Raw genomic sequence first — 56,400 nt, forward strand, 5'->3', positions numbered from 1 at the left:
CCGTGCTGTTCGCCGCCCGGCTCGGCAGCGTGCCGGACGAGATAGGCGAGGCCGCCCAGCTCGACGGTGCCGGCCACTGGCGCGCCATGTGGCGCATCCACTTCCCCGTCATCCGCGACTTCGTCGGGGTCGTGACCATGCTTCAGTTCCTGTGGACACTGTTCGGCTCCGCACAGAACGTACTGCTGCTCACCCAGGGCGGCCCCGGAAGCTCCTCGACAACGTTGTCCTTCCTCGTCTACCAGAAGGCGTTCATCGCGGCCGACCTCGGCTACAGCCAGACCGTCGGCGTGATCCTGTTCCTGGTCGGTCTGGCCGGGCTGCTGACGATCCGTCGCGTCTTCCGCCAGAACTACTGATCGGAGCGGTTCCATGAAGTTCGGAAGGTCCTGGCTGCCGGCCCACATCCTCGCGTGGCTGTACGCGGCGCTCCTCGTGGTGCCCCTCTACTACCTGCTGGTCTCGGCGTTCAAGACGAACGACCAGATCTTCGGCAGCCCGTTCTCCCTGCCCACCTCGTTCTCCCCGCACAACTTCGGGGAGGCGTTCTCCTCCGCGGACCTCGGGCCGGCCATCTTCAACTCGGTGCTCGTCACCGTGGTGGCGCTGGCGCTCACCCTGGCACTCGCCATCCCGGCGGCCTTCGCCATCGCCCGTACCGAGGGACGCGTCGGCGCCCTCGTGGAACGGGTGTTCTCGCTGGGGTTCCTGGTGCCCACGTTCGCCGCGCTCTTCCCCACCTTCCTGCTCGCCGCGGCGACCGGACTCTTCCATACCCGGACCTTCATGATCTTGTTCTTGCCGGCCACGGCGATGCCGCTGTCCGTCGTGATCCTCGTCCAGTTCATGCGGACGATCCCGCGCGAGATGGAGGAGGCGGCCCGCATGGACGGCGCCTCCACCTTCGCCGTCCTGCGGCACATCTACACCCCGATGTGCATGCCCGGGATCGCGACGATCCTCCTGCTGAACTTCCTGACGTTCTGGAACGAGTACCTGTACTCCCTCGTCATCATCGGGCCCGACCCCGAACAGCGCACCGTGCAGGTGGCGCTGCCCACCCTCAAGTCCCTGACCGGCACCGACTACGGCATCCTGACCGCGGGCACGGTACTGACACTGGTCCCCGTGTGGGCGGTGTACACCGTGCTCCAGAAGCGCATGCAACAGGCACTCGTGAGCGGGGCGGTGAAGATGTGAAGGAACGTCTCAGGGGGCGTACCCAGGAATCGGACGGCATGGCGGGCACGCCACCGGACCAGGGCGTCGGCCGTCCCACGATCAAGGCCGTGGCCGCCGCGGCCGGAGTCTCCACCGCCGCGGTCTCCCAGGCCGTCAACGGCACCGGCCGGATCTCCGAGGCCACCCGCCGCCGGGTCCTGGACGCGGCCGCCGAACTGGGCTGGTCGCCCAGCGCGTCCGCGTCGGCCCTGCGCCGGTCCCGCACCCGCACGATCGCGCTCGTCGTCAGGCGCCCCACGGACGTGCTCGGAGCCGACCCGCACTTCAGCGAACTGATCACCGGCCTGGAGGGCGAACTCGCCCCCCGGGGCTACGGCCTCCTGCTCCACCTGGTCGCCGACATCGCCCAGGAGAGCGCGCTGTACGAACGGCTGGCCGCGGAGGGCCGCATCGACGGAGCCGTACTGACCGACGCGCGCGCCGACGACCCGCGCCCGCACCTGCTGCGGGAACTCGGCCTGCCCGCCGTCCTGCTGGGCGCGCCCGACTCCGAGTCAGCAGTGCCCGGCGTCGGTCTCGGGCAGCAGGACGCCGGTGTCCGCGAGGCTGTCGCCCACCTGCTGGAACTCGGCCACCGGCGACTCGCGTACGTCGCAGGCCCGGCCGAACTGGTGCACACCCGGCTGCGCCGCGCCGCCTTCGAGGACGCCCTCGTCGAGGCCGGGCTGAGCCCCGTAGCCGTCCGGCACACGGATTTCACCGAGCAGGCCGCCGTCGCCGTGACCGAGGAACTGCTCGCCCTGCCCGACCGGCCGACCGCGCTGGTCTTCCCCAACGACTCCATGGCGGTCTGCGGCATCGGCACGGCCCAGCGCCGCGGGCTCCGGGTGCCGGAGGACGTGTCGGTGGTCGGTTACGACAACCTGCCGCTCGGCCGCTGGCTCCACCCCCGTCTGACCACCGTGGACCAGCAGGTGCAACGGGTCGGTGCGGCCGCCGCCCGCGCGCTGCTCCTCCGCTGCGGCGAGGACGTGCCACCACCGGTCCTCGACGGACGCCCGAGCCTGGTCGTACGAGAATCGACCGGCCCGCTTCCCGCCGGGTTCTGAGCCATGAGTTCCCCACCGCACATGGCCCGCGGCCCGCCTCTCACGGTCCCGCTCCGTCCCGCGGCTCCGGCGCGCCCCACACCGCCGTTCACCGCCGCACCGATCCACCCCCGCACATCGAAGAGGTCAGGACCCGACCATGCGACGCCACAGCGCCCAGCTCACCCACGACTCCGCCGTTCTTCCCTGGCTCGGCGCCAACTTCTGGTCCCGCACCGGCGGTCCGCTGATGTGGCGGAACTACGACCCGAAGACCGTCCGCGAGGAACTGGCCGTCCTGCGCGACCACGGACTGAACATGACCCGATCCTTCTTCTACTGGCCCGACTTCCACCCGGAGCCAGGCCGGATCGACGAGGAGCTGTGCGAGCGCTTCCGCGACTTCCTGGACGCCCACACGGAGGCGGGGATGGGGACGGTCCCCACCTTCATCGTCGGCCACATGTCGGGCGAGAACTGGGATCCGGCCTGGCGAGGGAGCCGCGACCTGTACGAGGACGTATGGCTCGTCGGGCGTCAGGCATGGTTCGTCTCCCAGATGACCCGCCGCTTCAAGGACCACCCCGCGGTCACAGGCTGGCTGATCACCAACGAGATGCCGGGCTACGGCCGGATCTACCAGGTCGACCCGCCCTCCAGCGACGTCGTCACCGCCTGGGCGCAGTTCATGTGCGACGCGGTGCGCGCGGCGGGCGGCACCCAGCCCGTCTCGCTGGGCGACGGCGCCTGGGGCATCGAAGTCACGGGCCGGGACAACGGATTCTCGCTGCGGGACACCGCCGAGTACGTGGACTTCGTCGGGCCGCACGTCTACCGCTCCGACACGGACCGGCCGCGCCAGCACTACCGTGCCGCGTTCGAGTGCGAACTCGCGGCGGTGACCGGCCAGCCGGTCGTGCTGGAGGAGTTCGGGCTGTCGACCGACGTGGTCTCCGCGGCCAACGCCGGCGTGTTCTACCGCCAGACCCTGCACAACTCGCTGCTCGGCGGCGCCACCGGCTGGATCGCCTGGAACAACACGGACTACGACGACCTGTGGGATCAGTCCCCGTACGACCACCACCCCTTCGAGATGCACTTCGGCATCACCGACCACACAGGCCGGCCGAAGGAGCCGCTGCGGGAACTGGCCGCCTTCGCCGAGGTCCTGAAGCAGGTCGACTTCACCCGCTGCCGCCGCACGGACGCCGACGCCGCCCTGGTCGTCCCCGCCTTCCTGGAACGCGGCTACCCGTACAGCAGGCCCGCGGACCGCCCGCTGATCTTCACCTCCCTCCACCAGGCTTACGTGGCCGCCCGTGGCGCGGACCTGCCCGTGGCGTTCGCCCGGGAGGCCGACGGACTGCCCGACGACGCCGCGCTGTACCTGCTCCCCTCGACCCGGCAGGTGACCACCCGTACCCGTCGGGCGCTGGAGCGCCGGGCTCGCGAGGGCGCCACGGTCTATCTGTCGTTCTGTTCGGGCGAACACCCGGCGACACGTGGCCCGTGGTTCCACGATCTGGACGGACTGTTCGGCGTGGAGCTCCAGCTCTCCTACGGTGTCGCGGAGCCGATCGAGGACGACGTGCTGGAGATGACGTTCACGGAGGACTTCGGCTCCATAGCCGCGGGTGAGACCCTGGCGTTCCCCGTCGCCGGGAACGAGGACAGCCGCGCCTACCTGCCGGTCGTCCCGACCGGGGCGCGCGTCGTCGCCACCGACGCACACGGACGCCCGGCCCTGCTGTGCCACGAGACGGGCGAGGGCCGCACGGTTCTGGCCACCTACCCGTTGGAGCACATGGCCGCCCGGACGGCGCGGGCCAACCCGGAGCAGACGCACCGGCTGTACGCGGCGCTCGCCGAACTTGCCGGGGCCGCACGGCCGGTGACGGCCGGCTCGCCGTACGTCGCCGCCGACACGCTGGTCCGGGAGGACGGCACCCGCTTCGTCTGGCTGGTGAGCCAGTCGCCCGAGGAACTGACCGTCCGTCCGTCGGCGGACGGTGAACTGCGCGAGCTGACGGGCGGCGACCCTGTGGTGGATGTGGTGATCGCCGCGTACGGGGTGCGCGTCCTCGAACTCCGCTGACCGGCCGCCCCGCCGACCCGCCTGCCCCATCGCCCGTGAAGGTGAGCCCCCGATGTCCCAGCCGCTCTTCCGCGACCCCGAGGCACCCACAGCCGTCCGGGTGCGCGACCTCCTGGCGCGGATGACCCTCACGGAGAAGGTGGGGCAGGTCAATCAGCGGATGTACGGCTGGGACGCGTACGAGCGCGACGCTTCGGGCCATCGCCTGACCGACGACCTCCGCGGCGAGGTGGCTGCCTTCGACGGGATGGGTGCGCTCTACGGGCTGCAGCGGGCCGACCCCTGGTCCGGCGTGACCGCGGCCACGGGCATCGGCGCGGCGGACGGTGCGCGTGTAGCCGACGCCGTGCAGAGGCACGTCGTGGAGACCACCCGGCTCGGGATCCCCGTTCTGCTGGTCGAGGAGATGCCGCACGGTCTCCAGGCACTGGACGGCACACTGTTGCCGGTCAACCTGGCGGTCGGCGCCACCTGGAACCCGGACCTGTACGAGGAGGCCGTCGCACTCGCCGCCGCGCAACTGCGGTCACGCGGCGGCCATGTCGCGCTGGTGTCCGCACTCGACCTGGTGCGTGATCCGCGCTGGGGCCGCGCGGAGGAGTGCTTCGGCGAGGACCCCTACCTCGCGGCGCGGTTCACGGAGGCGCTGGTGCGGGGTGTCCAGGGGCCGCCCGGAGAATCTATCGGGCCGGACAGGGCGGCCGTCGTCCTCAAGCATTTCGCCGGGCAGGGCGCCACGGTCGGCGGCCGCAACAGCGCGGCCACCGAACTGGGCGCCCGCGAACTGCACGAGATTCACCTGGAGGCCGCCCTGGCGGGAGTCAGGGCCGGGGCGGCGGGAGTCATGGCCGCGTACAACGAGTTCGACGGCATCCCGTGCGCAGCCAACCGGGAGCTGCTCACCGGCATCCTGCGCGAACGATGGGGGTTCACCGGTCTCGTGATGGCCGATGGGCTGGCGCTCGACCGCCTGGTGCGGCTGGCCGGCGACCCGGTGGCGGCGGGTGCCATGGCGTTGGAGGCGGGGACGGACCTGAGTCTGTGGGACGACAGTTTCCCCCGCCTGGAGGAGGCTGTGCGGCGCGGGCTTGTGGACGAGGGCGCTCTGGACACCGCGGTCGGCCGGGTGCTCGGGCTGAAGTTGCGGCTCGGCCTGTTCGAGAATCCGTACACCGGGGAGCGCGCCCCCGCTCCGGGGCCCGAGCAGCTGAGCGAGCGCATCGCCCGGGAATCGGTCACGCTGCTCACGCACGACGGCGGGACACTCCCGCTCGGCGCACGCGCACGGCGGATTGCGGTCATCGGCCCGAACGCCGACTCCGTGCCGCAGCAGATCGGCGACTACACCGCGCCCCAACGGCCTGGCACGGGCATCAGCGTCCTCGAAGGACTCAAGGCGGCGGCACCCCGGGGCACGGAGATCGTGCACGCCCGGGGGACTGGTCTCGTGGGCGGCGACCTGTCGGGCCTTCCCAGCGCTGTCGCGCTCACCGCCGGGGCCGATGTCGCGGTCGTGGTGCTCGGCGGATCGAGCGCCCGCGAGTCGGGAACCCGCTTCGACGCCAATGGGGCAGCGGTCGTCACCTCGGGCAACCCTGTCGAGATGACCTGCGGCGAGGGCGTGGACCTGGCGGAACTCGCCCTTCCGGAAGGCCAGTCGGCACTCCTCGACGCCGTGATCGCGACAGGGACCCCCATCGTCGTGGTGCTGGTCCAGGGCCGTCCCTACGCGCTGCCGGACCTCGCCGGCCGGGCCGCCGCGGTGCTGAGCGCCTGGTACCCCGGCCCCTGGGGCGGGCGGGCGGTGGCGGACGTCCTGTTCGGCACGGCGGACCCCGTCGGGCGGCTGCCGGTCTCGGTGCCCCGCTCGGCGGCTCAGCTGCCCGTCCACTACAACGGGAAGGATCACGGCTACCGTGGCTATGTCGACCAGCCCGCGGCCGCCCGCCACGCGTTCGGCCACGGGCTGAGCTACACGACGGTCGAGTACGGCACACCCTGGCTGTCCCGGACGTGCGTCTCGGCAGCGGAACTCACCGCCGGCACGCCGAACACGACGCAGGCCACACCGCAGCCGCTGGTGTGCACGGTCGACATCCGCAACACCGGCGACCGGCCGGTGCGGGAAACGGTCCAGCTCTATGTACGCCGGGTGACCGGGGGTACTTCGTGGCCGCGGGTGCGGGAGCTGCGCGGCTTCGCCCGGGTCGTCCTCGAACCCGGGGAACGGGCCGAGGTCTCCTTCCCGGTGGAGGCACGGACCCTGGCCTCGGTCACGCGCGATCTGGAACGGGCCGTGGAGTCGGGGGAGTTCGAGATGGAGACGGGCCCGTCCTCCGACCGGACCCGCGGCGTCCGGCTGACCGTCCTTTCCGGCCGGCCCGACTGACGGCTGGTGCCGACGCCCCGGCCCCGCTTCCCGTTGTAGGGATGCGGCGCCGGGCCGGGCAAAGCGCACCTCGTCGCCCGGTCAAGGGTCCGGACGACCGCGCACCGTGTCTGCCGGCGAGGGGGCGCCCTTGCCGGTGAGGTTCGTCGGCGTGACCGGATTTCCGACCGGGGCCGGGCCCGTCTGCGGCTAGGGCGCGTATCGAGTCGTGATCTGGCGGTTCAGGACCGGCGGTCAGTGGCGGGAGATGCCGCAGGAGTTCGGCGCCTGGTCGACCGTCCACAACCGCTTCCGCCAGTGGCGCGACGCGGGTGTCATCGAGGCTCTGCTGGAGGGCCTGATTGCTGAAGCCGCGAAGCGGGGTGAGGTGGACCTGTCCCTGGTCAGCATCGACTCCACCACCGCGCGCGCTCACCACGACGCCGCCGGGATGCACCTGGACCAGGACGTCATCACCGCGCTGGAGAAGGCCGCCGCCGAGGAGGAGAGGGCCGGTCAAAGGGGGCAGCATCGAGGAACAGGTCGGGCAGGGCTCCGAAGTCGATCCCGAGCGGGAGGACCGATGACGTATCCGGCGTCGGTGCAGACTCCGACTGATGGCCGCTTCCCTCGGACGCTCCAGGGGCGGGCAGACCAGCGAGGTCCACCTCGCCGCCGACCGCAAGTGCTGCCCGCCGGCGTTCGCGCTGACCGCGGGACAGGCCGCCGGACAGCCCGCGGTTCATCCCGGTGCTGGGGAAGATACGGGTCCGCGGGCCCGTCGGCCGCCCCGCACCCGGCCCGAAGCGGTCGCCGGGGACAGTGCCTACTCGTGCCGTGGCAACTGGGTCCACCTGCGCAGACGCGGCATCAAGGCAGTCATCCCGGAGAAGAAGGACCAGGCCGCCAACCGGAAGAGGAAGGGCTCCGGTGGCGGTCGTCCTGTCAGTCACGACGCCGACTTCTGCAAGGAACGGAACACCGTCGAGAGCCTGATCAACAAGCTGAAAGCCTGGCGCGGCATCGCCGCCCTATACGACAAGCCCCCGGACAGCTACCTCGCCGGCCTGCACCTGCGCGCCTCGATGATCTGGATCAAACACCTCACCCGGGCCGTCGATTGATCACAACTCAATACGCGCCCTGGAACCCAAGCACCCGGCCGGGGGCCCACTCTCCTCACGCTCTGGCGGCCGCACCGCCTGCCCCCGGGCGCAGCACCGGCAGTCCGGCCCGCAGCCGTTCCAGGAACTCCGGCACATCGATGCTCTCGCCTTCCGGGTCGACGACCTCGGCGACGAACGACTCCACGATGTTCTGGCTGCCGAAGTCCGCGTCGTCATCGTCGCCGTAGTTGTCCACCAGGCGAGCGCCGGGGGCGGAAACGCGGAGATCGTGGTCGTAGTTGATGACCCATGGGGTCTCTACGGTGCGGGTCTCCAGGATGCCGTTGTTGTAGTCGCCGTAGACCAGATAGGTGAAGGTGCCGTTCTGGATGTAGATTTCGCAGTCGCCACCCTCCAGGGTCTCGGCCCGGGTGGTGCCGCCGACGTAGAGCCCCGGCAGAGACCCGTAGAGCGCGATCGGGCCGGACACCGTCAGATCGCCGGTGATCACCACCAGGTCCACGTCGTCCAGGCTCCGGATCCCGGCGACGGCGTCGAGGAAACCCCCCTCCAGTACCAGATCGCCGTCGAAGAGCAGGACATTGTCGTAGCCGCGCTCGAAGGAGGCGGAGAGAACCTGCACGAGGCGAGTGTCGGCCTCTGTGAAGGAGAGGCGTTCGGGTGCGGAGCTGTTGGCCATGTGGGCGACGATAGGACACGGGTATGACAGTCCTTCAATGTCCTTCAGGCCATCGGGCGCACGGACCGGGGGCCCGGGGCCGCGGGCGGAGTCCGTTCAGTCCTCGGCGTGCTGGTCGAGCAGCGCCGCGAATCCCTGGGCGAGCTCACACGCACGCCCGGCGTCGTGGTCGTAGCTCGTCACGGGGCCACCGGGGGTGAGCGAGAACTCTCGCCTTCCTGTCAGCTCCTGACCCTGCACATCTATCGCCCGGTGACACCGCAGCCGCTCGGGATGCGGGCCGTACCTGCCTATCGGCAGGTACGGCCCGACGAACTTCCACTCCGGATCGGTCAGTTGCATCTGCGTCGCAGGCGACGATCTACCAGAACACGTCTCCTTCCACCTCGGGGCCCGTCGTTACCGGAGCGCACCGCGTCCCCGTGGGATCCGGGTCGACAGCTGGTCAGACCCGGTCGGCGGCGATGAGAAGGTACTGGAAGGAACCGTCCCTGTAGGAGTTGATGAAGGCGTCCTCGATGCCCGTCACCAGCGAAGACGTGGCCCGCAGCTCCCAGTAGGGCAGTGTGTCGGGAGTGAGGTCGATGACGGCCTGGGGCACGAGGCGGTTGTCGGCCATGGCCCGCAGGTACTCCCGGCGCGAGTGGATGTTGCACTCGAAGTGCGCGTTGATCTGCGAGACCCACTTCGAGGGCTGGCCGTACCGCGGATTCCAGCAGCCGGTGATGGTCACATAGCGACCACCGACCGAGAGGACACGAGAGTGTTCGGCGAAGAGGTCATCCAGGTCGACGTACATGCTCGACTCGTTGTTCCACGAGGCCGCGGCCGACCCGGTCTCGAAGGGCGTGGCGAGCATGTTGCAGACACGGGCGCGGACGTGGTCCTGGATGCGTAGGTCCCGGGCGCGACCATTGGCGAATTCGGCCTGTTTGGCCGACAGCGTGACACCTTCGACCTTGCACCCGAAGCGCTGGTGCGCCATCACCATCGAACCGCCGCGGCCGCAGCCGGCGTCCACCAGGGTGTCGTCCCGCCCGATGTCACCGAGGTGCCCCAGAAGGAACTCGGCCTGGGCCGACTCCAGCCTGTGGAGTTCGGCGATCAGCCTCTTCTCGCTTGCGCTGTCCGCGGTGTCGCCGAGCGCCGCGTGGTCGACTTCACCGATGCCGTAGTGGTGGTGGTAGAGGCCGTCGACATCGCCGAGGCGTAGGTTCACGGGCCTGGCCTCCCCGTCCCAGTAGCGGGCGATGTCCCCCTGGTAGGGCGTCGCAGGGCCGGGAATGCGCAGGGTGGTGGCGGCGAGTTCGGTGTGGGTCACAGACGAGTCCATTCTCTTACCAGAAGTCGGGCAGGCTGTAGCGATAGGTGTTGGACCGGTGCCAGTGGTGGTTGCCGTCGACCCAGGCGGCCACGCCCCGGAGGAAGCGCTGCAGGCTGGGCACGGGGCAGGCGACGGCAAGCGCCGCGGCTTCGGTCTCGAAGTCGTGCATGAGGTTGTTGTGGACCTCGACCGACTTCAGATAGGCGTCCCGGTCGGACAGGCCCTCACGTTCGGCGATGACGACGGGAAGGTTCAGATGCTGGCCGGGAGTGTCGAGTTCCTTGGTGTACGAGTACAGGTCGTTCACGATCGTCGTCGCGTTTCCCGCGAGAGCGATGACCTTCTGCATGCCCGCCTGGGCATGCAGGTCCGCGGGCAGTTCGTACCCGCCGACGGTGTCGGTGATGGTGGGGCAGGGGCGGAAGTTGTTGAACTGGCGCATCGCCAGGTACTCCCACACCTCCGGGACGTGGTCCAACTGGGCCCAGGCCGCTTCGGCGAGGTACCCCATGTGCAGCCGCGCCATGTCGTGCCGTAGCCGGTCGGCCTGCGAAGGGCCGGCCGCCCGGACGAAGTACTCCATGGCCGAGCGGTAAGCGCGCCGAGGCGCGTCCGCATGGAGCGACTTCGACCACTGCGGCTGGTACTCCTCCGTCGTGTACAGGGGGTCGAGGGCGGTGTGCGCCAGCAGCAGTCGTTCGCCGAGGCCGACGGGGGAGCCACCATGGTCCTCGCAGTAGCAGTCGTCCACCGCGTTCTCCGCCACCATCAGCCGTGTGGCGAGCATCAGATGATCGATGGTGGGCGCGTCCGGATGGCAGCCGACCATGTACCGCCCCACCGAGAATCCGTCGAACTGGTCCTCCCACTCCTCGGGATACAGGGCGACCTCGTCCAACGCCCAGTCCTTGATTCTTCGGCTGACCTCCTCGACCCGCACCGGGTCGGGCTCAGGGATCGGGTGGTAGTACAGGCCCGGGACCGGCCGGCCCTCCGCCGTGTCCACGGACGGCTCCGAAGGCGCCGGCTCCTCCTCCCGCCGGACAAGACGGAGGCTCGCCGTTCCCAGGCCGCTGGGGCCGCGCAGGATCCGTTCCAGGCCGCTGCTCGTGGCAGGCGCCCCGGTCGGCGGGGCGTCGGGATGGGCCGGCGCGGGCGCGGAGACCGCGGGCGGTGCGGGTGGAAGAGGCGCGCCGGGCGGGCCGCCGGTGGCGGCCTTGATGTCGCGGGCCCGGCTCGCGGCGTCGGACAGTACATGCGCCCCGAAATGGGAAGCGGCCTCCGGCAGGCTCGTTTGCGGAGGTGTCAGCTCAGGCGCGGGCATCCATGGCTCCTCGGTGGGGGGCGGCTGTCCCGAAGCCCTCCGGGCACACGCGACCGGCCCGGACGGACTCGGGGGCGTCACACGTGCCTTGGCGGGCCGGATCCACTACTTGGGCCAGCGAGCGATCTGAACGTTCTCCAGCACGCCGACCGCGTCCGGCACGAGGATGGCGGCGGAGTAGTAGGTGCTGACGAGGTAGGACGTGATCGCCTTCTCGTCGACACCCATGAAACGGACCGACAGACCCGGTTCGTACTCGTCCGGGAGTCCGGTCTGATGCAGACCGATGACGCCTTGGTTCTCCTCACCGGTACGCATGATGAGGATCGAGCTGGTCTTCTCCTCGGTGATGGGGATCTTGTTGCAGGGGAGGATAGGGACTCCGCGCCACGCAGGCACCTGCTGGCCGCCGAGATCGACGTGGTCCGGGTAAAGCCCGCGCGAGTTGAACTCACGCCCGATCGCCGCGATCGTCCGGGGGTGTGCGAGGAAGAACTTGGAGCCTCGGCGGCGGCAGAGCAGTTCGTCCATGTCGTCCGGGGTGGGCGGGCCGGAATGCGGCTGGATACGCTGCTTGAAGTCGGCGTTGTGGAGCAGGCCGAACTCCTTGTTGTTGATCAGCTCGTGCTCCTGGCGCTCGCGCAGCGCCTCGATGGTGAGCCTGAGCTGTTCCTCGGTCTGGTTCATCGGCCCGTTGTAGAGGTCGGCGACCCTGGTGTGGATACGCAGGATGGTCTGGGCGACCGAGAGTTCGTACTCACGCGGATTGAGCTCGTAGTCGGCGAACGCTCCGGGTAGTTCGTGCTCGCCGACGTGGCCGGCCGACATCGCGATCTCTGCCTCGCCGCGATGGTTCTGCCGGAGGCGGGAATGCGATGCGAACTCTTCGATGTGGTTCCGCAGACTTGGAGCAGTGGACAGTACGGACGCGAAGTCGGCGCGCGACAGGGTGAGCAGGGTGCCCGAGGTCTCGGCGGTGGCTGTCTGCTCCCACCGGGCGTCCTCGTCGAGCAGGGCGTTCTCCCCGAACCGGTCGCCGTCGGCGAGTACGTCCAGAACGACCTCGTCGCCATAACTGCCGACGGTGCTCTGACCGATGCGCCCATGAGCGATCAGGTGGAGCTCATCCGCGGGCGTCCCACGCTCGACCAGCGTCTCTCCCGTGCGGAAGTCTCGTTGGACGCACCGATCGGCAAGGGCGGTCAGCACCTCCACGTCGTCGAAGCCGCGCAGCAGGGCCAGTTCGCCGAGTTCACGGGGGATCACCCGGACTCCGGCACCGTCCTGGACGAACTCCACGATCCCGTCGCCGACGGTGTACGTCAGGCGGCGGTTCACCCGGTAGGCGCCGCCCTTGGTCTCCACCCAGGGGAGCATCCGCAACAGCCAGCGAGAGGTGATCTCCTGCATCTGCGGGGCGGACTTGGTCGTGGTGGCGAGGTTGCGAGCCGCCGCTGTGCCCAGACTGGACTGCCGGGGCAGTTCCAGTCGTACGTCCGGACTCGGGTCAACAGTCATCAGGCAAGCTCTCCTTGGTCAGGGCGGCGACGTGCGTATGCGGACGCCGCCGGGCAAGAGGAGGGAAAAGGGTTGTAGGGACGGGAATCCGTCCAGATCCATGAGAACCCTAGAGGCCGTCCCCAGCCCGGGACCAAGGGAAATCGGCGACATTAACTCGATACGATGATCGCGGCCGCGCGATGTTTGGCCGGGTACCAGCAGGATTGAGCCGTGCTCGACGGTGCGTCCCGGTGAGCGGCCGGAGGCGCTTCCCGCACGGGGGCCGGTGAGTCGAGGGATGGCACAAGCGCCGCACAGCCGGACTGCCGCGGGGCAATCGGGCCGGCCGGGTCGGCCGGGACGACGGTCCGTGGCCATCGCCCTCCGCAGCCATCACGAACGGCCCCACGGAACTACGTCGGAAACGCGACAGAGAAGAGTCCGGCCACGACCTGGCCAGGTGTGAGATCCGCAATTGCGCGGCCGACGCTGTCCTGGGTGAGCGACGCTGCGCGAGACGCCCGTGGTGCATCGTGACTGTCCATGTTCGGCAGACTGGAGTCGACGGCCGCGGAGACCGACTTGCCGGACCGCCAGGGTTGGCCCGGTCCTCGGCCGGCCGGGGTCGGATGCCGCAGCTCGATCGCCCGACTTAGGCACCTCGGTGAAGCGGCCGGTGTCGTAAGCGCTCGTGAATTCGCCGCTGCGCGAGCGGCACGGCGAGCCGGGGCGTCCTTGCGCTTCGGGCATGGAGGGCGCTCGACGAGATCGGCTTCGGGTCAGGCCCCGCGAAAGGTTCTTGAGGGGTCGTCACGGACCCAGGCTTTCGCATAACGCAAGTCGCTGAACCCCTCTCCTGCCACCTTCGAGCGCGACCGGGTTCTGCGAGTCGATCAGCTCCTTGATGGTCCTCGCCCGGCCCGGCGCGATTTGATCTTGCTCGGGCAACGGGTCGTTTGTGGGAGGGCGGAGTGGCGGGCCATGCGCGCGCCGTTGTCCAGCCCGCACGCCATGGCCCGGCCATCTGTCTCTTCAGTCCAGGTCGGACATGTCGAGCACGAAGCGGTAGCGGACGTCGTTTCGCCGGAGGCGGTCGAGTGCCGTGTCCACCTGTGACGACGGGAGTACTTCGATGTCGGCGGCGATGCTGTTGTCGGCGCAGAATTGGAGCATCTCGGCTGTCGCAGGGCGGCCTCCGCTGCCCGCGGAGCTGAGCTTCTTTCGGCCGATGAGCAGGTCCGTGGCCTCGACGGTGACGGGGCCCAGGTACCCGAGGAGGCTGAGGGTGCCGTCCATCGCCACCAGCTTCAGATACGGGGCGAGGGCGTGAGGGGCGGAGATGGTGTCGATGACGACGTCGAAGGTGTCGCGTGCCGCGGCCATGCGCCGGCCGTCGGCAGAGGCGATGAGGTCGTGCGCGCCGAGCTTGCGGGCGTCGTCGCGCTTGTCCTGGGTGCGGCTTATGACGGTCGTGGTGGCGCCGAGTGCCACGGCCATCTTGACCGCGAGGTGGCCCAGGCCTCCGAGGCCGGCCACGGCTACGCGACTGCCGGGGCGTACGCCGAGGGACCGCAGGGGTTCCCAGACGGTGACGCCGGCGCACATCAGCGGGGCGGCTGCGGCCGGGTCGAGGCCGGAGGGGAGTGGGTAGGCGAAGGCGTCGCGCACGACGTATTCGCGGGAGTAGCCGCCCAGGGTGGTCGATCCGTCCTGCCGGTCGGTGCCGCCGTAGGTCAGAGTCGGGAAGGAGTGGCAGAAATTCTCCTGTCCGGCTTCGCACATGGCGCACACGCCGCAGGAGTCGACGATGTTGCCCACCGCGACGCGGTCGCCGACCGAGAAGGTGGTTACCTCCCGTCCGATCCCGGCCACCACGCCGGTGAATTCGTGACCGGGCACCAGGGGCGCTTTCGTGTGCTGGTCGTAGGCATGCAGGGCGTGCAGGTCGGTGTGGCACACGCCGCAGTAGTCGACCTGCACTGCGATGTCATCCGGGCGCAGGTCACGGCGCTCCAGCGAAGTGCGCCGCAGCGCCGTCGGGCCGGTCGCCTGCCATCCGGTGGTTGTTCGCATGTTTTCTCCTTAAACAGACTGTTCGGTCTGCCCGCAGTTTAAGTGCGACCGCACGTCAAGGCAAACCAACTGTTCTGTTTGGTAGGCTGCGGGCATGCCGGAACAGCCCCAGACCTCGCGAGGCGCCGCGACCTACCAGCGCATCCTGGACGCCGCCACCGAAGAGTTCGCCCAGCACGGGATCGCCGGTGCACGCATCGAACGCATCGTGACGGCGGCGCGCACCAACAAGGCGCAGCTCTACGCCTACTTCGGCGACAAGGAACGACTCTTCGACGCGATCTTCCTCAGCTCGCTGGAGCGCATCACCAACGTGGTGCCCATCGACGCCGACGATCTCGCGGAGTGGGCCGTTCGTCTCTACGACGAATACCTGCGCCGCCCCGACCTCATCCGGCTGGCGACCTGGACACGGCTGGAGCGCCGGCCTGCCGGGCACCTGGTCGAGACCCACCAGCACTACGACGACCGCAAGCTCACGGCCATCGCCAAGGCACAGGCCGCCGGGCGGGTCCGCGCAGGTGACCCGTTCGACATCATGGCCATGGTCATCGCCATGTCCATGGCCTGGTCACCGGTCAGCAACGTATATGCGGCCAGCAGCGAAGAACCCGATGACGTACATGGTCGGCGCCGCGCCCTGCTCCGCGACTGCGTCCAAAGCGCCACCGCGGCCGGCAGAGGCGACGCATCCGCCTGATGACTGCCACCAACGCCCCTGGTGACGCTCACGCATGATGCCTGGGCGCCGACCAGGACCGGAGCCCACGGGTCCACGCACGCCGGAAATGCGACTGCTTCCCCTTGCGGGGCGCGCGGGCCGGGTACCGTCGCTGGATGGACAGGTCCAGGTCGAGGCGGCTGTTCATGTCCCTCTCGAATCTGCTGTACAGAGATGTTCGGGCGGTACTCCTTCCCGCTCCCGGACCTGCCCGGCGGGATGCGGCCCTTGCGTGCCAAGGACGCTGTCGATGAGGGGTGAGGCCGCTCAGCAGAGCCTTCCCTCTGCCCTCCCCTCCGGGCGGGTGCCAGGAGGTGTGGTCGGGCCAGGGGACGTCGCCACAGCCTGGGTCTCCGACGCATCGCGTATCGACGACCTCCTCGCCCGCCGCCCCTGAACCTCGCGCGGCCGCGTCACGCTGCTTTCACCAGCGGGCGGTGCTATCGCCCGCTCGTCTCGCGCCCGGCGCAACGTGGAACTCCGAGGCGTCCGACCGAACCACCCCTGTAATCTGCGGCTGCGGGTGCTTCAGGACAGAGTGGTCGGCCTACGGGGCGGTGGGACTGCCCGGAGCAGCTCCCACAAGGGACGTGAGCCGGATGCCCATACTCCGAGGGTGTGGCGGTCGATCACGTGGAGGCGCTGCTGCTTCGCGAAGGCCACGGCCGGCGCGGTCACCCGGCCGTTCGTCACGATCACCGCGATGTCGGCTCCGTGGACCTGGCGGGCTGTGCCGTTGAGCACCTGAAGGTCGGGCGTGCCGACGGCGGACCCGGCGAGGCCGTTGCGTCTGTGTTTGCACTGGATCACCCAGCGCCGCCCATGGGGATCGGTGGCCTTCACGTCCGCGCCCAGGTCTCCGCCGCCCCCGACGCGCACCGCGTTCCGGCAGCCGTCACGGCGCATCAGGTCCCTCACCGCGTCCTCGAACTGGGAGTGGTGCAGGGCATCCAGCTGGGGCAGCTCGTAGCGCAGCCCCTGCGCGCGGACCGCTTCCCACCGTGCCTGCTGTTGCTTCTGGTAGAGCCAGCCACCGCCGGCCAGTACCGCGAGCATCCCGAGGACGATCAGAACCCACCAGTGGACCAGCAGCCAGTGGACGACGGCCACGGCCAGGGCGACGGCCAGGACCGCGGCTACGAGGAATCCGATCAGACGGTCATCCGTCCGCCGCCGCTTGCTGGGCCCGCGGGTCCGCCGCCGTACCGGTGGGCGGCGCCTGCCCACTGTCGCGCGGCCTCTGCGCGCGCGAGGACTCATCGGCCCGCCTGAGTAACGCCGCTCGTGAGCTGGCCGAGGAAGTCCATGATTCCGTGGCCCAGCGGTGTCGGTGCGATGAGCACCCCAAGCGCCAAGACGATGACGACGGTGAACTTCTCATCCAGCCGGCTCCGAGCATGCGTACGCCGCCGCAACCGGATGACGACGATGACAGCGAGCAGCACAGCCACGTTGATGGTCAGCACTCTGTGTTCAGACCTCCCCGGCCATCACCACGTGGGGCTGCACCATGCACCCCAGCGTTCTTGTGTAGCCGGGCCTCGGCGATGTTGGAGGCGGGTTACCGACGAATGGCACAAAGCCATCGGACCTGGCCGAATACCACGTGTGGCTGTGCTTAGAGGTCCCAACAAAGGCGTTGGACGTGGCCGTTGGACGTGGCGTGCGTGATGAGGCAGGTGGCACGGCCGTGCGTTCCAGGCAGCGAGCGGGCGCCAGTACGTCATGTCCGAACCGAAGCCGCGAGCGCGCCCCCGCCTGGCTGCACCAGTTCAAACGGCTCGGCACCCGCTACGAACGACGCGCCGATCTTCACCAGGGCCTGATCGAACTGGCCTGCAGTCTCATATGCCTCCGCCGCCTGCGAACTTCACCAAGCGATCAGTTGGCTACGCTGAACCACCCCGGCCGCACCTCGGTCAGAAGCGGTTGCAGCGAACTCGCTGCGGACCGCAGGTCCTCATCCGTGACGTCAACAGACCCCGGCAGGCTCAGCCCGTACCAGCGCAGCCGCCAGAGGTCGAAGACTTCACTCCCGTCGGCTGCGAAGTCCACATCGACCTCAGTGCCGTTGTTGCTGACGAAGCGGCAGCCTGCCCCATGAACCGTGTAGGAGTAGGCGCCGATGTGATCACTCCGGCTGATCCGGCGCGACCGGACCAGGCCGAGGACATCTGCCAGTCGCTCAAGTGAGGGGATCGCCACCCTCATGGCCTCGTCAATCGCGTTCAGAGCGTGGACGTAACCGAGCACGAGGTCTCGTGCAGTCCCAACCCGTTCCATACGGCGTCATCCCCCTGAGCCCGTGGCTGAAGGGATTGTTCCATGGGGCCGCCAGCGTCTCCGCAGGACGGCAGTCTGAAACGATCACTAAGTCGGGCCGCGGCGGGAGCACTGCTGGTCGGTTAACCGGTTGCGGACCTTCGGGGTGGGGTGTCTGATCCCGGCTATGACGATTGTGCTGGGAACGCCGGCGGTCGACGGTGTGCGCGAGGCCATGGCCGCGCTGCGGGAATGGCAGTACGGCGGTGCGCCGATGCAGTTGCATTCGGGGGACATCGGCTGGAACTACCGTCTCGGAACGGCCGAGACGGCCGCAACGGTCCGGACCTGGAGCCGGGACGGACGGATCCTCGCGGTCGGGATGCTGGACTCGCCAGTGGTGGTGAGGATGACGGTCGCCCCGGACGCTTTTCAGGATGAGGGCTTGGCGCGGCGGCTCGTCGAGGACTTCTCGCTGCCTGAGCGCGGCGTGCTTCCGGACGGAGCGGTGTCGATCGAGGCGCCGCGGGGCCTGCTGCTTCACGACCTGTTGACCAAGGAGGGTTGGGGCGTCGACGAGCCGTGGACGCCGCTTTTCCGCGGCCTCGCGGAGCCGGTGGAGGACCCCGGCGTGCGGATCAGGGTGATCGGCCCGGAGCAGGCGCAGGATTTCGCCGACGTCCTGCGGTCGGCGTTCAACACCTCGAGGCCTACGCGCGAGTACTGGCACGCGATGTCGGCGGGACCGTTCTACGCAGACGCCCGCTGCCTGGGCGCCTATGACGAACAGGGCAACGTGGCGGCGGTGGTGACGGTGTGGTCAGCCGGCCGGGGGAAGCCGGGGCTGGTCGAGCCGATGGGTGTACACGAGGCCCACCGTGGTCGCGGCTACGGCCGGGCGATCACCGTGGCCGGGGCGGCCGCGCTGCGGGAGATGGGCTCGTCGAGCGTGCGTGTGTGCACGCTGAGTTCCAACGTCGGTGGCGTCGCCACGTACAAGGCGGCCGGGTTCGAGGCGCAGGCGGAGGTGCGGGACCGGATCCGGACGGCCTGACACCGTGGCTGCCCGGCAGAGCGGGTCCGGGTCCCCGGCGATCGCCGGAATGGGGGACCGGACTCGGGCCGCGCGGCGTCGGGCCAGGCGCAATGGTGTGATTCAACTGCCGGGTGCTCGTGCTGATCGTGGGCGGCAGTCTGGGGTGTAGGTCATTCGGCGGCGGCGGTTTCGAGCTTCGCCAGGACGAGCAGGGCCCGCAGCAGGTGGGTGGCGCGGGCGGGGTCTGTGCGGGGTTTCGTGAGGATCCTCCAGTTCTTCAGGTGGGTGAAGGCGTGTTCGACGGGGGCGTGTGCGGCGGCCAAGCCGACTGGCTTCCTTCTCGGCGGGGGCGAGCTCGAGGGCGCGGGGGGCCTTGAAGCCGGCTTCGTCAGTTTCCCGCGCAGTGACTCCAGCTTCCCTCGCACCCCGGTGTCCAGGCCCAGCGCCTCGCCGATCTGCCGGGTGGCAACTGGACCGGCGGCCTGCCGCGCGTCGGTCAGAATGCGCTGGTAGTCCGCCGACATCGCAGACTCAGCCCCCGGCCCACGGTCGGGGACCAGCCGCACCGCCCGACCGGCCACCTGCACGACCGGCGACCCGGCCCTCGCCCGCTCGTCGGCGATCTGCTCGCTCATCCGCTGCAATACCTGCTGCGCCACGGCGAGTTCGGCCCGCTCGGCCCGCACCTCTGCCAGCTGCTACGCACCGTAGGGTTTCTTCCTCAGAGTGGGCAGGCCCAGGTTCACTGTTCCGTCGAGCTGTCCGGCGTCGATCTGACTTGGCTTGGAGTCCCTGCCAGCCGGGCTGACGCGGAGTCCTTCGATCTTGTCCCAAGGCCACGAAGTTAGCTGATCTTCGGTGTCGTCGAGGGGCGTCGTCGTGGAAGGCGACCGCGCGACGGGACCCCTGATGGATCATGGATTCTGCCAAGAAGTCCACTGATCCGGGGTCCCGTTGCGTGTCCAGTCTGCCATCACCACACTCACCCGTGCCATCACCGTCGCCGCCGGGCCCTATGCGCCAGGTCATCTGGGTGAGATGACGCAGTGCGTTCCCTTCGAGCTGGTCGAGGCGGTGTTGTCCGAGACCGGCCGGCGGCACAAGCGTCTGCGCGCGCTGCCCTCGCGTGGGGGGGTGTACTTCGCGCTCGCCCTGGCCCTGTTCCCCGACCTCAGTCGCACCGGCGTGTGGCAGCAACTGATCGCCTCCCTTGGGCCGTTGGCCCCTACGGTGTCGGAGACCGCGTTGCGCCACCTGCTCCGCCGCTTGACCCCGGCCCCGTTCAAGGCACTGTTCGAGACCCTCGCCGTGCCCCTGGCCACGCCGGACACACCCGGAGTCCGCTACCGGCGCTGGCGCACCGTGGCCTTCGACGGCTGTTCCTCGATCAAGACCCCGGACAGCGAGCGCGCCCGGGGCTGGCTCGGGAGGATTCGCTACCGGCTCGCCTGGGCCGGCTACCCCACCGTGATGCTGATGACGCTGGTGGAGACCGGCACCCGGGGCCTGCTCGGTGCCTGCTTCGGTCCCACCACGACCGGTGAGACCACCTACGCCACCCGCCTGCTCCCGCTTCTGAACACTTCCCATCTGGTCCTGGTCGACCGCGGCTTCGACTCGAACTCCTTCCTGGCAGGCGTGGCCACCGCCGGCGCGCAGTTCCTGGCCCGGCTCAAGTCCACCCGCCGACCGCCGCTGCTGCGCGCGCTGCCCGACGGCTCCTACCTGTCCCGACTGGGTACCGTGACGGTGCGCATCATCGAGGCCGACGTCACCTGCCTCCGGGTCGACGGCACCCGCGTCAGTGGCCGCTATCGCCTGGCCACCACCCTCCTGGACCCCACTGTCGACCCCGCTGACCAGCTCATACGCCTGTACGCGGAACGCTGGGAAATCGAATCCGCTTATTTCGCCCTGCGCGCCACCTTGATGAAGGGTCGCGTCCTTCGTTCACGCGACCGGTTCGGCATCGAACAGGAACTGTGGGCGACACTGACCGCCTACCAGGCGCTGCGGATGGTGATGACAGAGGCTGCCATCGCCGCGGGCGCCGACCCCGACCGTGCCGGCTTCACCCACGCCCTGACCGCCGCCCGCCGGTCACCCTGGCCAGCGGCGTGATCACCGGCCCGGAAGCCATCACCGCCACCGTACGCGGCAACCTTCTCGACGCACGGCGCCCCCGCATCAGCGCCCGCAAGGTCAAATCCCCGATCTCCCGCTACCACAGCTGGCACGGCCAGGCCCGACCCGCCACCGCGACACCCGTCGAGCGCATCGAGATCACCGTCCACGACCGCAGCGACGTCCTCACGGACTCAGCCGCCACCTCGGACAGCCAACCAGACCCACCCCGAAACTGCGGCGTCGATCCCGCCCCGGGCAGTACTTCTCCAGCGCCGGAGGACCCCGGCGGACGCTTCCAACTCGCCCTCGCCGTCATGAACAGCGACCCCGAAAGGCCATGGCACGCCCGCGACATCGCCCGCCTACTGGGCATCACCAACCTCAACAGCTTCTGCGTGCAAATGTCCCAGTGGTCCCAGCAGAACCTGATCAAGAAGACCAACCCGGCGACCTACACGCTCGCTGATGAGGCTTCGTGAAAACGGCCAGGCCTGCTCACGGCCCCACTTGGTCGAGTTTTCGACCAAGTGGGGCGTTTCAGTGAGCGGATCCGGTTTCTACCGGGCGGGACTCGTCACGGCTATAGGCGGACCAGCCGCCAACGAAGAGACGGCCGTGGCCTAGGCCTATGTGCTCCAGGGTCAGGAGGTTATGACAGGCCGTCACTCCTGAGCCGCAGTAGGAGACGACCTTCGTCGCGGTGCCCTGGTCTACTCCGGCGGCGGCGAAGTTGCCCCGGATCTCCTGCACAGGCAAGAGGCGTCCCTGGCCGTCCAGGTTCTCCCTGCACGGGACATTCACCGCACCGGGGACGTGGCCCGGACGCGGGTCGACCGGGTCCTGCTCGCCGACGAAGCGGTCGCGGTTGCGGGCGTCGACCGTCAGGACGTCCGGCCCCACTACCCCGTCGGCCTCCACCAGAAGTTCCGCCCGCCACGGACGCACCGAGAAGTCGCCATCGGCAAGCACCGGTTCGTCCGTCACCAGGGAATCGGGGTATGCCTTGAGGTAGGCCGTGAGTCCGCCGTCAAGGATCGCCGCGCGTCGGCCGGTGGTCCGCAGCATCCACACCAGCCGGGCCGCTATGACTCCGCCCTGGTCGTCGTAGGCCACGACGATGTCGCTGTCGTTGATCCCCATCGTCCGCATGCCCTCGGCGAACAGCTCGGGTGACGGCAGGGGGTTGCGGCCACCCGACACAGTGGCTGGTCCCGTCAGCCAGCGGTCGAGGTCCACGAACACCGCGCCCGGCAGGTGTCCATCTTCGTATGCTGCTCGTCCGGAACGTCCGTCCAGGTACCACCTCATGTCCGCCAGGACCACGCGTCCGGGGAGGTCGCCCAGCTCTTCAACCCGCGCGAACGGCGGGACATCCACGAGTTCACTCATGGCACGACCATAGCCAGCGGTCCAATATGCGAGCATAAATAGTTCATATTCTGAGACGCGCAATGAAGTATGCAACCAGCTCAACTGGGGACAACCAGGGAGCACGTTTGAGGCACGTCAGAGCGAGGAGTGGCCGTTTTCAGCGAGCGCCATCATCGCCAGTTGAACCTTAACTTCGTGGCCTTGGATCTTGCCCAGCCAGCCCTCACTCTCAGCTTCGGAGATACGGTCGATGGGGTTCTCCCGGACCTCCGCCAGTCGACCGCACCGGGCTGGGTCGGGCGGATGAGGGGGCAGCGGACGCAGGCTTCTCCGACACTTGCGGCTGTGACGTGCCAGAGCCTCTGATCTGCAGCTTGCTGAAACCGTATTTGGTGATGCCGGAGGAAGCACAGCGCGATGTTCCGGAGAGCATGAGCCACTTCGCCTGCCGTCTCGGTACTGTAGCTTCGCATGACCAACACCGAGATCGAGATCACCGCAGACCTGGTCCGCGACCTGCTGCAGGAGCAACATCCAGACCTTGCAGGGTTGGCCATCAGCGAGGTTGCAGGCGGCTGGGGCAACCAAATGTGGCGCCTCGGGGAAGAGCTGGCTGTGCGCATGCAGCGCATGGACCCCACCCCGGAGCTCCAGCTCAACGAGCGGCGGTGGCTACCCGTGCTGGCCCCGCGCCTGCCGCTCCCGGTGCCGACCCCGGTGCGGCTCGGCGAACCGTCCGAGCGCTTCCCCAAGCATTGGACCGTGATGACGTGGGTTCCCGGCGAGCCGCTGGACCACGGCTCGATCAGCCGCGGCGACCACGCGGCCGACACGCTGGCGGGCTTCCTTCAGGCGCTCCACGTGGAGGCGCCCGCCGAGGCGCCGAGCACTACGGACCGCGCCCATCCCCGGGACTGTACGGACAGCTTCGAGAACTTCTTCCAGGCCGTTGTCCCCGACGACATCGCGGCCGACGTCCGGTCCGTCTGGGACGACGCCGTTGCGGCGCACGCATGGGAGGGCCCGCCGGTGTGGGTGCACGGCGACCTCCATCCCGCAAACGTCGTCGTCTCGGACGGAACGCTCTCGGGCATCATCGACTTCGGCGATATGTTCGCCGGCGACCCGGCGTGGGACCTCGCCGCCGCATGGGTGCTGCTACCCGCGGGTACGGCCTCACGGTTCTTCGACACGTACGCGCATGCAGACGAGTCGGCGATCCGGCGCGCCCGCGGGCTGGCCGCTATGAAGAGCCTCTTCCTGATGCTCATGGGGCAGAACGGAGACCGGGGCCTCCCCGGCGGCAAGCCGAACTGGGGACCTGCAGGCCGGGCGGCACTTGATCGTGTTCTGAAGGGCGTTTGACGCAGGCTTCTTTGAACTTGTTCTCGATCTTGGTTGAGGGCCGTGCGGCAGCCCACCTTCGTGGGTTCATCCCCACCACGCGTGGTGGGGATGCCAAGGTCTGCGACCGTATGCTGCCCATGGCCCCGATGGAGCGGGGATGAGCTTCTCCTCGGCGCCGGCCAGGCTGACCTGGAGTGGTGTTGTGTTGCCCGGCCTTGGTTCCGGGCGGAGAGGCCGGGTGGCGGAAGGCCTCAGACTGCGACGGCGAGCAGGTCCACCACGAAGACGAGTGTCGAGCCCGCCGGGATCAACGGGGAGGGTGACTGGTTGCCGTAGCCGAGGCGCGGGGGAACGATGATCTCGCGCCGGCCGCCGACCTTCATCCCTCTGACCCCGCGGTCCCAGCCCTTGATGACCTTGCCACCGCCCACGGCGAACTTGAACGTCCGGCCTCGGTCCCAGGACGTGTCGAATTCCTTTCCGGACTCGAAGGTGACCCCGACGTAGTGAACCTGGACCACCCTGCCCGGCTTCGCCTCAAGCCCGTCCCCGACGACGAGGTCGCGGAGTGTCAGCTCGGTGGGAGCGTCACCCCGCGGAAGGTCGATCTCGGGCTTCGTCAGTTCATTCATGGCAGCCTGCCTCATTCGCTCTCCGCCGGGAGCCCGCATACAGACCAGCCAGGCGCATGTTCACTCTACGCAGTAGATCATCATGCTGTCGTGAACGCTGATCTCCTGGAGTGGATCAAACCCAACGGAGCAGGATGCTCTGCATGACCGGGGGGTACGTCATCGGTACGCTGCGCTCGTACTCGATGATGGCCAGCCCGGCTCCCCGCGTTCGCGGGTATGGCCCCTGGGCGTCGCCTGGTGGCGGATGGCCCGCTGCGCGGGAGGTCCTTCAGTCTGTGTTGACAACGGTCGTGGACTCGCTCCGAGAAGTGCCCGCAGCCCGGACACACCGCCCGTGATGGCGATACTTGAATCTCCCACCCTGCGCTCTCCGGTTCGGGGGCCTGGATGCTCACGCGGGAGGAAGACGTGGATGCTCATGCATTGTGTCGTCAGGGATGGACAATTCCAGCGATCGCCCGGCACCTGGGCCGGGACCGCAAGATGATCCGGGAATTCCGAACAGCGAGCGCGTTCCGGGGCAGCGTCGTCAGGCGCCGGGTACGTTCCTGCCCCTGCCCGGGACTCTTCGCTGTGGAGCGATGATGTGTGGGTGGTCGACTCCGCCCCGGTCGGCTGCGGCTGTTCCCGGGAGACCGCCAAGCGTTCGGACCTGGCCGACTGGGTCCCGTACGGCTACTGCGCGTCGCACTCCCGGTAGTACTGGGGCCTGCGCCTGCACCTGGTGTGCACGCTTGGCGGCCTGCCAATACTGTTCGCCCTTACCGGCGCGAAGGCAGACGAACGCGAGACTCTGCGCGACATGCTCGTTACCGCACCAGAGACCCAGGCCAGTCATCCACGACAGACGATCATCGGCGACAAGTACTGCCACGGCCGCGAGTTCGAGCACGAACTCACCGAACGTGACCTGAGGCAGCTGCGACCTGCCCGCAAAGGCGGGCCCGAGCGGCCCGATGCGCACCTGTTCAAACCACTCCGGCAAGTCATCCAGTCGATCAACCAAACCCTCAAGGGCCAACTCGACCTGGAACGACACGGCGGCATGACCCCGGCCGGGGTGACCGGCCGGGTCCTCATGCGCATCCTCGCGTCAACCGCTGCGGTCTGTCATAACGACAAACAGGGCATCTCGTCAAGCGGTCACTGACCGCCTACGATCACTGACCGCAACGAAAGCCCTTGGACTCATTCATCTAACGATCCTCGCAGGCCCCGAAATCGAGCCAGCTGATCTTGGGTCCGGACCAGCCCGACCACCCATCGGAGCCGGTCTCTTCATCGCTCACAGAGACCCCGCCCCGGTCCTGCCGACCGATATAGCGAGAAGCGGTGCCGTCCCCGCCCGACTGGACGACCTGGAGCTCGGCGCGGCCGTCGCGATCGGTGTCGGTGGCCCGCACCGCGTACACGAACGCCGAGCCACCTATGCGGATGGTGGCGGTCTGGTCACTGCTCAAGTCGCGGGCGAGAGGCCCGTAGTGCACCTCATGCACCACCATGTTGTGCTGCGTGGTGTCGCCCGCGTCGCGCTGACTGTAGAAGAGAGCCAGATCGAGGTACCCGTCGCCATCGAAGTCACCGAAGGTTCCCCGGGTCGCCATGTCTTCCTTCGGTGCGCCTTGCAGCCTCTGCCAGAGCCCGCGGGCCTCGCTGACGCCGACAGTGGTGCGGATATGGCCTCGGTGGAAGACCACTGAACTGGTGCCGTCGCGGCGCTGGTCATGGATCTCGTCCAGTTGTCCGTCCGCATCCACGTCGGCGCGCAGGCTTTTGCTGTCGACAGCGCATATGGCCATGGGTGCATGGTCACCCGGTTCGGGCCCGGTACCCAGCAGAAGCCATAAGCCTCCGGCGACCACGACGAGACCGGCTCCGGCAGCCGTGGCGAGCCGCCGACGACGACGCGTGCGCCGTCGGCGCAGCGACGCGAGCTCACCCGCAAGCGTAGATCGCTTCGGGGCGGCAGAGAACGGCATGGCCGAACCGTAGATGAATGAGAAGCCGTATCTCAACCGATCTTGGAACATGACCACTCGGCCGCTCAGCGGTGGTGGCACACGGTCCTCGACGGGCTGAGTGTTCCGCAGGCCCAGTCCGGGGTCGACAGACGCCTCAACGCCGTTGGCCTGAAACTCCCACGGGTCGGCGGTCACCGGCTTCAGTAGGACGGCACCGCGCTGGGCCACCCTCAACTGGGATGTCACCGGCACACCTTCCTCGCAGCTAACCAATCACCATTGCGGAGGCTCCCCTGGCAGGACCTGCCTGACCGGCACTGACGCAAGTGCCCGGCGACCTTCGATCGCCGGGCACTTGCGTCAGTTCACCAGCCGGAACCGTTGGATGCCTGGTCTCGCCAGCGGCGTCTGCTGGCGGATCACCTTGTCATGGGCGGCGGACCCGATTCTCGCTCCCATGGTGCGGCGACCATCGGCCGTCTCGATCACTGCCGGCCGGGTCGCGGCTCGCAATACAGTCCAGATCAGCCGTGTCTGTTCGGCGAGGGTCCGATGCATTTCCGGTCCGACTTCGGGCTCGAACCACCGCACTGCGAGTCGCCCGCTCTCGAAGAACTCGCCCTGTTCATCCGTCCTGAGACGTGAACAAAGCAGCTGGACGACGGCTCCTATCGGCGGTCCGCACGGCGCGCTGACGCCTGGAGCTGGAATGATCGTTGGCGGCAGGGAGGCGCCTGCCGGGAGGCCGAGAAACGCTTGCGTGCTACCGCGGCTCAGCGCGGACTCGATCGAGGACTGCAGGTGCACTTGGTGCAAACCAAGCGGCCCCGGGTGACTGCAATGCCATCCGGATGCGGGAAGCACCTCGGCAATCCGTTGCCCCAGAACCACCTCATCAGCCGGCATGAGCCATGTGTCCGTCGTTTTCGTGCGAGACCCCGCGATTGCCATGAGGTTGCCAGGGGACTGTGATCTCGCGGACCAGCCTCTGCTTGATAGCCCAGTAGAGACACCGGCCGACATGACCTACCGCGACGCGGCCAAGGAAGTGCTGTTCCGGATGCGGCTGATGCACCCCGAAATCACCGTCGTCTGGGCCGACTCCGGCTACGCTGGAAGGTTCGTGACCTGGGCGAAAAGCACCTCGGTCTGACGCTCAGACGACCGCCGAACACACCGGGGTTCGTCATCCTGCCCCGCCGTTGGTGGTCGCACGGTCGCTCGCCTGGAGCATGCACGCCCGCAGGCACACACGCACGCGACTACGAACGGCTTATCCAGCACTGTGAGTTGCTGATCACCTGGGCCGCGACTACGCTCATTACCAGGTGAATCACCCGCAGAGGCGGGCAAACGGCATCTCGCGAAGCGCAACGAGACTGATCATTCTGAGGGTGGCGATCGCCACCGCCTCCCGCTCCTCGGTCCAGAGTTATAGCGGGCCCAGCACCTCACTGGGTACGGCTGCCAACTCAAGGGTTTCGAGCACAGTGAGCAACTGCCGTTCCTCGTAGCGGAAGTGGCTCTCCATGATCGCGGCGATACCTACGAGGTGATGGTCAAGCTCCTCAGGCGGCGCGGCCCGGTCGACCGCGGTACGAAGGCCGCCGATCAGGTGGGCGATCATCGAATGATCCTGTTCAAGCGAGCGCAGCACAGGGCGCAGCTCGGGGTGCGCAGCCGCGATGGCCGGGAACAGAGTACGGTCTTCGCCCTGGTGGTGGCTGTCGAGAGCCGTGCAGAAGCCGTGGCAGTACAGCAGCAGTTCCCGGGTGGCCGCCTCACCGGGAGTGCCGTCGGCAAGGGAGGCGCGGGTCACGGACAGCGCTTCCCGTAGTCGGCGGTGCACCTCACGGAGTTCTTGGCTCCAGGCGACGAGCCTGGTCGTCTCGCGCTCAGTCATGCGAGAGGGAAGGGTGCAACGAGTACATCGTCGACCTCCTTCGATCCGGCGCCTCCATGCCTGACACGGTCTGCCACCGGCACGCGACGCTTCCCACACACTACCGCGCCTGACGATGCGACGTGGTGGTTCGGGACGGGGTCACCTGCTCCGCGCTCGTGGGCCACCTGTCGGTGGTCGAGCCGAAGCGGTTGCCCAGCTCCTGGGTGAAGTGGGAGGGGCCCTGACCCTGAATCCTGAACACGGATATGCAGTTGGTGCCAGCGTAGTTGGTCTGAGTTGAAGGGTGTTCCCGGAGGCGATCGGTGATCGCTGTCCGAGGCGGGAGTGCGGCGTGGGTGTTGGAGCGGGGGAGCCATCTGAAGGCGTCGAGTCGGCCTCGCGCTCGTTGGGCCGGCTCTTTCGTCCTTGCAGGGTCCCGCGTTTGAAGGTCGCGTTGAAGGGCTCGGCGAGTGCCTTGTCCGCGCTGGATCCGACCGCGCTCATGCTTCGCCGAACCTCTGCTGACCTGCAGGCTTGGGCGAAGGCCCTGCTCGTGTACTGCTCCGGTTCAAGGAGTCGTTGCGACACTGCCTGTCAACGAGCGTAGTTGTTCGGTGGATTCCTCGCCGGGTGGCGTCCTGTCGAGGGTCTTGTGGGGTCGACCATTCAGGGTGAGTGCGACGGCGTCGCGGTCGGTGCAGGCCCGGCCGGTGCGGAGGCAGGCTGTCAGCTCGCGCTTCAGCCCTCCGCGCCCTGGACGTAGTGGGCCTGTGGATCGCCTTGTGGGAGATGCACATCGTCTCATCGTGGAGGGAAACGACCGGGGAGGCGGCGGGCGATCTGTTCCGGGCTCCAGGAGGTTGCCCTGCGCCGGTCCTGGCGCTGGTCGTGCCGCCGCCGGATCCACCGCGTCTGCGGTCCTTCGACCGTGCTGCCGTCCGTGGCGGTGACCGAACCTGCGAGCCGGTTCTGCACGTACTCATGAGCGTTCATTCGGGGCCGACTTGTACGTCCTGGGGCGGCGGGCCTGCCAGTCGGCGTGCCACTCCGCGACCGAGGCCGATAGTCCAGACGCCCACATCGGTCGCAGTATTGATTGCGCCGCAGTTGCCGGAGGCCGTCCCGGCGACCTCAATGGTGGCCGCCCAGCCCGCAGCGCCTCCCGTGCTCGTCCCGGTGCCACAACCCCCTCCTCGATGAGTGAGGTGTTGCGACGACCACTTGAATCCGCCTGGTTTACCGGCACCCGGGGCTCGCGACGCCGTTAATGGTGTCGATCGGCGGCGCGGCCGTTCTCGCGGCATGCATAGTCGCCATTGCTGTTCGATGGCGGGCAAGCCCCGTCCTGGGCCGGGCATGCTGGGCTTGCCCACCGCGCGGGCAAGCCCCGTCCTGGGCCGGGCATGCTGGGCTTGCCCACCGCGCGGGCAAGCCCAGCACCGGTCCCGGTCTCGGGGTCCGTCCGGGGCTCGCCGGCCACACGCCAGGGGCGGCCCCTCGTCTGCTCCCACCAGGGCAGAGGCGCATCAGCGGCTTCGTCCAGTTCTTTTGGTTCTGGCTCACTTTCCGTGGAGTATGCACCCTGAGTCACGGTTGTCGGGTGAGTGGGCCCTGGGGGAAGTTGCCCGGAATATCGGCCAGTACCCCCATCGGTGAGCAGGGCGCCTCACCTCTGATGCTGATGGCGAAGTCCCGGCACAAGAAGCCCGAGAACGTCCGCCGGCACTTCAAGCCGTCCCCGGAGGCGATTGCGGTGCTGACCAGCCTGCTCGCACCCGGGGGCGGTCGTACCAGGTGATGAGCACCGGTGGCATGGCTGTCCAGCGGGCTCGTGGCGCCGGGCCAGCCGGTCCGGCATAACCTACCAAGAAGATTCAAACAGTACTATTCGTTCAAAAATTCAATAGATGGGGCAAGGTCGCTGCTTGACTGGCGCATGTGCTGGTGGCGTGGCCGTCGAGTCGAGGAGTGCCCATGACCGAAGAGGTGCTGGCGAGCTGGAAGGACGGCCCAGCCCGCCGAGTGATCTTGGACTTCGTCCAAGCGGCGACGACGCCGGGGGCGTCATTCGTCGAGGTAGCCGACCGGATCGCCACGTTCGACAACGACGGCACGCTATGGGTCGAACAGCCGCTGCCCCCGCAGTTCGACTTCGTGTTCCGCAGGTGGGGGAAAGAGGTGGAGGCCGCCCCGAACCTCGCCGACCGGCAGCCGTACAAGGAGTTGATCGAACGGGACCAGGGGTTCTTCGAGGGTCTGGCGACGCAGGAACCGCAGGTGGTGTCGACCCTGATGGAGGCGTTCGCCCGCTCGTGGGCCGGCACGACACCGGAGGAGTTCGACGCGCAGGTGCGCGAGTGGATGAGGACGGTGAAGCAGCCGAAGCTCGGCGTCCCCTACGTCGAGCTGGTCTACCGCCCGATGCTGGAGCTGTTCGACCTCCTGCACGCGCACGACTTCCGGGTGTTCGTGTGCTCAGGCGGCGGCCGCGACTTCATGCACGTCTTCGCGGAGGAGACCTGGGGGATCCCCAAGGAAAACGTCATCGGCTCGGCAGCCGCGTACACCTACGCCGACGGGAAGCTCGTCCGCTCCCACGAGCTGCTCTGCGACCTGGACCTGGGGGCGGGTAAACCCGAACACATCTTCGCCCACACCGGCCGGCTGCCCGTCCTCGCGGGCGGCAACGCCGACGTGGACATTCAGATGCTCCAGAGCGCCCGCTTCGCGCTGCTCGTCAACCACGTCGACGAACAGCGCGAGTTTGCCTATACCAAGGGCGCCGAGACCTCGCTCACGAAGGCCGAAGAGCTCGGCTGGACCGTCGTGAGCATGAAGAACGACTGGACGACCGTGTTCTGACCAGGAGGACCTGTGAGTGACCTGACCGCCATCGACGTCCTCGTGAACCCGGACGAGCACACCCTCCGGCACGCCCGTGCCTGGAATGCCCGGATGCGCGAGGGCATCCCAGGCGGCTTCGCCCTGGACGCCTCCCACCAACCGCACATCACCACCCTCCAGCGCTACGTGAGCACCGCCGAGCTGGACGACGTCCACGCCGCCATCGATGACGTCCTGGCCGCGACCGACATGGGTGCGCTCTCATACCGGGCGGTGGCAATCAAGCACGCCGACTGGGGAGTGCCCGGCCAGGGAATCGCGGTCGTCCTCGTCCAGCCAAGCGAGCAGGTGCTCGACTTCCAGGCTGCCCTGCTCACCGCCATCACTCCCTTCACTGAGTCCGGCGGCACGTCCGCCGCCTTCGTCACCGACCCGGGCGAGGACATCTGCCAGAGCACCCTCGACTGGGTCGAGCACTACGTGCCCGCCCAGATCGGGCCCGGGAAGTACACGGCCCACATCACTGTCGGGTTCGCCGGCCTCGACGACCTGGAGGCCATTGAGGCCGAGCCGTTCAACGCCTTCGACGTCCACCCGGCTGCCGTCGCCGTCTACCAGCTCGGCAACAGCGGAGCCGCCCGCAGACTCCTCACGAGCTGGACCATCCCGCGCTGACGGCAGGTCCGGCGGACCGGGGCCGGGAGGCGACGTCAGGGACGTGCCAGCTCTCAGCCCACCTCGGCAACGGCAGGGTCGCGCAGGGGCCGCATTCCGGCGGGCAGGTCGGGGAGTTGGAATGAGTACCGTCCCATCATGCTGACATGGCGTCGGATGAGGGGGGAGAGGCGGGCAACGTCCTCGTCGCGGACGTCGAAGCCGTCAGCGCGGAGTTGGGTGACAGCGGAGACCATGTACCGCGTGTCGAACAGCACCAGCGCGTTCAGTACCAGGCCGAGCGCGCCGATTCGGTCCCCCATGCCATCCTGGTAGCGCTGGTAGAGCTGACCGGCCCGGCCGTGAAGGATCTTCGCGCGAGCGCGTGCCGCCCTTCTTGGAGGTTGGCCTGCACCTTGATCTGGCGGCGGTATCCGGGACGGCGAGGCTCCGGGCCCCGCCAGAAGCATGCGGCGAAGGCGTGCTGAACTGGGGACCGACGCCCGCGAATTGACGGGGTGGGGCGTCTGGTCCGCGCTGCTCGCCTCCCGCCTACGCGCCGCCGAGCCCGAGGGTGGCCGATGGATCGTCGCGGAGACCGGAGCGGAGGGCCCCGGCGAGCACAACCCGCCCCTGCACAACGTGCTTCGCACCGGCTTCGAGCCGATGTACGACCGTACTCTGGCTGACTCGAGCCTCGGTCTCGTGGCACAAGGAACGGGCAGGACCACCGCCCAAGGCACTTCACCCGCGCAGGGCAAAGCCCGACAGGGGTTCCGACTACTGACCAGTGCCCGAGACGATCCATGGACCAGGAGGGGGCCGTGACCGCCTCCCTGAAGACATGCCGGCGTCGTGAGGCTGACCGACTCTGCCATCAGCTCGAGACCGAGCATGAGCCGCTGGGCAGCAAAGACGGCGCCTGCTGCGAGCTGCGAGACCCTGCAACACCTGTGGGATCTCAGATCGGTTGGCCGAATCTGACGGTCGGTGGCCATTGCGTGGCCGATCGGCCACGGAGCTGAGGCTGGCTGGGTAGCCTGTCAACTCGTTGGAAGCAGCCACACGTGGGACAGGTCCTCGGCATTGGGCAGTGTCTTGGTGGCGCGGCCAGCCTGCCACTGGTCCGTGTTAGGGATACGCATAAACCCTTCTTGCTGTCCCAGTCAGTGTTCGCCGTCGGTGTGACGAAGCTGTTGAGGGCCTGGAGTGGTCAGCTGCTTCGCTTGACCTGTTGCGCTCAGCCGCTCCGTGACGGACGCCCCGACGGCTGCGAGCCGCTGTGTGATCCGGTCGAACAAGTCCGTCAGAGGCGCACCGACGTCCTGGCCGAACTGAGTCAGCCCGTAGGTGACTTGGGGTGGCGTCGTCGGCTCGACCTTCCGCCAGACCAGGTCGTCCTGGACCAGTGCGCGCAGTGTCTGAGCGAGCATCTTCTCGCTGATGCCCTGGATGCTGTCGCGCAGCTCGTAGAACCGTAGGTCGGTGCTCCGCAACGAGATCAGCACCCAGATTCCCCACCTGCTGGTCACGTGGTCGACCACGTCGCGTGCAGGGCAGTCGGTGTGAAACACCTCATACCGCTTGCCCGCCTCAGCTTGCGTCAGCTGCGCACCTTCACTCATATCCGGAGCTTACCTCTGGGTATGTTCTTACGAAAAGTAAGCCCGCCTCCTAGCGTCAATTGCCGCAGTGCACAACGGACTAGGAGCTGAACATGATTGTGGTGACCGGAGCTACCGGGAATGTGGGCCGGCCTTTGACGCAGGCGCTGGCCAGCGCGGGGGAGCAGGTGACGGCGGTGTCACGGCACGCGGCGGAAGTGCCTGACGGGGTCCGGCACGTGCCGGCTGACTTGGCCGATCTGCAGGGCCTCACCCCTGCTTTGAACGGGGCGAAGGCGCTGTTCCTCCTGCTGTCCGGCGACCTGCACGCCCCCGAAGCCAGGCCGACCGACATCATCGACCTGGCCGCTGCCAGCGGGGTCCGCCGAGTCGTCCTGCTGTCTTCGCAAGGCGTGGCGACCAGGCCGCTCGGCCCGTCGCGGATCGCGATGCGCGCGGTGGAGGAGGCCTTGAGCGAGTCCGGCCTGGACTGGGCCGTCCTACGACCGGGCGGCTTCGCCTCCAACGCCTTGGCGTGGGCGGAGTCCGTCCGCACCCAAGGGACGGTCGCCGCACCCTTCGGCGATGTCGGGGTGCCGATCGTCGACCCGGCGGACATCGCCGAGGTCGCGGCGGCCTGCCTGCTGGACGACCGGCACACCGGCGGAATCTTCGAGCTGACCGGGCCCGAGGTGATCACGCCCCGTCAGCAGGCTGAGGCCATCGCCGCCGTGCTCGGCTCGCTGGTGCGGTTCCACGAACTCACCCGTGAGGAGGCCAAGGCCGCCATGACCCAGTTCGTGCCGCCTAAGCTCGCCGACGACACCCTGGACATCATCTCCGCCCCGAACCCCGCCGAACTGCGGATCAGCCCGGCCGTGGAGCGAGTCCTCGGTCGCGCTCCGCGCCGTTTCAACGACTGGGTCGCCCGTAACATCGCCGCTTTTCACTGAGGCACAACTCAGCTGAAGCGCCCGGGCAGCCCTGCGCGACTACGGCCGCACGGGGCTGCCCCGCAGCATCACCGCCCACCAACATTCAAAACTCAGAGCCGGAGCGACTGGCAGGGTCCAACTGGTCTCCTGCGCGGGGGATCCCTTAGCAGGGGAGCAGGGGAGCAGGGGAGCAGGGGAGCAGGGGAGGGAGTCGAGGATCTTCGGCTGTTTCGGTCCAGGTGCGCGGACGTCAGATTCCAGGGAGAGGGGCGATGGGGCCTTGGGCCTTGACCCTCGATGTTGGACGATCCTGAGGCTCTGAAGACGGACATCTTGGCTTTGTCGAGCAGTAGTGGTTCTGGCTCAACTTCGGCGCGATGGCGACTCTGAGTGACGGTTGGCGGCTGCAAGTTGACGCGAGAAGCAGACCGAAATCAGATCATGATCGTGGCGGTGGGGCTGACAGTCTCCTCGTCGAACATCGACGTGGCGACCCTCCACACCGTTGCCAGCTGCGAGTGGATCAAGCCAGCCGCTCCGCCTGATCGGGGACTTCGGCACCGGCAAGGTCTCAAGAATCGAGCACGGCGGCGACGCCCTCGATCTCGACGAGCTGGTCCTTGTAGCCGAGCACGGTGACGCCCATCAAGGTGCTGGGGACGTCATGGTCAGCGAACAAGTCCCGGACCACCTGCCAAGCAGCCACCAGGTCCTCCCGCCGGGCCGATGCGACGAGGACCCGGGTACTGATGACGTCCTGCAGTGACGCACCTGAGGCAGAGAGAGCGGCCTGCATGTTCTCCATGGCTTTCGCTGCCTGGCCTGCGTAATCCCCGATCGCTGCTGTGGAGCCGTCATCGTTCAGCGGACACGCCCCAGCGAGGAAGATCAGGCGGGACTCGGCGGGCGCAGTGGCCGCGTAGGCGTACTCGGCGACGTCGGACAGGGAGGCGGAGCGGATCAGAGTGATGGCACGAGCCACGGTTGGCGGGTCCTTTCCCATCGGATGCTGAGCTGGGACATTCTGCAACGGCCAGTTGGCTTCCGCTTTCCATTTTTTCGCCGCCCCACGGCCACGCCGTCATTTCTGCTCGACATTCCCACACCGGATGATCACCAACTGACTCCGGAACCCATCAGGAAGCGCTGTTCCTGGAGATCAACGTAGCCAGACATCTCGTGGTCATGACGAGCTACCCGCCCCAGTTCAAGGCGGACGCGGTCGCGCTGTACCAGTCGTGGCCCGAAGCGACGATCAGGTCGGGTCGCCGCCGCTCTGGGGATCAATCCGGAGACGCTGCGGAGCTGGGTCCGGGCTGCCGGAGCGGGTCGTCCCCGGGGACGACGTTGGCAGGAACCGGCCCAGTCGCCGGCCCTGTTGGAGGCGGAGAACGCGGCTCTGCGGAAGAAGGTCCGTGAGCTGGAGGAGGAGCGCAAGATCCTGCGCAAAGTGGTGAAGTACTTTGCCGGGGAGACGCGCTGGTGAACCGCTTCCGTCGCGTCGCCGACCATCAGCGCCGTTACGGCGTGAAGCGGCCGTGCAGCATTCTAGGCATCAGCTGCTCGAGCTGCTACTAATGGCGCCGGACGGCTGCAGACCGGGCTGCTTGGCAGGCGGCCGACGCGCGGCCGGCCGCCCGGATACAAGTAGTGCACCAGGAATCTGACGGCACCTACGGAGCCCGCGGCTCACCGCCGAGCTCCGCGAGACGAGCGTTGAGGCGGTCAACCACAAGCGTGTCGCCAGGATCATGCGGGCGTCCGAGGTCGAGGGAGTCCGGTTGCGGCGCCGGCACCGCACCACCGTTCCCGATCCGGTCGCGGACCGGGCGCCGGACCTGATCGGCCGCGATTTCACCGCCCCAGGCCCCGAACACGAAGTGCGCCGGCGACATCATCTACCTGATCTACCTGCCTGTCGGCGGCGGGAAGTTCTGGTATCTGGCGACCGTCATCGACCTCGCATCGCGGTGTCCGGCCGGGCTCCACTCCACAAGGCGTGCGGCATTCCGTCCTCCAGGCCCCCTGAGCGTGTGCGGGCAGTTGGGTCTCAGATTTCGCGGCACAGTCTCATCTCCGATGGCACATCGGCGGCACTTATGCCGTCTTCGTGAGATTCGCTGGTCGGGGTTCTCACCCGTGCGGGTGGCGGGGTTCCGGCCCGCTCCGCCCGTCAGCACCTGGCGGGCACCCTTGGCTGTACGCGGCGTTGCCCATCTAGCGGCGGACGCGATGGACGGTGTCCGTGGTGGAGGGACAGGCTCGCAAGCGCATCCCGGATTACATCTTGACCACTGAGCAGGGTCCGGTAGTGGTGGATGCGGAGCTGCACCGGCGGCTGTCCACCCCAGTGGTGGCGTTCACGTCCGCGTGGACCCGGCAGACGGTCGAGTCGCGTGACGGGCGCTCAGCGCCTCGTCTCGTACCTGGTCAGGATCACGCCGCAGGGAAGCGTCCGCGTCTCCACCAGGTTCAGGTTCACCCAGCTGTCCAGCGCGGTGAAGAACGGCGTGCCGACGCCCACCAGCACTGGCGCGGTGGCCAGCGCGTACTCGTCAATCAGCCCGGCCCGCATGGCCGCCCCGGCGAGCGTCGCGCCGCCGATGGCCATCGGGCCGCCGTCCTCGGCCTTGAGCCGGGTGATCTCGGCGACCGCGTCGCCGGTGACCAGGCGGGCGTTCCAGTCGACCTTGTCGACCGTCGAGGAGAACACCACCTTCGACATGTTCCGCCAGCGGCGCGCGAACTGGATCTCCGCCGCAGTGGCGTTGGGCTGCTGGTCGCCGGTCGGCCAGTAGGAACTCATCGTCTGCCACAGCTTGCGCCCGTACAGCGACAGGTCGGTCGCCTGCAACTGGTCGGACCAGAACTGGAACAGCTCGTCACTCGGCACGCTCCAGCCGATGTCGTCGCCGGGCGCGGCGATGTAGCCGTCCAGGGTCAGGTTCATGCCGTAGATCAGTTTCCGCATGGCGCCAGCCTTCCGTGAGTCGGTCTCCCGCGCACAGACCGGCGCGGCGCGGGAAACTCATCGGTGCGCGATCTGAGCTCGCATGTAGCCCTCGTGCTCGGTGACTCAGCGGCAGACTCATCGTTCCGCCGAGGAAATGGCATCGATCTGAGACTGATCTTGGATGACATCGCGGTGAGACAACAGAGAACCGGCAGAGAACCAGCAGGTCACAGAGGATCGACATGTCATCGACGGCGAGAACCTACACCGCGGGAACAGCACGCACCCGGAAGACCGGAGCGACTGACGGCAGATCACTCTGCCGCATCAGGTTCCTCCGACGTAGCGTCACAGGTAGGCGATGGCTGACCGGAAGTTCATCGCCTGGACCCGCGTGCGAGGCGGTTACTTCGGGGCGCCGTGGCGCAGGCCGTCAAAGAGGAGGGCGGTGATCTGCCGGGCCTCGATCAACCAGCCTTCCGTGGCGCGCATTCCGCAGACGCCGCCCAGGGCACGCAACAGGGTGGAGCCGGTGACGTCGTCGCGGACGGTGCCGGCCGCGCTGCCGGCTTCGAGCAGCAGGGAGAGAGCGTCGGCCATACGAGTGCGTGCGTCGTCAAAGACCGGTGAGTCCGTTGCCATGATGCCCTCCAGAACACTGGACATCCCCTTGCCCACCGCCGCGTGGTCCACGAGCAGCAGCAGGAAGCGCCGCAGTGCCTCCTCCGGAGCGTGATCGTCCAGCAGGTCGCCGGGTGCGGCACACAGGACGTCGACCTCTGTGCGGTAGACCTCCTCGATCAGCGCCTCGCGGGTTTCGAAGTGGCGGTAGAGCGTTCCGACGGCGACGCCGGCGCTGCGGGCGATGTCCTCCACGTGCGCGCTGGTGTCACCGCCGAGGAACGCCTGGCGGGCGGCGGACAGCAGTGCCTCCCGGTTACGGCGCGCGTCGGCGCGCAGCGGCCGTGATGCCGTCACAAGAACCTCCATAAGGTGAGTCCGGTTCCGTTTACGTGTACCGTTTCCGGAGTCCGGTTCATCTTACGGAAAAGAGATCACGTGCCCCTCACGGACAACAGCCTCGACGGCCTTCGGGTACTGGTCACCGGCGGCAGCCGGGGCCTGGGCGCGGCGACTGCGCGCCGCTTCGTCGCCGCGGGCGCGACCGTGCTGACGGCCTCCCGTAGCCGACCTGAGGAGGACAGCGGTGCCACATTCCTCGCGGTGGACCTCTCCACGCAGCAGGGTGTGGCCGAACTCGGCCACCGGGTCGTGGAGCAGGTGGGCGGCGTGGACGTGCTCGTGAACAACGCGGGCGCGGCGAGCGCCCCGGTGCCGACCCTGAGCCGGTCGGACGAATCCTGGCAGGCGGACCTGGGGATGAACCTTCTCAGCGCCGTGCGCCTGGACCGGGCCCTGGTGCCGGGAATGGTCGAGCGGGGCTCCGGCGTCGTCGTGCACGTCTCCTCGATCGCCAGCCAACTGCCTCAGCGCACCGAGGCCTCCTACGCCGCCGCCAAGGCCGCGCTCAACACCTACAGCCGCGAACTGGCCACCGAGGTCGGCGAGCGTGGGGTGCGCGTGGTCTGTGTCCTGCCCGGCTTCGTCGTCACCGGCGGTGCCACCGCCCACCTGAAACACATGGCAGAAAAGCAGGGCATCACCACCGAAGAGGTCACACAGCAGATCGTGGACCACCTGAAGGTCCCCATGGGCCGCCCCGGAGATCCCGAGGACGTCGCCGAGATGATCGCCTTCCTCGCCTCCGACCGCGCGAAGTGGCTCACCGGAGCGCAGTTCCGCGTCGACGGCGGCATCCTCCCGACCGTCTGAGTACACCGACGACACGAACAGGACACCCCATGCCCATCACCCTGACCTCCGTGATCATCGATGCCGCCGACATCGAGAAGGAGAGCTCCTTCTGGCACCGGCTGCTCGGCGGCTCCGTCACCCCCACGCCGACCCACCACTTCGTTCAGGCCCCGGTCTCCCGGTGATCGTCGTTCAGTCGGCCCCCGGACACACCGCCCCGAACTGGCCGGACGGCACCTCCCAGCAGATGCACCTCGACTTCGGTGTCGACGACCTCGCAACCGTCGACCGCACGGCCACCGAAGCCGGCGCCACCCGACTGCGACCCACCGACGAGGTCACCCCGGAAATCCGCACCGGCAGTCGTATCTACGCCAGCCCGGCCGGACACCCCTTCTGCCTGCGCTCGACCTGAGCCGGTCACCGTCCGCCGAGCCGGGCCTGTCGCCAAACGATGGCACCACTCAAGTGATCAACGCACCACCTACGTATGACTACGTGGTCGTGGCGGCGCAGGTGCGTGCTGCGATCTTGCCGAAGGCAGGAATCCCCAGGTGGATTGTCCGCTGAGTTGGGTTCGGCAGCTCCTTGGCACGCGCCCCGGTCGACACCCACACTGCCACGAGCGCCCTGTCACGATCATGCTTCAGCGCGTCGAACAAAGCATCCGGGATCAGGCGCGGAACATGGCTGGGCACCCGGGCGGGTAACGCCCTGCCGCTCACCCCGGAACGGTTCCATCCATGGTGAGTGTGAGGCTGGTCACGATGCCGAGAACCATCAAGGGGGGAAGGGATTGAGCAATGGCCTGTTGCCCGCCTCCCGATGAAAATCGTAGAACGTGCGCAGCACGGTCTTTATCTAGCGCTGCCAAGTCTTGATGCAGTTCACGCCCCTGTTGCTTGTTAAGGGAAATCAGGAATGTCGCTTGGGCGTCGACGCCCACGCGGGAACGGGGTTTGTGACGGATCTTGTGGGTCATCGCCGCATTTCAGAGGCACACCCGCGCTGTTCTGCCAGCGGTGAACACCGGCCCGACCGGGCTCGACGATCATTACAGTCCAGTCTCATGACGACGGTTACAACGCGCACGGTCGAGTACCCGGCCGACGGTCTGACGATGATCGGGCACCTCGCGCTCCCGGCCGGTGGCGACCGCCGGCCCGCGGTGCTGCTCGGACCAGAGGGCATGGGGCTCAGCGACGTCGAGCGCCGCCGGGCCGATGCTCTCGCCGAGCTGGGATACGTAGCGCTGGCCTTCGACCTTCACGGCGGGCGCTATTTGGGTGACCCCGAGGAGATGCTGGCCCGTTGCATGCCGCTGCTCGGCGACCCCGACCGGATGCGGGGCATCGGTCATGCGGCGCTCGACGTGTTGCGCGCCGAACCGCGGACCGACCCCGGCCGGATCGCCGCCGTCGGATACGGCACCGGGGGCGCCGTCGGGCTGGAACTCGGGCGCGATGGCGTCAACCTGCGCGCGATCGGGACAGTCAACGCACTGACCACGGGCCGACCGGGCGAGGCGGCGCGCATTCGCTGCCCGGTGTGGGCCGGGGTCGGGTCGGAAGACCCGATCATGCCGCCCGCGCAACGGGACGCGTTCACCGCCGAGATGCAGGCCGCGGGCGTCGACTGGCGCCTCGCGGTCTACGGCGGCGCCTTGCACGCCTTCCACCACCCGCCGGTCGACCACCCCGTGGTCCCCGGCGTCGGCTACCACCCACAGCACGCGAAGCGCGCCTGGCACGACGTCATCGACCTGCTCGCCGAGTGCTTGCCCGTAACGGAGTGATCTGGTCAGCAACCGCGATTCCGCGCCGCGAGCCAGGCCGGCAGACCGCCACCGGCTCCGGTTTGTAGGACATCACCGCAGCTCAGTGCGTTGTGGCAGAGGGAGTCCCTGTTCGATGAGCAGGGGCTTCCCTCGTGTGCGGGGTGTGATCGTGAAGGAGTAGGGGCAGGCAGCGGGCGGCTTGTTGTTGATCGAGGAGGTCGGTCACGCTCAACCCCGTAGATCCGGTTGGCGCCGCGTTCGATCTGGCACATAGCCGTGGTGACGTTCACCAGCGAAAGGCCAGTCCGAACCAGAGCGTGAGCTGCGAGCCCTCCCCGGCGCTCCGCCTGCTCCGGTCGAGAGCGTCGTCCACCACCTCGGCGCTCGGCCCCGCGGCGATGCGGTGGATGGTCAGTTCCGCCAGCCTTCCCACGTTCTCCGTATGCAGTGAGGCGGACAGCCCGACGAAGGCGATGACCAGCGGTATCACGGCGAGATCGGTCTGCAGGGCGAGCGCGCGGGAGTGGCTGAAACCGTCGGCGTAACGGAAGCGGACGAAGGAGTCACGCACCAGTGGCCAGCGACCGTAGCGCCGCAGCGACGCCAGTGCCTCGTCGGCGGAGAGTTCGTCACCCGCGATGTCGCGGGTCTGCGGGACGCGGGTCGCGGTTCCCATTCTCACTCACCCCCGGACGGCAGGAGCACGGTGAGGGCCCCGGGCTCGACTTCGGCGACGAGCCACCGGCCCGGTCGTACAGAATCTCCGTCGATCTCGCGCGGCTGCACCGGGGAGAAGCGGATTTCGGCGCGGCGGAAGGTGAAGTACTCCACGGGGGTGCCGGCGCCAGTGCCGGTCTCGGTGCCATTGACGGGCGGGAAGTTGCCCTGCGCGGAGGGGCGAGGTTGTTTCGGGCGGCCCCGCAGCAGTATCCCGATGACACGCAGCCAGCCGGTGGGCCCGTGCGGGTCGAAGACGGCGAGATCGAGTACCCCGTCGTCGGGTTCGGCAGCGGGGACGAGGGCGGTACCGCCCTGCACCTTGCCGATGTTGGCGAGGAGCACCGTGCGCGCGGTGCGGCGCAGGACCGGCCCGCTGTCGAGCCGGATCGACACGGCCATCCGAGGCGCTTGCAGACTGCGGACGCCGGCTACCACATAGGCGGGCCAGCCCAGAACGGACTTCGCGTGGTCTCCGGTGTTCTCCAGCATCGCAGCGTCCAGGCCGGCGCCGGACATGGCGGTGAAGCGGGTGGCCGGGAGCGAGTCGCCCTCGATCCGCCCCATATCGATCCGGTGCGCGCCACCCGAGAGCGCGGCGGCCAGAGAGTCTGCGGGTTCCAGCGGCAGCCCCAGGTTCCGGGCGAGCAGGTTGCCGGTGCCGCAAGGCACCACGGCCAGGGGCACCCCGGTGCCGGCCAGCGCGTCCGCCACGGTCCGTACCGTTCCGTCGCCACCGCAGACCACGACCAGAGACGCGCCTTCACGCACCGCTGCGGCGGCCTGGCCGCCGCCCGGATCGTCGGCAGTGGTGGCGACGAACTCCGCGGCACGGCGACCGTGTTGTTCCAGGACCAGCCGCAGGTGGTCGCGTTCCGCATCGCCCGTGACGGTCGGGTTGACGATGACGACGGTGTGGCCTGCGACGCGTTCGGAGCGTTGCTCCGCTGCCTCCAGCGCGACCTCCATGGCGTTCGACGGCGCAGGGGCGGGGCTGTGACCGTCGGTCATCAGGGCGCGGCCGACGATCAGGAGCGACAGGCCGCCGTTCAGCAGTCCGCCGACGACATCGGTGGGATGGTGCATCCCCCGGTAGAGCCGCGCGACCGCCACCAGCAACGGTACGAGAAGCAGCAGGCCGCCGACCGCCCTCCGCCAGGGCCCCCGGATGCGGGAGAGCGCCAGGACGGCGAGACCCGCGTAGAGCGCCGTGGCGGCACCCGTGTGGCCGGAGGTGTAACTGGCCGTCGGCGGCGAGGCGTCGAGGCGGTCCACATCCGGCCGGTCGCGGTCCACGGACGTGGAGATGACCAGGAACACCAGCGCCTGGAGCGAGACCGACACGGCGAGGAAGGCCGCCTCCCGCCACTTCGGCAGCCGGGGTATGAGGATCAGTCCCATACAGGCCAGGACGGTGACGATGATCACCGTGCCGGTGTTGCCGGCCTCCGACGCGATGAGTGACGCGTCGCTGAGGGCCCCTGTGCGTAGGCCCTCGAAACCCTCGTTGACATGGTCCTCGATGGTCAGTGGCCATCCTTCATTGGCGGGCCCGGTGATCAGGAGACCGAGCCCCACCATCAGGGCGGCCTGACAGACGGTCAGTACGCCGATCCGGACCGCGGCCGACCCGCTGCCGCTGGTCAGGGCGGGCGATCGTCCGGGGCGGAAGCCAGCAGGCGGTGCCGTGGTCGCTCGGACCGGTCTCTCGGGCAGGGCGGTAGGCATGGGGCTCCAAACTTTCGGCGTAGCAGGGCTGCTGTGGTGGCCGACTGATGGCTCGGACCTCCCGGTGCTCCGCCGTGTGCCCCGAAAGCCGTCCGTGTACGCGTACGCCTCCCGCCCCCCCCCACGTGCCGGTGGGGCGGAACTTCCGCGGTCGCCGTCGTTCGCCGGTGTGACGGTCGTGTGCCGGGATCGGAGCGCCCGTTCGACTGCCGAGATCCTGGGGCTGACCTGGGGCTGATTGGCTCGGGCGCGGCGCGCCTCGACCACGGCGGCGATCGCATGTGGAGGATCGATGGGGCGCTGGTCTCGAGAGGGGCCACCCGGCGCCGCTCCACCGCGTGAAGAGAGACCCGGTCATGAAACCGTTGAGCGCCCCGCAGTTCCAGCCCCCCGCCACCTGGGTGCGGGTGCCCGACAGGTACGACGCGCTCGGCGTCGTCCCCGGGGCGGCGTGACCGCCGCCCCGCGCGGGGGAGCGCCCGGTGGTGGCCGTTACGGTGAGGCGTTCTTCCGCCCCGAACAGGCGGGAGAGGGTGAACGCATCGATTTCGGAGCCCTCGCCTACGACGACTTCACCATGGCCCGGCTGCGGGCAATCGGTGCGGGCCCCGGATGGCGCTGCCTCGACGTCGGAGCCGGCACGGGCACGGTCTCCTGTCGGCTGCTGGATGAAGCCGGGGTGGAGAGCGTGCTCGCCGTGGACCGCGACGTGCGGTTCCTCGCGGAGCGGCCCGTGCCCGGGCTCGACGTGCTGGAGGCCGATGTCACCGCCCCGGAGTCTGTCTCCGGCCGCTTCCAGCTGGTCCACGCACGCTTTGTGCTGATGCACCTGCCCGAGCGGGACCGTCTGATCAGGGCATGGGCCGAACTTGTCGCGCCCGACGGTGTGCTGGTGCTCAGCGACGCGGTCGACCTCACGAGTGACCGCACGCCCGGTACGCCGTACACCGCGGCGATGCGGGCGATGTGGCAGGGGCTGCGGACAACGATCGGTACCGATGTCTCCTGGGTGCCGTCGTACCCGCAGATGTTGCGCGGGGCGGGGCTCACGTCCGTCGCCGCTGAAATCCATGTGCCGCCGCTGCTGCCGGGCAGCGCCCTCAGCAGGTTCTGGGCGGATACGTGGGAGCGCAGCAGAGCGGCGATGGTCGCCACCGGGCTCGTCGACGATGCGGCCATTGACGTGGCGGTCCGGTATCTGGGGTCCGATGAATGCGCCGCGCTGTCGGCCGGCATGTTCACCGTATGGGGACGTAAGCCGGAGGCGAGTGCGGGATGAGCAGCCGCCGGCCAGGCCTCAGCCGTACCGCTCAGGGCGCCCGTTCAAGTGCTCAGGTTCGTGCCCGAAGAAGCAGGCTCAGCGGGCCGCGGCCGGGTCCCGGTGCGGCGCTCTGCCGCGTCGGCACCGGGTGGCGGTTGAGTGTCACGGCAGCATGTTGCGGTTGAAGAACTCGGATTCCTTCGCGGTCCGCTCGTCAAGGCGTCTGCCTCGATCGCGGGGGGACCGTTCGCCAGGGCACGGGTGTGGGGCCCTCGGGCGCGGGTAGTCGGAACGACGTCCGGAGCCTGAATACCCGTGAAACCGGAGGATGGCCATGGCGGTGCCGAAGACGAGCGTGCTGGTACTGGACTGCGCAGAACCGAAGGAACTGGCCGACTTCTACGCCGTGTTGCTCAATGCGGAAGTCCATGTCAGTCATGATTCCGATATCGTCGAGGTGGTGGGTCACAGCGGGGCGCATCTCGCGATCCGCAAGGATCACGGTTACGCGCCGCCCAGTTGGCCGCGGCCCGAAGATTCCCAGCAGGCTCATCTGCGCATTCTGGTGGCGCGGGAGGACATGGACGAGGCGGAACGCGAGGCCGTCGGTCTCGGCGCGCGTCCTCTGGACACGAAGGACAACGGGGGCGTCCGAGACACGCGCCTCTATTCCGATCCCGCCGGGCACCCCTTCACGTTGGCCACACCTGGCTGATCCGCGGTACGGGCCCGGCCTCTCCAGCTGTGCGGGACGGACCTCCGGTGATCCTCCGAAGCACGCATGACGTGCTCGCGAACGCGCGAACCCATGAACCGAACCCGTGAACACACGAAGGAGTCCTCATGTCCTCTTCAATCGTGGAGACCGTAGATATGAAGGCCCCGGTGGCCGTCAGCTGGGCACTGTGGAGTGATGTGGCGCAGTGGCCCAGGTTCCTGAGCCATGTCCAGCGCGTCGATCCGCTGGACGAACGCCGGTTCGCCTGGCAGCTCGCACTGCCGGGGGTCGACAAGAGTTTCGTCGCCGAACTCACCGAGGTCACAGTGGAAGACCGGATCGCCTGGAAGACGACGGAGGGCGTCCATCACGCCGGTGTCGTCACCTTCCATCGACTGGACGAGGAGTCGAGCCGGCTGACTCTCCAGGTCGAATACGACCCCCAGGGATTCGTGGAGCACTTGGGAGCCCTCACCAATCTCGACTCGGTTCTTGCCAACTACGACCTCGGTGAGTTCCAGAAGCTTGCTGAGCGGACCGCCGCAGGCGACGCGCGCTGACCGTCGGACTCCGGCCTGCCCCGGCCGTCCCGATTCTTCCTCACCGCTCCTTCACCGGGGCGTGACCGCTCGCCGGATTCCGATTCCTTCCGTGTACCAAGGGCGCGCCATCGTGCAGGAGGCAAGGGTCCAGTCCGGCGTGATGGCCCAGCCGCAGCGCGTCCGCGCAGTGGCTCGGGGGATCGGCGCGCCCGGGGCAGGCCGGCTGCGTCGGCCGGCGAGCAGCATCCCGGACGCACGCGTGCCGGTCGTCTGCCTACCGGCGAACGGGTGAGGAACGCCTGATAGACCGAGGCGGCCGAGGCGTGGGAAGCCGGGGAAACGCAGGGGTTGCGGGGCAGTACCTGGCCTCCGCAGCACATGACGGGCCCGTTTCCCAGGGCCCCCGACGGGATACACGCGTTGCATGAACACCACTGGGGCGTGGGGACGCCTGATCTGCACGCTCCGTACGGTCCTGCCGTCCGACGCGGGGCCGGGACATGTATTGCTCGCGATGGACCGCATTGAGCGTTCCGAGCGCGCCGACCGCCTGGCCGACGCCTTGCGGCGGACGGTCCGGGCCGTGCCCATGGGACGGGGGAGGGACGTTCTGCACGGACGGTGGCTGGGCCATCCCGTGCATCCGCTGATGGTGCAGTTGCCCCTGGGCAGCTGGATGTCCGCCGCCGTTCTGGACTGCCTTCCGGGCAAGCAGCGAGCGGCGCGGACCTTGGTCGGGGTGGGGCTGGTGGCCGCGCTCCCCGCGGCGCTGGCCGGCTGGACGGACTGGGCGGAGCTGCGCCGACCGCAGATGCGCGTCGGGCTGGTGCACGCGGCCAGCAACGCGGCAGGTGTCGCGCTCTACGCAGTCTCATTTGCCGCCCGTACCCGCGGCCACTTCGGCCGAGGCCGGCTGTGGGGCCTTGCCGGGCTCACCGCGGTGAGCGTCGGCGGCGCCGTAGGCGGTCATATGGCCTTCCGCCAGGCATCGGGAGCCAACCACGCTGAACACATTCCCGACGTCGTCGGGCCGGGCTGGCACCGTATCGGCGATCTGTCGGACTTTCCGGTGGGCGAGCCCGTCCGCGCCCACGTGGGCGACGAGCCGGTCGTGGTGGTACGCGAGGAGGCCGGCGCCGTCCATGTCCTGGCTGGCCGGTGCAGTCACATGGGTGGCCCGCTGTCCGAGGGCGAGCTCATCGACGGCTGTCTCCGCTGTCCCTGGCACGGCAGCGCCTTCCGTCTCTCCGACGGCTGGAACGTCACAGGCCCGGCCACAGCTCCTCAGCCCCATTTCGTCACCCGCATCACCGACGGCGTCGTGGAGGGCCGCCTCGGCAATCTGGACGAGACCGAGGCTTCGAAATCCGACGGCGCCGAGAGCGAACGGTAGACGAGGGGAGCGTTCGGCTCTGCTGTGTTCGGTCCCGAGTCCATCGTCGTGGGCGTGACCGGGCGGCTCGGCTGAAGGCTGCCGTGGGGACGTCGTGGAGACGCTGCGTTCGGTTTGACCCCCGGGGCCTGGTCCGCGACGGTCAAGATCTGCTGAACTCCTCCGACGCGGCGGTCTTCCGACACCGACACCCCGATTCGAGACGTCGGCGAGTGGACACACCTGCCAGAAGCCGTCCGCGACCACCGCACCACGCCCTGAGCTCACCCATCCAGCAGATCCCGCAGAACCTCGTACTGGTCCGGGCGGGCAAGGCTTCGAACCACTCGACACCCTGCCCGATCGGGCGCAGGCTCTGCGCGAGCTCGTTCAACATGACCGTGCGTTTGTCCATCCGCCAACCTCCGCGATCCGGCTGATGTCAGTAGCCCCGAAGGCCGTCGAAGCAGATCGCGAAGTGTGACTGGAGTATTAGGACGTATACGCCGCTCCCAGCACGTCTCCAAGAATGAGGAAGTACGGCAGCGGCGCGGTCGGGGGGCCTTTTTGAGCTGGGTTGCCTGCAAGCTTGGAGTTTCTGTCGAGGTTTGAGGTGAGTTCACAGAGCCACAAGTACCCCAAGGGCCCCTCGCGGACGACGGCTGCTCCGAATGGCATGGTGAGCCGAGCCGACAGGGCGGACGCCGCAGTGATCCGGCTCGGCTCAGGGGAATGACCGAGGAGCGGGTGCCAGGCCCGTCCTCGCTGATCAGTGGTGGCCATGGGCGCTGCTGGACGCTCCGCCGAAGAGTTTGGCAAGGGCACGGAACGGAAGCGTGACGACCGTGGCTATGGCGCTTCCGATGGACCTGAGAACATCTGCGATGGCTTTCAGCACGGTGGAACCTCACCTAGAAATTTTACGCGACCTGGGTGCTTGCTTCAGTGGACTGCTATTCAGCGGATACCCGGATGCGGAGAGTGGAAACAGGTGAGATTCCGGGAATCGCTGGGCGACTCCGCGTTCTTCCCTGAATGCTGCAGGCCCCTCGGTTTTCCGGGGACACTTGAAGGGGAGGCTATTCCTGTGGAGTCGTCCTGCACGTAAGGTGGTGTTGAGAGAGGAGCAGCACAGAAGTCGGCCGACAGTTGAAGAACCCGGATTCTTAAAGTCCAGGAATGCCCACAGTGGCACTCCAACTGCGCCGCAGGTCGTGCTCTTCACACGCTGGTCATCGGCGCTCAGCACGTCACCTCAGAGGGTGGGCCATAGGCGCGGGCGCGGTCAGATGCCGACGTTGAAGTATGCGGCGCGGCAGCATCGAAAAGGCGATCATGAGTGGGTCTGTGCGACGTCCTGCGCGGCGGTGAGTCCCTCGATGCCCGTGGCGCCATCGATGATGGCGTGGGTGGCGCCGCGATGAACGGGTGGTCCTGCTCGCCGGGCACCGGACCGGCCCGGTGAGCCCCGATTTCAGGCGCCCGGGAGGAAGAGGCAGAACGGGTGTCCGTGGGGATCCAAAGGTGTGAGCAACCGGGAGCTCCTCGAAGCTCTGCACCGGGCGGCAGACCTTCGGTGAAGCCGCGGTGATCCTTCGGCTGCCGCCCTTTCGGCCACAGCCATCATGGCAGAGAGCAGCGGTTCAGCAGGACAGAGGCGTGCAGGGCATCCATCCCCCGCTCCAGGAGCAGAAGTTGGCCGACGCGGTGCCTGTGAAAGGGCCTGGGCCGTCCCCGGCCGGCTTCGTACGCCGTCCATTGGCCGAGCAGCCTGCGTCCGGGCGCTGGCGGACCAGGATCGTCCGGCTGACGGGGTGGACGGGTTCCTCGTCAGCCTCGGCGCCCCGCTCCCCATGTCACTCAATCCGTCACGATCCGCAGCCTCCCGACCTGTGCGTCTGGGAGGCCCGCTCACGGTAGCCACCACCAGCGCGTGCAGCACTCGGGGGTGGCGGCATTGCGAGACGGCAACTGTGCCCGTGAGTTCTGCGCCTGCCCGGCCAGGACATCGACTGACAGGTAAGCCGGTCGCTCTTCGCAGATGCACGGCCTGCTCCACGTCCGACAGGGCATGGCGCCGATGACCCGGTGGTTCCGGTGACCGTGCTGCAGCTCCGAGACCTGCAAGTGGTGAATATCAGTCCTCGGGAACCTGCGGAAAGCTGACCGGACATGCGACGCGCTGTAAGGTAGGGAAACAGCACTTGACCTGCAAAAACGCAGGCAGGAAGCCTAGCCCGGGAGCAGCTCCATGATGCGCACCATGTTCAAGTCCAAGATCTAGCTATTTGGCGTTTCCGCAGGTCAGAGGCATCGTGTGCCCCCTTCAGGTCAGCAAACGGTCAGCATGCGTCCCGGACGTGTCCCCGCTTGCTGACCTGCGACCTGCAGTGCGGCGCCTGAGCACGATTCTTGGGCTGGAACGGATGGTTCATCGCGTGGCCCGACAGCTCGCCCGCGGCATGGGGTCCTTCTTCAAGGACTGCGGCTGCACGAAGCCGACCCGCTGCCCTCACCAGTACTCGATCCGCTTCCGGGACGCGCTCGGCAAGCAGCGCGAGGAGTCCGGTTACGGCACGCAGGACGACGCGATCGAACGCCTTACGCAGCTCTACTCGGAGAAGAAGACCACAGCGCCGACCGTGGCGGCGGCCCGCCGTGAACTGGGTCAGCTGACGGTCGAGGAATACGCGAAGCTGTGGCGTCCGCGGCAGCGCAGAATGACGGACTACTCCACCGGCTGGCACGTCGACAGCTCAATTAACGTGCACATCGTCCCGCGCCTGGGATCGCGGAAGCTGAACTCGGTTACACCGATGGTGGTCGAACGCTTCCTGGACGAGATGCAGAGCGACGGCGTCGGCCGCGGGAACCAGGTGAACATATTCCGAGTCCTCAAGACCATCCTGCGGGACGCCTACACCAAGGGGGCCATGGCGGACGACCCGGTGAAAGGGATCCAGGAGCCCGAATGCGTTCGGTCAACGGTTGCCATTCCCTCTCTCGCATACGTGACGAAAGTACTGGCCGTCGCCGACGAGGACCTGGCGCTGGAGATTGTCATGATGGCGGGATGCGGCCTGCGCAACGGTGAGGCGCGGGCGGTAAACGTCAACAACGTCGTGGCGCAGGACGTGTACCGGGTGCGCGAGCAGATCCATTCCAACACGTTGAGGCCGGCGAAGCTGAAGCACCGCAAGGCGGGGGAGTTCCGGGAAGTGCCGCTGCCGCGGTCGGTGCGAGAGGCGATCGAGCGGTATGCGGAGAAGCACGGCACCACGAAGGACGGCTACCTGCTACGCGGCCCGGGCGGCTACTTCACCGAAGGCATGGAGCGGCGCCGCGTGAAGAAGCTCTTCACGGACTTGCCGCCGGAGGTAGGGGTGGGCATGTACGGCTTCCGTGATGCCGTCGGTGTTGGGGTTGATGGAGCGGCGTGCGGGGCTGGCTGGTGGGGGAGAACGGACGGTTCATGCCCGGGCCCGGGGGCGTCGGCCGGGGCGCTTCTCCGGCCAGCGCGGGGCATCGCCGGCCAGGCGCCGCCTGATCGTGGCTGCCCAACACGCCATCTGCTGGTGGTGATCGGGGCGGCGTTCGTGGTCGCGGTTGAGGCGCTGATCAGGCAACGGGCTCCCTTGGTCGGGTTGGTGTCGCAACCGCGTCGCTGCCAAGGGGTCCCTTCTTTCATGCCCTCGGCCGCACCCGAACCTCCGGCCAAACGCTCACCCGCGCCACACACCTCGAACGAAATCCGGTTTGCCACAAGGCGCCAACACACCGGATGGGCTGCGGCCACCACCCATTCTTTGCAGCCCTCAGGCCGAAGGCCGGCCGTATCCGAGCACGTCGCGGACTGCCGATTCCGGTGATTGTTCCAGGCGCGAGGTCTTCCCGGACCGGATGGTCGAGGAGCGCTATGTCAGCTTGGCTGTCACCACCTGCTGGTACAGCGCTGCACATCTTTGGCGACCGCCGGCGGACAGAGGCGCCGTCAATTCTCGGTTCTGGCACCTGGTAGGCGTCGACTCGCTTGGTGAGGTTCTTTGACTGTGTCGGATCCTCGCGCAGAGCTCGGACGGCGGCGGCGAATGGCCCGGCAAGCCCAGGAGGAGGACATCGCCTCGGTGATCCCCTGCTCGGGCTACAGGAACCGCGCACAGCGCGACGTGACCGCCACCTACGGGCCTCCCGCATGGGGGACGTGCCGGCAGACCGCTGGCATCGGAGCCCGGGAATCCCTTGCGCTCAGCAGCAGCCAGGCCTTGCGGGGCTAACCCCGCCGGGTGGCACTGTGCTATCTGGCAATTTTCCGTGTGAGGTGCGACACAGTGCGTCACATTGCGAAGGGATGTGACACCGACGTCATGAGTAAGAGCGGAAGGACAGCAATCGGCTGTGGGTCGGCTGATCTCTCAGCTCGGTGACATGTCCGTCCTTCTCGGCTCAGCCGGGAGGTTACTCCCCTGCTTTACCTGGTCAGCGCGTTCGGCAGGGAGGTGGAGCTAGGAAGCGACCGAGGTCCGCCCCGCTGCGCCCCGCACGGAGTGGTGACCTGTGGCGGCGTCACATTTGCCGCCCATCGTCCCATAACCAAGTCAGCGGGCGGTCCTTGTGCTGCTTGCCCGGACATGTGCTCAGCGCTGCATCCAAGTCCTGACCGGATCGTAAACGGGCAGGTCAGACATTGAATGGGGTGTCTTTATGTGAACAGGGGAGGGGGGTGCGGGGCTAATTCCTGGCCGTACCAAAGTGTTCACCACCACCCCCTTGCTGCCTGGGCAACAAGGGGGTGAACCAGCCGGGACGTTCGTCGTCAAGCGTTCGCGAATCCGTTGGAACAGCCCCCGACCGGGAGCCGGATCGGATTTCGCGAGAACTCGAGGGCGGGCTCCGGATTGCGGACTGTGGCCCGCGCTCAACCCGAGCGCACCACCAACAAGGAGACCTGTCGTGTCCTCGCTCGCCCTGCTCGTTCTGCTGCTCCTGGTCCTCGTCGTCGCCCTAGTGCTGGGCGCCCTGGGATACCTGGTCCACCGTCACCCGGTGCTTGCGACGCCGGTGATGGTGGCCATCGGCGGCGCTGGCCTGCTCGCGGCCTGCATCGTCCCGATCGCCGTCCGATGACCGGGCGGCAAGCCGCGCCTGCTCACGGATGGGCGAGTCTGGGACCGGCCTCGGCCGGGAGCCCAGGGACGGTGCGGGGGCCGCCCGGTTGACCAGGCGTGGTGAGTCCCACTCACCAGGCGGAGCGGTACTCACCACGGGCCGTCGGTGAGTGCCGCTCACCACCCCGGCCGCGTGCGCCTCCGGTCCCTGCGGTACGTCACCGGGTTGACCTACCGCGATGAGGACCAGGAGCGCGACCTCGACCGGATCGGGGGCAAGGGCTGGCTTCCGCCGGCCCTTGCTCGCTCGCATGTTCAGGCGGTGGCAACGGGCCTGGACATGAGCCGCCCGGAACTGATGCACAAGATCGCCGCCTCCGAAGGCTCACTCAGCCTCCACGACCTGGCCCGCTAAGGAGGCCTGACCTGCGAAGGGTGGAAGGAGGTGGAGCGCCGGGGCTGGGAACGGTTCAGGACGCTGTCACTGCGGATCCACCGCCCCGATCATGCCGCCCTGCGCGACATCGAGTCCGCAGCCCGCACCTGTGCACGCAAGGACGTCCTGGACGTCCTGGACGTCGACTACCTTCAGCTCGTCGAGATGGCGCGCATGAATGTTCCGAAGTTTCCGCCCATTGATTTCCTTATTGTGCATGCCGGACATCGACGACCGGCCGCACACTTCGTTGAACGTCGGGTCGGTGCCGTTGATGCTGAATAGGTGTACCGCCGTATCCAGCTTTTTCGCGTAGGTGCCGATACATGCATTACCGGTGGGGGTCGTGCTGCCGGCCAGCACTGCGGGGTTCAGTCCGTTCCCGGCCGCGGACATGCCACCGCTGTTGTACGACGAGGCGAACGCGAACGCGTCACAGTTCAGCTCGCCGGACACGTCGACCAGGACCCGAACACATCACCCACTAACTCCGCCAACTCACCCCGGAGCCGCTCTACATCCCCCAGCTTCACACCCTAGGGGCGCCCACCACCAGGCAAGATCACTCAAGGTAACGAAATGCTACTAGGCCGTGTTTTGGAAGTTACTGGTGTGCTGGGTGGACCGTCGGGGAAAGTCGCGGGCGGCCATCCAGATCGCGAGGGCCCGGGCTTGCGGTTGCCGCTGCGGCAGCTTCTACCGTCTTTAACAGGGCCGGAGAACCGGCCCGATGACGCGATCGTGAGGGAGACAGCGATGGACTGGCCTATCGCGGAGGTCGCTCGGATGTCGGGCGTGACCGCCCGGACCCTGCGGCACTACGACGAGATCGGCCTGCTGCCACCCGCCCGGATCGGTGCCAACGGCCACCGCTACTACGAGGAGCATCAGTTGCTGCGGCTGCAGCAGATTCTCCTGCTGCGGGCGCTGGGCGTAGGACTTCCCGAGGTCGGCCGGATCCTGGCTGAGCAGGTCGACGAGGTGGACGCCCTGCGCGGACACCACCTGCGGCTGCTTGCTGAGCGGGACCGGATCGACGCCCTGGCCGGCACCGTCTCCCGCACGATCGCCGAACTGGAACAGTCCAGAAAGGACGGCAACCCCATGACCATCAACCGACCGGAGAACCTGTTCGAGGGCATCCAGCCCTCCCAGTACCAGGAGAGCCTGCACGACTTCCCCGGGCACGCCGAGGAAGTCGCCCGAAGGGTCGCCGTGATGACCCCGCAGGACATCGAGGCCGGGCAGCGCGAGCGAACGACGCAGATGATCCTGCTGGCCGACCTGATGGCCGCCGGCCACCCGGCCGACGCCGCGCCCGTGCAGGCCCAGATCGACGCCCAGTACCAGGCCATGACCGAACTGCGACCCGTGTCGGCCGAGGAATACCGCGCCGTCGGGCGCTCCTGCGTGGACAACAGCGCCTGGCGCTCCGCGTACGAGGCAATCGCACCGGGCCTGGCCGCGTACCAGCGCGACGCCATCGAGGCGTATGCCACAACCCGGCTCAGCTGACTGGGCGCCGGGCTGTCACAAGGGGACCAGCCCGGAAAGCAGTCGGTCCAACAGGCTCACCTCGCCCGGCCTACCAGTTGCCGAGCGAGGTGCTGCCCGTCATCGTGACCATCGAACCCAGGCCGAATGAGTGCCTCCCAACGAGCAGAACGATCGCTGCTGGCACTCGCGGGCAGAGCCACCCGGGGATGGCACTTACGCCAGGTCAGAGCCATTCGTTGATAGCTGCGATGAGGATGCTTGCCTCGAAGCGGACCGCAAGTTTGTCGAACCGGGTCGCCACCGCCCGGTTCCGTTTCAGCCGCTTGATGCCGCACTCAACCGCGTGCCGGGCCTTGTAGTCCTCGCGGTCGAAGGCCGGAGGCCGCCCGCACAGCCGTTCCCCGGCGTTTACGGTGGCCGGCCTGGTCGGCACGCTCCGGGATCGTGCAGCGGATTCCGCGCTTTCGCAGGTAGGCCCGGTTGGCGCGTGAGGAGTACGCCTTGTAGCCCCGCACCCGCAGCGGCCGGACACGTGGACGGCCAAGTCCGGTGCGAGGCACCCTGATGCCATCCAAAACGGCGGCGAATTGAGGACTGTCACCACGCTGACCTGCGGTGACCAGCAAGGACAGTGGCCGCTGGCCCTGCTCACACGACAGGTGGATTTTGGTGGTGAAGCCTCCCCGTGACCGGCCCAGGCCGTGGTCGTCTGGCTCCGTGCGGGTGCCGCCCGGCGGTTCCTTCTGAGCCCTTCCGTCCCGGCGGGCGCCTGCCGCGTGCTGATGGGCCCGGCAGATCGTGGAGTCGATGTTGATCTCCCAGATGATGAGCCCGGCCGCGTCCGCACGGACTTGCAGCCGGGTCAGCAGGTCGGACCAGGTACCGTCACGTTGCCAGCGGCGGAAGAGCCCAAAGACCGTCTGCCACGGCCCGTACTGCAACGGCATATCCCTCCACGGAGCACCGGTCCGCACCCGCCACCGGATCCCGTCGATCAACTTCCGCCGGCCCAACGACGGCCGCCCCACCAACACGACCGGCAACAGCGGTTCCAACACAGCCCACTGCTCGTCAGAAAGATCCCCTCTCCCCACACCGAGATCATCGCCATGCGGGACGGGGTACAGAGCCGACTTTCAAAACACCTAGCGGCTGAGCATCGCCAGGAGCGTGCGCCGCGGCAGCAGGCGGGTGGCGAGGACGAAGAGCGAGTTCGCCCGCCCGGGGACGACGGTGGGGCCGGTGCGGCGGTCCAGGGCGCGCAGGGCGGTGCGGACCACTGCCCGCGGGCTCTGGACCAGGGCCGCCGGGGCGTCCTGGTGACGGGGGGATCCGGATCCGGAGCCGGACTCGGACTCGGACCCGGTCCGGGACTCCGGCTCCGACTCCGTGGAGGTCGGGCCGGGGCACAGGGCCATGACGTGGACGCCGAGGGGCCGTTGTTCGTGCCAGAGGGCTTCGGAGAAGGCGGTCACGAAGGCCTTGCCGGCGCTGTAGACGGCGAGGCCCGGGGCCGGGGCGTGCGCGAGGGTGGAGGAGACGTTGATGAGGGCGTCCCCACGCCCGGCCCCGGAGAGGAAGGCGTGCGTCAGTACGACGACGGCCTCGGCGCCCAGCCGCACGGAGGCCAGCGCCTCCTGCGGCAAGGTCCCGGTGAAGGGGCCGTGGTGGGCGGTGCCGGCATTGTTGACCAGGAGGTCGAAGGGGCGTCGGGCCAGCTCGGCGGTGACCAGCTCCTGGCCTTCGGGGGTGGCGAGGTCCGCGACCAGGTAGCGGTGGCCCGGGCCGAGCTCCCGGACGAGGGCGCGCAGCCGGTCCTCGCCCCGGGCCACGGCGGTCACCGCGTAGCCGGCCAGGGCGAGTTCGCGGGCGAAGGCCAGGCCGATGCCCGAACTGGCCCCGGTGACCAGGGCGGTGCGGGCGGTCACTTCTCGGCCCCGGGCACCGTGTCGGGCGACAGCAGGAAGGAGATTTTCTCCATGACCGGCTGGCGCTGGGTGTTCTGGAATGCGGCGATCCGCCACTGCCCGTCGCGCTCGCGGGTCAGTGTGTACGTCTGGACCTTCGACAGCTCCTTCGGCCGGCTGCCCTCGTAGGTGTCGCCGCGGCTGGTGACGATGGCTGCGTTGGGGCCGAGGAAGCGGATGCCCAGGATCGAGTCGGCCAGCTCCGTCCCCTTGACGAAGCCGCCGAAGAGGGCCCGGTGGGCCTCGGTGATGTCGCTGCGGCCCTGGTAGTGGGTGCCGACGTAGGTCGTGTACGTGGCGTCCGTCGTGAAGAGAGCTCCGTACCCGTCGGCGTCGGCGGCGCCCCATGCCCGGGCGAGCGAAGCCAGTA

49 protein-coding genes and 10 pseudogenes (2 of these 59 cut by a window edge) are annotated in these 56,400 nt (G+C 68.3%); 31 read left to right on the plus strand and 28 right to left on the minus strand.

The window, feature by feature from the left end; all coding sequences use genetic code 11:
• The 6 genes and pseudogenes from ACIOEW_RS31780 to ACIOEW_RS31805 form a co-directional block, all read left to right on the plus strand.
• Positions 1 to 359, plus strand: partial view of a carbohydrate ABC transporter permease gene (locus ACIOEW_RS31780; RefSeq protein ID WP_401967997.1) — the final stretch only. It extends 583 nt beyond the left edge of the window; 359 of the gene's 942 nt are visible here — the last part of the coding sequence; the start codon falls outside the window, past its left edge; it ends in the stop codon at positions 357 to 359.
• A 13-nt stretch (positions 360 to 372) separates the two neighbouring features.
• Positions 373 to 1,200 (plus strand): carbohydrate ABC transporter permease, encoded by an 828-nt coding sequence (locus tag ACIOEW_RS31785; RefSeq protein ID WP_401967998.1) that lies wholly within the window; start codon positions 373 to 375, stop codon positions 1,198 to 1,200.
• Between the two features lie 38 nt (positions 1,201 to 1,238).
• Complete coding sequence (locus tag ACIOEW_RS31790) at positions 1,239 to 2,291, plus strand: LacI family DNA-binding transcriptional regulator (RefSeq protein ID WP_401968000.1); 1,053 nt, start codon at positions 1,239 to 1,241, stop codon at positions 2,289 to 2,291.
• A gap of 139 nt (positions 2,292 to 2,430) precedes the next feature.
• Positions 2,431 to 4,365, plus strand: a complete 1,935-nt coding sequence (locus tag ACIOEW_RS31795; RefSeq protein ID WP_401968002.1) for a cellulase family glycosylhydrolase — start codon at positions 2,431 to 2,433, stop codon at positions 4,363 to 4,365.
• A gap of 52 nt (positions 4,366 to 4,417) precedes the next feature.
• Positions 4,418 to 6,754 carry a glycoside hydrolase family 3 N-terminal domain-containing protein gene (locus tag ACIOEW_RS31800; protein ID WP_401968005.1) on the plus strand — a complete coding sequence of 779 codons (2,337 nt, stop codon included), beginning with the start codon at positions 4,418 to 4,420 and terminating at the stop codon, positions 6,752 to 6,754.
• Between the two features lie 155 nt (positions 6,755 to 6,909).
• Positions 6,910 to 7,857, plus strand: a pseudogene (locus tag ACIOEW_RS31805) (transposase); the annotation flags it as partial.
• Between the two features lie 55 nt (positions 7,858 to 7,912).
• Here the strand turns inward: ACIOEW_RS31805 and ACIOEW_RS31810 are convergent.
• The 6 genes from ACIOEW_RS31810 to ACIOEW_RS31835 all read right to left on the minus strand — a co-directional run bounded on the left by ACIOEW_RS31810 (position 7,913) and on the right by ACIOEW_RS31835 (position 14,760).
• Positions 7,913 to 8,539 (minus strand): hypothetical protein, encoded by a 627-nt coding sequence (locus tag ACIOEW_RS31810; protein WP_401968007.1) that lies wholly within the window; start codon positions 8,537 to 8,539, stop codon positions 7,913 to 7,915.
• Positions 8,540 to 8,635: 96 nt separating this feature from the next.
• Complete coding sequence (locus ACIOEW_RS31815; protein WP_401968146.1) at positions 8,636 to 8,881, minus strand: hypothetical protein; 246 nt, start codon at positions 8,879 to 8,881, stop codon at positions 8,636 to 8,638.
• 103 nt (positions 8,882 to 8,984) lie between these two features.
• Positions 8,985 to 9,872 (minus strand): geranyl diphosphate 2-C-methyltransferase, encoded by an 888-nt coding sequence (locus ACIOEW_RS31820; protein ID WP_362556695.1) that lies wholly within the window; start codon positions 9,870 to 9,872, stop codon positions 8,985 to 8,987.
• Between the two features lie 4 nt (positions 9,873 to 9,876).
• Complete coding sequence (locus tag ACIOEW_RS31825; RefSeq protein ID WP_401968008.1) at positions 9,877 to 11,268, minus strand: family 2 encapsulin nanocompartment cargo protein terpene cyclase; 1,392 nt, start codon at positions 11,266 to 11,268, stop codon at positions 9,877 to 9,879.
• 24 nt (positions 11,269 to 11,292) lie between these two features.
• Positions 11,293 to 12,705, minus strand: a complete 1,413-nt coding sequence (locus ACIOEW_RS31830) for a family 2B encapsulin nanocompartment shell protein (protein ID WP_401968011.1) — start codon at positions 12,703 to 12,705, stop codon at positions 11,293 to 11,295.
• Positions 12,706 to 13,719: 1,014 nt separating this feature from the next.
• The gene (locus ACIOEW_RS31835; protein WP_401968014.1) at positions 13,720 to 14,760 is read right to left on the minus strand and encodes an NAD(P)-dependent alcohol dehydrogenase; all 1,041 of its coding nucleotides are present in this window, start codon (positions 14,758 to 14,760) and stop codon (positions 13,720 to 13,722) included.
• Between the two features lie 94 nt (positions 14,761 to 14,854).
• Between ACIOEW_RS31835 and ACIOEW_RS31840 the strand changes: the two genes are divergently transcribed.
• Positions 14,855 to 15,460: a TetR family transcriptional regulator gene (locus ACIOEW_RS31840; protein WP_401968018.1), complete on the plus strand. Its 606-nt coding sequence runs from the start codon at positions 14,855 to 14,857 to the stop codon at positions 15,458 to 15,460.
• Between the two features lie 549 nt (positions 15,461 to 16,009).
• Here the strand turns inward: ACIOEW_RS31840 and ACIOEW_RS31845 are convergent.
• Positions 16,010 to 16,741 (minus strand): restriction endonuclease, encoded by a 732-nt coding sequence (locus ACIOEW_RS31845; protein ID WP_362556328.1) that lies wholly within the window; start codon positions 16,739 to 16,741, stop codon positions 16,010 to 16,012.
• Entirely contained in the window at positions 16,738 to 16,947 is a 210-nt protein-coding gene (locus ACIOEW_RS31850; RefSeq protein ID WP_362556330.1) for a hypothetical protein, read from the minus strand. The genes ACIOEW_RS31845 and ACIOEW_RS31850 overlap by 4 nt, the downstream gene beginning before the upstream one ends.
• 278 nt (positions 16,948 to 17,225) lie before the next feature.
• On the opposite strand from ACIOEW_RS31850, the pseudogene ACIOEW_RS31855 reads away from it, so the two are divergent.
• A pseudogene (locus ACIOEW_RS31855) lies at positions 17,226 to 17,333 on the plus strand (IS5/IS1182 family transposase); the annotation flags it as partial.
• A gap of 29 nt (positions 17,334 to 17,362) precedes the next feature.
• Here the strand turns inward: ACIOEW_RS31855 and ACIOEW_RS31860 are convergent.
• Positions 17,363 to 17,734, minus strand: a complete 372-nt coding sequence (locus ACIOEW_RS31860) for a DUF6896 domain-containing protein (protein ID WP_362556332.1) — start codon at positions 17,732 to 17,734, stop codon at positions 17,363 to 17,365.
• A gap of 196 nt (positions 17,735 to 17,930) precedes the next feature.
• On the opposite strand from ACIOEW_RS31860, the gene ACIOEW_RS31865 reads away from it, so the two are divergent.
• Entirely contained in the window at positions 17,931 to 18,797 is an 867-nt protein-coding gene (locus ACIOEW_RS31865; RefSeq protein ID WP_401968021.1) for a GNAT family N-acetyltransferase, read from the plus strand.
• Between the two features lie 152 nt (positions 18,798 to 18,949).
• On the opposite strand, the gene ACIOEW_RS31870 is transcribed toward ACIOEW_RS31865, so the two are convergent.
• Positions 18,950 to 19,414: a hypothetical protein gene (locus ACIOEW_RS31870; RefSeq protein WP_362556335.1), complete on the minus strand. Its 465-nt coding sequence runs from the start codon at positions 19,412 to 19,414 to the stop codon at positions 18,950 to 18,952.
• Positions 19,415 to 19,733: 319 nt separating this feature from the next.
• On the opposite strand from ACIOEW_RS31870, the gene ACIOEW_RS31875 reads away from it, so the two are divergent.
• Both ACIOEW_RS31875 and ACIOEW_RS31880 read left to right on the plus strand, forming a co-directional pair.
• Positions 19,734 to 20,900, plus strand: coding sequence for an IS4 family transposase (locus ACIOEW_RS31875; protein WP_401968023.1), 1,167 nt, complete (start codon positions 19,734 to 19,736; stop codon positions 20,898 to 20,900).
• Entirely contained in the window at positions 20,897 to 21,385 is a 489-nt protein-coding gene (locus ACIOEW_RS31880; protein WP_401968025.1) for a hypothetical protein, read from the plus strand. The genes ACIOEW_RS31875 and ACIOEW_RS31880 overlap by 4 nt, the downstream gene beginning before the upstream one ends.
• A 58-nt stretch (positions 21,386 to 21,443) precedes the next feature.
• On the opposite strand, the gene ACIOEW_RS31885 is transcribed toward ACIOEW_RS31880, so the two are convergent.
• Positions 21,444 to 22,295, minus strand: a complete 852-nt coding sequence (locus ACIOEW_RS31885; RefSeq protein ID WP_362556339.1) for a sulfurtransferase — start codon at positions 22,293 to 22,295, stop codon at positions 21,444 to 21,446.
• A gap of 453 nt (positions 22,296 to 22,748) precedes the next feature.
• Here ACIOEW_RS31885 and ACIOEW_RS31890 point away from each other — a divergent pair, with 453 nt between their 5' ends.
• Positions 22,749 to 23,642, plus strand: a complete 894-nt coding sequence (locus ACIOEW_RS31890; protein ID WP_362556341.1) for an aminoglycoside phosphotransferase family protein — start codon at positions 22,749 to 22,751, stop codon at positions 23,640 to 23,642.
• A gap of 233 nt (positions 23,643 to 23,875) precedes the next feature.
• Here ACIOEW_RS31890 and ACIOEW_RS31895 read toward each other — a convergent pair whose 3' ends face one another.
• Entirely contained in the window at positions 23,876 to 24,256 is a 381-nt protein-coding gene (locus ACIOEW_RS31895; protein ID WP_362556343.1) for an FKBP-type peptidyl-prolyl cis-trans isomerase, read from the minus strand.
• Between the two features lie 559 nt (positions 24,257 to 24,815).
• Here ACIOEW_RS31895 and ACIOEW_RS31900 point away from each other — a divergent pair.
• Positions 24,816 to 25,426, plus strand: a pseudogene (locus ACIOEW_RS31900) (transposase); the annotation flags it as partial.
• Between the two features lie 29 nt (positions 25,427 to 25,455).
• Here the strand turns inward: ACIOEW_RS31900 and ACIOEW_RS31905 are convergent.
• Complete coding sequence (locus ACIOEW_RS31905; protein ID WP_401968026.1) at positions 25,456 to 26,466, minus strand: hypothetical protein; 1,011 nt, start codon at positions 26,464 to 26,466, stop codon at positions 25,456 to 25,458.
• Positions 26,467 to 26,580: 114 nt separating this feature from the next.
• Positions 26,581 to 27,126: a hypothetical protein gene (locus ACIOEW_RS31910; RefSeq protein WP_401968029.1), complete on the minus strand. Its 546-nt coding sequence runs from the start codon at positions 27,124 to 27,126 to the stop codon at positions 26,581 to 26,583.
• A 103-nt stretch (positions 27,127 to 27,229) separates the two neighbouring features.
• Between ACIOEW_RS31910 and ACIOEW_RS31915 the strand changes: the two are divergent.
• Positions 27,230 to 27,549: pseudogene (locus tag ACIOEW_RS31915) on the plus strand (IS5/IS1182 family transposase); the annotation flags it as partial.
• Positions 27,550 to 27,652: 103 nt separating this feature from the next.
• On the opposite strand, the gene ACIOEW_RS31920 reads toward ACIOEW_RS31915, so the two are convergent.
• A complete protein-coding gene (locus ACIOEW_RS31920; RefSeq protein ID WP_362556349.1) occupies positions 27,653 to 28,123 on the minus strand; it encodes a hemerythrin domain-containing protein in 471 nt (156 codons plus the stop codon).
• A gap of 1,630 nt (positions 28,124 to 29,753) precedes the next feature.
• On the opposite strand from ACIOEW_RS31920, the pseudogene ACIOEW_RS31925 reads away from it, so the two are divergent.
• The 3 genes and pseudogenes from ACIOEW_RS31925 to ACIOEW_RS31935 all read left to right on the plus strand — a co-directional run.
• A pseudogene (locus ACIOEW_RS31925) lies at positions 29,754 to 29,903 on the plus strand (site-specific integrase); the annotation flags it as partial.
• 176 nt (positions 29,904 to 30,079) lie between these two features.
• On the plus strand, positions 30,080 to 30,967 hold the full coding sequence (locus tag ACIOEW_RS31930; protein WP_401968031.1) for an HAD family hydrolase: 888 nt from the start codon (positions 30,080 to 30,082) through the stop codon (positions 30,965 to 30,967).
• Between the two features lie 12 nt (positions 30,968 to 30,979).
• Positions 30,980 to 31,624 (plus strand): hypothetical protein, encoded by a 645-nt coding sequence (locus ACIOEW_RS31935; protein WP_401968032.1) that lies wholly within the window; start codon positions 30,980 to 30,982, stop codon positions 31,622 to 31,624.
• 53 nt (positions 31,625 to 31,677) lie between these two features.
• Here the strand turns inward: ACIOEW_RS31935 and ACIOEW_RS31940 are convergent.
• A pseudogene (locus ACIOEW_RS31940) lies at positions 31,678 to 32,045 on the minus strand (Tn3 family transposase); the annotation flags it as partial.
• A gap of 724 nt (positions 32,046 to 32,769) precedes the next feature.
• Positions 32,770 to 33,228 carry a helix-turn-helix domain-containing protein gene (locus ACIOEW_RS31945; RefSeq protein WP_362556355.1) on the minus strand — a complete coding sequence of 153 codons (459 nt, stop codon included), beginning with the start codon at positions 33,226 to 33,228 and terminating at the stop codon, positions 32,770 to 32,772.
• 92 nt (positions 33,229 to 33,320) lie between these two features.
• Between ACIOEW_RS31945 and ACIOEW_RS31950 the strand changes: the two genes are divergently transcribed.
• Positions 33,321 to 34,160, plus strand: coding sequence for an SDR family oxidoreductase (locus ACIOEW_RS31950; protein WP_401968036.1), 840 nt, complete (start codon positions 33,321 to 33,323; stop codon positions 34,158 to 34,160).
• Between the two features lie 553 nt (positions 34,161 to 34,713).
• On the opposite strand, the gene ACIOEW_RS31955 is transcribed toward ACIOEW_RS31950, so the two are convergent.
• Positions 34,714 to 35,124 (minus strand): RidA family protein, encoded by a 411-nt coding sequence (locus ACIOEW_RS31955; protein WP_108154447.1) that lies wholly within the window; start codon positions 35,122 to 35,124, stop codon positions 34,714 to 34,716.
• A gap of 273 nt (positions 35,125 to 35,397) precedes the next feature.
• Here ACIOEW_RS31955 and ACIOEW_RS31960 point away from each other — a divergent pair.
• Together ACIOEW_RS31960 and ACIOEW_RS31965 are read left to right on the plus strand one after the other, a co-directional pair.
• Positions 35,398 to 35,628, plus strand: a pseudogene (locus ACIOEW_RS31960) (transposase); the annotation flags it as partial.
• Between the two features lie 205 nt (positions 35,629 to 35,833).
• Positions 35,834 to 36,256, plus strand: a pseudogene (locus ACIOEW_RS31965) (hypothetical protein); the annotation flags it as partial.
• A gap of 293 nt (positions 36,257 to 36,549) precedes the next feature.
• Here the strand turns inward: ACIOEW_RS31965 and ACIOEW_RS31970 are convergent.
• A complete protein-coding gene (locus ACIOEW_RS31970) occupies positions 36,550 to 37,113 on the minus strand; it encodes a dihydrofolate reductase family protein (RefSeq protein WP_401968038.1) in 564 nt (187 codons plus the stop codon).
• Positions 37,114 to 37,500: 387 nt separating this feature from the next.
• Positions 37,501 to 38,073: a TetR/AcrR family transcriptional regulator gene (locus ACIOEW_RS31975; RefSeq protein WP_401968040.1), complete on the minus strand. Its 573-nt coding sequence runs from the start codon at positions 38,071 to 38,073 to the stop codon at positions 37,501 to 37,503.
• Positions 38,074 to 38,154: 81 nt separating this feature from the next.
• On the opposite strand from ACIOEW_RS31975, the gene ACIOEW_RS31980 reads away from it, so the two are divergent.
• Both ACIOEW_RS31980 and ACIOEW_RS31985 read left to right on the plus strand, forming a co-directional pair.
• Positions 38,155 to 38,928: an oxidoreductase gene (locus ACIOEW_RS31980; RefSeq protein ID WP_401968042.1), complete on the plus strand. Its 774-nt coding sequence runs from the start codon at positions 38,155 to 38,157 to the stop codon at positions 38,926 to 38,928.
• A gap of 29 nt (positions 38,929 to 38,957) precedes the next feature.
• A pseudogene (locus tag ACIOEW_RS31985) lies at positions 38,958 to 39,325 on the plus strand (VOC family protein).
• A gap of 306 nt (positions 39,326 to 39,631) precedes the next feature.
• Here the strand turns inward: ACIOEW_RS31985 and ACIOEW_RS31990 are convergent.
• The gene (locus ACIOEW_RS31990) at positions 39,632 to 39,892 is read right to left on the minus strand and encodes a hypothetical protein (RefSeq protein WP_401968043.1); all 261 of its coding nucleotides are present in this window, start codon (positions 39,890 to 39,892) and stop codon (positions 39,632 to 39,634) included.
• 87 nt (positions 39,893 to 39,979) lie between these two features.
• Here ACIOEW_RS31990 and ACIOEW_RS31995 point away from each other — a divergent pair, with 87 nt between their 5' ends.
• Complete coding sequence (locus ACIOEW_RS31995) at positions 39,980 to 40,705, plus strand: dienelactone hydrolase family protein (protein ID WP_401968045.1); 726 nt, start codon at positions 39,980 to 39,982, stop codon at positions 40,703 to 40,705.
• Positions 40,706 to 40,902: 197 nt separating this feature from the next.
• On the opposite strand, the pseudogene ACIOEW_RS32000 reads toward ACIOEW_RS31995, so the two are convergent.
• Positions 40,903 to 41,363, minus strand: a pseudogene (locus tag ACIOEW_RS32000) (YhjD/YihY/BrkB family envelope integrity protein); the annotation flags it as partial.
• 2 nt (positions 41,364 to 41,365) lie between these two features.
• Complete coding sequence (locus ACIOEW_RS32005; protein WP_401968047.1) at positions 41,366 to 43,132, minus strand: diacylglycerol kinase family protein; 1,767 nt, start codon at positions 43,130 to 43,132, stop codon at positions 41,366 to 41,368.
• Between the two features lie 451 nt (positions 43,133 to 43,583).
• Here ACIOEW_RS32005 and ACIOEW_RS32010 point away from each other — a divergent pair, with 451 nt between their 5' ends.
• The 4 genes from ACIOEW_RS32010 to ACIOEW_RS32025 all read left to right on the plus strand — a co-directional run bounded on the left by ACIOEW_RS32010 (position 43,584) and on the right by ACIOEW_RS32025 (position 47,046).
• Complete coding sequence (locus ACIOEW_RS32010; RefSeq protein WP_362556365.1) at positions 43,584 to 44,411, plus strand: methyltransferase domain-containing protein; 828 nt, start codon at positions 43,584 to 43,586, stop codon at positions 44,409 to 44,411.
• Positions 44,412 to 44,727: 316 nt separating this feature from the next.
• On the plus strand, positions 44,728 to 45,108 hold the full coding sequence (locus tag ACIOEW_RS32015; RefSeq protein WP_401968049.1) for a VOC family protein: 381 nt from the start codon (positions 44,728 to 44,730) through the stop codon (positions 45,106 to 45,108).
• A gap of 128 nt (positions 45,109 to 45,236) precedes the next feature.
• Entirely contained in the window at positions 45,237 to 45,671 is a 435-nt protein-coding gene (locus tag ACIOEW_RS32020; RefSeq protein ID WP_401968052.1) for an SRPBCC family protein, read from the plus strand.
• A gap of 496 nt (positions 45,672 to 46,167) precedes the next feature.
• The gene (locus tag ACIOEW_RS32025) at positions 46,168 to 47,046 is read left to right on the plus strand and encodes a Rieske (2Fe-2S) protein (protein WP_362556416.1); all 879 of its coding nucleotides are present in this window, start codon (positions 46,168 to 46,170) and stop codon (positions 47,044 to 47,046) included.
• A gap of 748 nt (positions 47,047 to 47,794) precedes the next feature.
• Here the strand turns inward: ACIOEW_RS32025 and ACIOEW_RS32030 are convergent.
• Positions 47,795 to 47,923 carry an LPFR motif small protein gene (locus tag ACIOEW_RS32030; protein ID WP_362556371.1) on the minus strand — a complete coding sequence of 43 codons (129 nt, stop codon included), beginning with the start codon at positions 47,921 to 47,923 and terminating at the stop codon, positions 47,795 to 47,797.
• Positions 47,924 to 49,463: 1,540 nt separating this feature from the next.
• Between ACIOEW_RS32030 and ACIOEW_RS32035 the strand changes: the two genes are divergently transcribed.
• The 3 genes from ACIOEW_RS32035 (at position 49,464) to ACIOEW_RS32045 (ending at position 52,545) form a co-directional block, all read left to right on the plus strand.
• Positions 49,464 to 50,894: a tyrosine-type recombinase/integrase gene (locus tag ACIOEW_RS32035; protein ID WP_401968055.1), complete on the plus strand. Its 1,431-nt coding sequence runs from the start codon at positions 49,464 to 49,466 to the stop codon at positions 50,892 to 50,894.
• Positions 50,895 to 51,975: 1,081 nt separating this feature from the next.
• Entirely contained in the window at positions 51,976 to 52,149 is a 174-nt protein-coding gene (locus tag ACIOEW_RS32040) for a hypothetical protein (RefSeq protein WP_362556374.1), read from the plus strand.
• A 174-nt stretch (positions 52,150 to 52,323) separates the two neighbouring features.
• A complete protein-coding gene (locus tag ACIOEW_RS32045) occupies positions 52,324 to 52,545 on the plus strand; it encodes a hypothetical protein (RefSeq protein ID WP_362556376.1) in 222 nt (73 codons plus the stop codon).
• 66 nt (positions 52,546 to 52,611) lie between these two features.
• Here ACIOEW_RS32045 and ACIOEW_RS32050 read toward each other — a convergent pair whose 3' ends face one another.
• Complete coding sequence (locus ACIOEW_RS32050; protein ID WP_362556378.1) at positions 52,612 to 53,022, minus strand: hypothetical protein; 411 nt, start codon at positions 53,020 to 53,022, stop codon at positions 52,612 to 52,614.
• A 300-nt stretch (positions 53,023 to 53,322) separates the two neighbouring features.
• On the opposite strand from ACIOEW_RS32050, the gene ACIOEW_RS32055 reads away from it, so the two are divergent.
• Complete coding sequence (locus ACIOEW_RS32055; RefSeq protein ID WP_401968059.1) at positions 53,323 to 54,081, plus strand: MerR family transcriptional regulator; 759 nt, start codon at positions 53,323 to 53,325, stop codon at positions 54,079 to 54,081.
• Positions 54,082 to 54,286: 205 nt separating this feature from the next.
• Here ACIOEW_RS32055 and ACIOEW_RS32060 read toward each other — a convergent pair.
• The 3 genes from ACIOEW_RS32060 to ACIOEW_RS32070 form a co-directional block, all read right to left on the minus strand.
• Positions 54,287 to 55,157, minus strand: a protein-coding gene (locus tag ACIOEW_RS32060; protein ID WP_401968062.1) for an IS5 family transposase whose coding sequence is annotated in 2 segments (ribosomal slippage) — positions 54,287 to 54,454 and positions 54,456 to 55,157 — 870 coding nt in all. Because the reading frame shifts where the segments join, the coding sequence is not laid out codon by codon here.
• Between the two features lie 51 nt (positions 55,158 to 55,208).
• Positions 55,209 to 55,991, minus strand: coding sequence for an SDR family NAD(P)-dependent oxidoreductase (locus ACIOEW_RS32065; RefSeq protein ID WP_401968065.1), 783 nt, complete (start codon positions 55,989 to 55,991; stop codon positions 55,209 to 55,211).
• Positions 55,988 to 56,400, minus strand: partial view of an SgcJ/EcaC family oxidoreductase gene (locus ACIOEW_RS32070; RefSeq protein ID WP_401968068.1) — the 3' portion only. 283 nt of this gene lie beyond the right edge of the window; only the last 413 of its 696 coding nucleotides appear in the window; its start codon lies off the right edge, out of view — the gene reads right to left on this strand; it ends in the stop codon at positions 55,988 to 55,990. The genes ACIOEW_RS32065 and ACIOEW_RS32070 overlap by 4 nt, the downstream gene beginning before the upstream one ends.

The organism is Streptomyces sp. NPDC087901, assembly GCF_044742205.1.
Lineage (GTDB): Bacteria > Actinomycetota > Actinomycetes > Streptomycetales > Streptomycetaceae > Streptomyces.

Bases quoted from the DNA above. Each gene is read 5' to 3' on its own strand.
- ACIOEW_RS31785 (WP_401967998.1), top strand. From the start codon at position 373: ATGAAGTTCGGAAGGTCCTGGCTGCCGGCCCACATCCTCGCGTGGCTG.
- ACIOEW_RS31790 (WP_401968000.1), top strand. From the start codon at position 1,239: ATGGCGGGCACGCCACCGGACCAGGGCGTCGGCCGTCCCACGATCAAG.
- ACIOEW_RS31795 (WP_401968002.1), top strand. From the start codon at position 2,431: ATGCGACGCCACAGCGCCCAGCTCACCCACGACTCCGCCGTTCTTCCC.
- ACIOEW_RS31800 (WP_401968005.1), top strand. From the start codon at position 4,418: ATGTCCCAGCCGCTCTTCCGCGACCCCGAGGCACCCACAGCCGTCCGG.
- ACIOEW_RS31810 (WP_401968007.1), bottom strand. From the start codon at position 8,539: ATGGCCAACAGCTCCGCACCCGAACGCCTCTCCTTCACAGAGGCCGAC.
- ACIOEW_RS31815 (WP_401968146.1), bottom strand. From the start codon at position 8,881: ATGCAACTGACCGATCCGGAGTGGAAGTTCGTCGGGCCGTACCTGCCG.
- ACIOEW_RS31820 (WP_362556695.1), bottom strand. From the start codon at position 9,872: ATGGACTCGTCTGTGACCCACACCGAACTCGCCGCCACCACCCTGCGC.
- ACIOEW_RS31830 (WP_401968011.1), bottom strand. From the start codon at position 12,705: ATGACTGTTGACCCGAGTCCGGACGTACGACTGGAACTGCCCCGGCAG.
- ACIOEW_RS31835 (WP_401968014.1), bottom strand. From the start codon at position 14,760: ATGCGAACAACCACCGGATGGCAGGCGACCGGCCCGACGGCGCTGCGG.
- ACIOEW_RS31840 (WP_401968018.1), top strand. From the start codon at position 14,855: ATGCCGGAACAGCCCCAGACCTCGCGAGGCGCCGCGACCTACCAGCGC.
- ACIOEW_RS31845 (WP_362556328.1), bottom strand. From the start codon at position 16,741: ATGAGTCCTCGCGCGCGCAGAGGCCGCGCGACAGTGGGCAGGCGCCGC.
- ACIOEW_RS31865 (WP_401968021.1), top strand. From the start codon at position 17,931: ATGACGATTGTGCTGGGAACGCCGGCGGTCGACGGTGTGCGCGAGGCC.
- ACIOEW_RS31870 (WP_362556335.1), bottom strand. From the start codon at position 19,414: ATGAGCGAGCAGATCGCCGACGAGCGGGCGAGGGCCGGGTCGCCGGTC.
- ACIOEW_RS31885 (WP_362556339.1), bottom strand. From the start codon at position 22,295: ATGAGTGAACTCGTGGATGTCCCGCCGTTCGCGCGGGTTGAAGAGCTG.
- ACIOEW_RS31890 (WP_362556341.1), top strand. From the start codon at position 22,749: ATGACCAACACCGAGATCGAGATCACCGCAGACCTGGTCCGCGACCTG.
- ACIOEW_RS31895 (WP_362556343.1), bottom strand. From the start codon at position 24,256: ATGAATGAACTGACGAAGCCCGAGATCGACCTTCCGCGGGGTGACGCT.
- ACIOEW_RS31910 (WP_401968029.1), bottom strand. From the start codon at position 27,126: ATGCCGGCTGATGAGGTGGTTCTGGGGCAACGGATTGCCGAGGTGCTT.
- ACIOEW_RS31920 (WP_362556349.1), bottom strand. From the start codon at position 28,123: ATGACTGAGCGCGAGACGACCAGGCTCGTCGCCTGGAGCCAAGAACTC.
- ACIOEW_RS31930 (WP_401968031.1), top strand. From the start codon at position 30,080: ATGACCGAAGAGGTGCTGGCGAGCTGGAAGGACGGCCCAGCCCGCCGA.
- ACIOEW_RS31945 (WP_362556355.1), bottom strand. From the start codon at position 33,228: ATGAGTGAAGGTGCGCAGCTGACGCAAGCTGAGGCGGGCAAGCGGTAT.
- ACIOEW_RS31950 (WP_401968036.1), top strand. From the start codon at position 33,321: ATGATTGTGGTGACCGGAGCTACCGGGAATGTGGGCCGGCCTTTGACG.
- ACIOEW_RS31970 (WP_401968038.1), bottom strand. From the start codon at position 37,113: ATGCGGAAACTGATCTACGGCATGAACCTGACCCTGGACGGCTACATC.
- ACIOEW_RS31990 (WP_401968043.1), bottom strand. From the start codon at position 39,892: ATGACCCACAAGATCCGTCACAAACCCCGTTCCCGCGTGGGCGTCGAC.
- ACIOEW_RS31995 (WP_401968045.1), top strand. From the start codon at position 39,980: ATGACGACGGTTACAACGCGCACGGTCGAGTACCCGGCCGACGGTCTG.
- ACIOEW_RS32005 (WP_401968047.1), bottom strand. From the start codon at position 43,132: ATGCCTACCGCCCTGCCCGAGAGACCGGTCCGAGCGACCACGGCACCG.
- ACIOEW_RS32015 (WP_401968049.1), top strand. From the start codon at position 44,728: ATGGCGGTGCCGAAGACGAGCGTGCTGGTACTGGACTGCGCAGAACCG.
- ACIOEW_RS32020 (WP_401968052.1), top strand. From the start codon at position 45,237: ATGTCCTCTTCAATCGTGGAGACCGTAGATATGAAGGCCCCGGTGGCC.
- ACIOEW_RS32025 (WP_362556416.1), top strand. From the start codon at position 46,168: ATGGACCGCATTGAGCGTTCCGAGCGCGCCGACCGCCTGGCCGACGCC.
- ACIOEW_RS32055 (WP_401968059.1), top strand. From the start codon at position 53,323: ATGGACTGGCCTATCGCGGAGGTCGCTCGGATGTCGGGCGTGACCGCC.